Source organism: Kitasatospora sp. NPDC015120 (assembly GCF_043080305.1).
In the GTDB taxonomy this organism is placed as follows: Bacteria; Actinomycetota; Actinomycetes; order Streptomycetales; family Streptomycetaceae; genus Kitasatospora.
In genome coordinates this window covers 112,890-162,564 of record NZ_JBIBVJ010000004.1, presented here as the reverse complement: position 1 = coordinate 162,564, position 49,675 = coordinate 112,890, and the positions used below count along the sequence as shown (strand labels likewise).

The window sequence follows — 49,675 nt, the reverse complement described above, 5'->3', positions numbered from 1 at the left end:
CGACTCCACCTCGACAGCAGAAACCACCGACTCGGCCGACTCCTCGACCGGGGCCTCCGCCACCGGCTCCGGCGCGGTGGCGTCGGCGACGACAGCGGCGGCCGGCTCGGGGGTTTCCCCGGCCTCCGCCCGGGCCGGGTCGATGGTCTCGGCGTCGGGGGCGGAGGGCTGGGCCGGCGGGGCGGTGGTGACGCCGACCAGGTCGTCGGCGGCCGGCGAGGGGGCGGGGAGGGTGACGGTGAGCGGCTGGTCCTCGGCCGGGGTCTCCGCCGTCGCCTCCGCGTCCGCGTCCGCCGTCCCCGGCTCGGCCTTCGCCTCGGGCTCCTCCTCCGCCTCGGCCGGCGTCCCGGTGGCGACCGCCTCCGGCTCCTCCGCCGTCTCCGGCGTCAGGCCGTCGCGCTGTCCGCCCGCGAGGGCCTGGCGGGCGGTGTAGGCGGCCTCGGCGGCGCGGCGGTCGGCGTGGGAGGCGGCGAGCTCGGTGAGGAGGTCGGCGAGACCGGCCTCCTCCAGGGTGGTGCGCAGGCCGCGGAGGGTGGGCAGGCGGTAGAGGGTGCCCTCGTCGGCGGCGAGGCGCTCGACCAGGTCGATCAGCTCCGGGAAGGACAGCGCGTCGAGGTCCTGCCCGGGCAGCAGGCGGGCGAGTTCGCGCACACCGGTGTTGACGGCCTCGAAGGTCTGCGCCGTGCGGTGGGCCAGATCGGCGTCGGACGGCGCGGTGGGCAGCGTGCCGGAGGGCGCCAGGGCCGCCCAGGCGCGGCGCTCGACCTCGGCGGAGGCGAGCGCCTCGTGGAGGTCCTGCGCGCGGGGGCGGCCGGTGGTGGTGGCGGCGAGGGTGGCGGCCTGCTTGCGCAGCGAGCGGCCGCGCAGCCAGGAGAGCTTGACGCCGCGCTCGCGCCGCCAGTTCCGGTCGGCGGTGGCGGCGATCAGGGATTCGAGGTCGGCGTCGTACGCGGCGGGCGCGAGGACGGCCGAGGTGCGGCGGACCAGCTGGAGCATCTCGACCAGCACGGCGGTCTTGCCGACGGTGTCCGGAGCGTCGAGCTTGACGTCGGCGGCGAGCGTGGTGACGTCCTCCCAGACCTGCTGGAGGTCGTGGCCGCGCAGTTCGGCGAGGACGGTGGACGCGGCGCGGGCGTCCTCGGGGGTGGCGACGGTGTCGAGGGCCGCGTACCAGGGGTGGGCCTCGGCGGTGAGCGTGAAGGCGCCGAGTTCGGCGTAGCGGCCGAGGTCCTCGCGGAGGTCGGTGTCGGACGCGGCCGCGGTGTCGGCGACGTCCGTCGTGTGCGTGGTGTCCATCGTCGTGTCCGTGGTGTCCGTGGTGTCGGCGGTCTCCGTGGCTGCCTTGGTGTCCGAGTCCGTGTCCGTGGTGTCCTTGACGTCTGCGGAGCCGGCTGCGTCGGCCGCGTCGGCGTTGCGGGAGTGAAGCACTGTCATGTGAGGTCCGGTTCTGGGCGGCTGCGGCGGGGGCGTGGACGGGCGGCGAGGGGGTGGCGGTCCGGGTGCGCGGTGGGTCTCGGAGCGAGGGCCGGGGGGCGCGCGGTCGGGCTGCCGGTCGGAGGCCAAGAATACGGGTGCCCGTTCGAGCCATGCACGCACCCACCGCCCCTCGGGCCGGTGTGGCGTGCCGTACCGCCCGCCCGGACGCCACCCGGGAGGGCCGGTCGGGTGGTCCGCCGTGGGCCGGTCGGCGTACGCCGGCCGCCGCCGTCCGCCTAGCGCGCGGGCGGCGGCCGGTAGCCGGCGCGGGCCAGGGTCGCGAGGTCGACCGGCGCGAGGTACTCGAAGAGCGCCGTGCGGTGCCACCAGGCGCCGGTTTGCCGCAGTTCGCGCCAATCGGTGAACCGGTAGAGGTGGAGGGTCGCCCGCACGTGGGTCGGCGGGCCGTCCGGGAAGGGGTTGTGACGCAGCAGGCGCAGCGTGTCCGGGTCGTTGACCAGCAGCCGGGCGGCGAACGGCAGGAACCACGGCCGGGCGTAGCCGGGCGAGATGCCGGCGAACCACATCAGCCAGTCGAGCCGCAGGTGGTAGGGGGCGTACTGGCGCGGCAGGCGGCGCACGTCGCCGGGCTTGCCCTTGAAGCCGTACTCCTTCCACACGCTGTGCCGGGTGACCACCGCGTCGTCCGTGCCCTCGACGACGACCTCCTGGCGGGTCCGGTTGACGCTGCCGAACGCGCCGTAGGTGTTGACCAGGTGGAGGCGGTTGAAGGATCGGTTCATGACCTGGCGGCGGGAGACCATGTTGCGCACCGGCCAGTAGCTGAGGACGAGGACGGCGGCGGTGAGGGCGAGCGCCAGCGCCTCGAACCAGACGGGGGTGGCCGCGTAGGCGCGCGGGTGGACGGGCAGGCCGAGGCGGGCGGGGTCGACGGCGGCGAGGGCGAGGGCGATGGTGAGCCAGTTGAGCCAGGCGAAGTTGCCGGAGGCGACCAGCCAGAGCTGGGTGGCGACGACCACGCAGGCGGCGTAGGTGGCGACGGGCTGCGGCAGGAGCAGGCCGACCGGGACGAGGAGTTGGGTGAGGTGGTTGGCGGCCGCCTCGACGCGGTGCAGCGGGTCGGGCAGGTGGTGGAAGAACCAGCTGAGCGGGCCGGGCATCGGCTGGGTCTCGTGGTGGTAGCGCAGACAGGTCAGGTCGCGCCAGCAGCTGTCGCCGCGCAGTTTGATCAGTCCGGCGCCGAACTCGACCCGGAAGACCAGCCAGCGCAGCAGCCAGAGCACGGGGGCGGGCGGGGCGGTGTCGGCGTTGCCGAGGAAGACGGCCAGGAAGCCCGCCTCCAGCAGCAGCGACTCCCAGCCGAAGGAGTACCAGGTCTGTCCGACGTTGACGATCGAGAGGTAGAGGGCCCACAGCGCCGCCCAGCAGAGCATGGCCGTCCACAGCGGGACGGCGTCGCCGAGGCCGCCGACGAGGGCGGCGGAGAGCGCGGCGCCGCTCCAGGCGACGGCGGCGAAGAAGCGGTCGCTGTAGTGGAGGTGGAAGAGGCCGGGCGCGTGGCGGAACGGGACCCGGGCGGTGAAGCGGGGGACGGGGAGCATGCCGCGGCTGCCGAGGAGGGCGCGGAACTGGAGGGCCGCGGCGAGGAAGCCGGTGAGGTAGAGGGCGGCCAGCAGCCGTTGCACGAGCAGTCTGCTGAGCCAGTACTCGGGGGCGGCGAACCACTGCATGCGGCCCATGCCTACCACCGGCCGCGCCGTGCGGTCGGGTGCGGCGGGACGGCGCCCGGCGGTTCACCCGGACGGCGTCCACCCGGACGGCGGAGCTCCGGCGGGCGTTCACCCGATGGGCGTCGTTGCGGGCGGCGTCCGACCCGGACGGCGCCCGCCGGGACTGCACCGTGGCGGGGAGCCTCTCCTCGGGGGTGAGAGGCGCCCCGCCGCGGTGGCGGAAGCCGTCGCGGACGCGGTGGTGCGGGTGGTGCGGGTGGTGCGGGCAAGGCTGGATGGTGCGGGTCGAGCGGGTGGTGCGGTACCACGAGAACGGGTGGGAGACCGGACCGGGTGGTCCGGGCGGCCCGTGCTCAGGCCGGCAGGACGAGCCCGGTGTCGCCGCCGCCCGGGCGGACGGCGGGGGCGCCGCCGCTCTGCTGGAGGCGGTCGACCAGGAGCGCGGCCAGGGTGCCGAGCTCCTCCTCGGTGCGGGACTGCGCGGTGACGTCCATGCCGACCGTCAGCACACCGCTGACCTGGCCGGTGCGGACGGCGCGCAGCGGGCTGCTGGTGAAGCTGAAGATCTGCTGGCCGCGCTGGGCGTCGGGGCGCAGGGACTGGACGCGCACGTCGTTGAGGACGGTGGCGCGGCCGGTGCGGTAGGCCTCGGAGACCGCCTGCTGGAGGCCGGCGGCGCCGAGCTGGGGGTAGGCCTGGCCGATGGTGCCGTACGCCGCCGGGGCGCCGAAGACCTCGGCGTGCTGGGCGTTGGCGTAGCGGATCTCCTGGCCGGGGCCGTCGGTGAGCATGATCGGGAAGGGCGAGCCGTCGAAGGCCGCGAACATCTCCTGCTGCTGGGCGAGGAGGTTGTCGCGCAGCCGGATCTCGGAGAGCAGGGCCTCGGCGAGGTGTTGGATGTCGCGCAGGCGCTCGCGGCCCCACTGGCGGGGTTCGCGGTCGAGGACGCAGACGGTGCCGATGACGGTGTTGGTGTCGTCGACGAGCGGGGCGCCGAGGTACGCGCGCACGCCCAGCTCGTCGACGACCGGATTCCCGGAGAACCGGGGGTAGGCGAGGATGTCGTCCAGCGCGAGGGGGGAGCGCTGGGCGACGACGTGGGGGCAGAAGCCGTGACTCAGCGGCATCTGACGGGTCGGCAGGTCGAAAGCGATCCCCCGGTCGGCCCAGGAGGAGCCCTCGTCGGCCGGAATGTCGGGGGAGGTTGGCGGAATGTAGAGCCCCCGGAACATCTGGCGCTCGTCGTTGATGAAGTTGACCATCGCGATGGGGGCGCGGGTGATGCTGGCGGCCAGGTGGGCGAAGCGGTCGAAGGCCTCGTCCGCGGTGGGCTCGTCGAGGCCCAGGCTGCGAAGCCTGCGGGCCCGCTCCGACTCCCCGGCGGCACCCGGGAACTGGCCTTGAGTGCTCATCACATCAGTCATGGCGCACATGTAATCAGACATCCGGCACCTTCGGCGTTCTCCGTCCGCGCCACCACGTCTGTTGATGTTCCGTCAAAGCCACCTGGCGGGCGAGGAGACGGCGGGCGGCCCTCCAGGCGGGAACGGGAGGGGAACCGGAAGCGGAACCATCGGATCCGGCGGATCCGGGAATCGGGGGAACGTCGTATCCCCTTCTTCCGGCGTTTCAATCCTCGGCAGTCCCCGAACGACCTGATCGCGCCAATCCAAGATCCTCCGTAGAGCACTTTCGACCCACATATGACAATGAGCCCTGCCGAAAATCGGCGGTCCCCATGGGCAGCGTGGGCCACCGCCGGCACTCCGCGCACCCGGATGCAACGGGGCACCCGGCCGCCACCGTCACCTCCCCCACGCCCTCGGCGGCCGACGCGGATCGGCTGCACGGACGGAGGCACTTCCACCGAACGAACCGAACCCGAGAGGACCGGGGCATGGCGATGGACTACTTCACCGACGAACGACACGAGCACCTCCGTGCGGAGGTGCGCGAGTTCGCGGAGAAGGAAGTGCGCCCGCAGGTGGCCAGAATGGAGGCCGAGCGCCAGGTCGAGTTCGTACTCGCGCGGGAGATCGCCCGCCGGGGTTGGATCGGAGTGACCATCCCGCGCGAGTTCGGCGGGCTGGGGCTGGGACATCTCGCCAAGACCGTCATCGTCGAGGAGCTGTCCCGCGTCAGCGGCGCCATGGGGGCGGTGGCGCAGGCCTCGCAGCTCGGCGTCGCCAAGGTCATCCACTTCGGCAACGACGCCCAACGCCGCTACTGGCTGCCCAGGTTCGCCTCCGGAGCGGCGCTGCCCACGATCGCCGTCACCGAACCGGAGTCCGGCGGTCATGTGCTCGGCATGAGCGGCACCGCCCGGCGCGAGGGCGACGAGTACGTGCTCAACGGCCGCAAGTGGTTCGTGGGGAACTCCCACATCGGCGACGTGCACGGCGTGGTGCTGCGCACCGGCCAGGGCAGCCGGGGCCTGTCCGCCTTCCTGGTGGAGAGCGACCGCCCGGGCTTCCGCACCGGCGCCCTCGGCTCGCAGAGCGGTCTGCACGGCTTCAGCTTCGGCGAACTGGTCTTCGAGGACTGCCGGATCCCGGCCGCCAACCTGCTCGGCCGGGAGGGCCAGGGCCTGGACGTCGCCTACTCCTCGTCCACGCTGTACGGGCGGCTGAACCTGGCGGCGGTCGCCCTCGGCCTCCACGTGGCGATCGTCGAGGACACCGTGCGGTTCGCCGAGGCCCGGATGCTCTACGGCAAGCCGCTCTCCCAACTGCCCAACATCGCACTCAAGCTGGGCGAGATGCAGTCCCGGCTGATGACCGCCAAGCTCGCCGCGTACCACGCCTCGCACCTGCTGGACCACGGCAAGGCCTGCGACGCCGAACTGATGAACGCCAAGCTGATCAACACCGAGTACGCGATGGACTCGGCGCGCAACGCCATGGAGATCCACGCGGCCCGCGGACTGCAGGCGGAGTTCCACATCGAGCGCTACCTGCGCGACGCCACCCACACCTACCCGCCGGCCGGCACCTCGGACGTCCAGCGGCTGCGGCTCGGCCAGGTGGCCTCGGGCACCTACGGCAAGCAGTGGTCGGCCGAGTTCGCCGACCTGGCGGGCTGGGCGTGGAGCGAGGCGGCCGAACGCGAGGCCCGCGCGGAGGCAGAGCTCCAGGCCGGCTCGGCGGCGGTGCTGCGGATGCCGCTGGCGGGCTGAGCCCGGGCCTTCCTTGACCTGTCCCTGACGGCTTTCCGGCGGCCGGATCCGGCCGCCGGAAAGCCGTCAGGCGCTCCCCCGGCACCCACCGCACTTCGCTGACCAGTGCGAATGCCCGGAAGGGCGCCCTCCGGGCTTCCCGACACGCTGTCATCAGGCGTTCACATATGGTCAGTTGATGTTGCCCGAAGGGCACCCGGGGCTGGTAGCGTGCCTGAAGTCGGCGGCCGTGCTGCATCCGTCCGGACGGTGACCCCACGGGTCACCACCTCCGGCAACCCTCCGGGCACCGCCGGCCGTGGCACCCCAGCAGCCCCGGCCGGACCGCACACGGACACCCCGCCGTTCGCCCTGCTACAAGGAATCAGATGCCAGGCATATCGGCCCCCCGGACGGGCCACCGCGCCGGCCGGTCCGGCTCCCTACGCAGCTCGCTCCTCGCCCTCGCCCTGGTCCCCGGCCTCGGCCTCGCCGCCGCCTGGGGCTACGCCGCCTACCTGCTGCGCGACGCCGGGGAGCGCACCGCTCTGTACGCCGGCAGCGCGGCGGTCGGCGCGGTCCTGCTCTGGAGCCTGGTGCACGGTCTGCGCACCGCCCGCACCCTGCCGGCCCGGATCGCCGCCCTGCACGTCGACGCCGTGGCGCTCGCCCAGCACGAGATCCCGGGGGTCGTCGGCCGGCTGCGCGCGGGCGAGTCGGTCCCCGTCCCGCCCCCCGCCCGGACCCCGCCCCGGCGGGCCGGCGACGAACTCCAGCAGGCCGCGGACAGCCTCGCGGGCATCCGGCAGGCCGCCGTCGCCGCCATCGTCCACCAGGCCCAGGGCCGCGAGGGGACGAAGAAGGTCTTCCTCAACATCGCGCGCCGCACCCAGATCCTGATCCACCGCCAGATCAGCATGCTGGACGCGCTGGAGCGCGAGCACGAGGAACCCGACCTGCTGCGCGAGCTGTTCGCCGTCGACCACCTCGCCACCCGGATGCGGCGCAACGCAGAGAACCTGGTCATCCTCGGCGGCGCGCTGCCCGCCCGGCGCTGGCGCAACGCCGTGCCCATGGTCAACGTGCTGCGCAGCGCCGTCTCCGAGACCGAGAACTACTCGCGGGTCGTCGTCCAGGGCGTGCCCCGCACCTCGCTCAGCGGCCAGGCGGTCGCCGACGTGATCCACCTCGTCGCCGAGCTGATCGAGAACGGCACCACCTTCTCCCCGCCCTACACCCAGGTGCAGGTCTCCGCGCAGGAGGTCCCCAAGGGCCTGGTGGTGGAGGTCGAGGACCGCGGCCTCGGCATGGTCGAGGAGGAGTACCAGCGGCTCAACGACTACCTGGCCAACCCGCCCGAGCTGGACGTCTCCGCGCTCGGCGACGACCTGCGGCTCGGGCTCTTCGTGGTCGCCCGGCTGGCCGCCCGGCACGACGTCCAGGTCACGCTGCGGCCCTCGCCGTACGGCGGGACGCGGGCCGTGGTGCTGGTGCCGGCGGTGCTGCTGCAGCAGGCCGAGCCGCCGTGCGCCTTCAGCGGACTGCCGCCGGGCGCCCGGGTCACCCGGTCGCCGCTGCCGGACCTGCGGCCGGGGGCCGGGGCGGACACGGTGGCGGGAACGGGGATCGGGACGGGTCCGGGCGCCGGGACGGGTCCGGGCGCCGGGACGGGCGCGGGCGGGGCCGGCGGGGCCGATGCGGGCATCGCGCCGGGCGGCCGCACGGGCGGCCGGGACCTGTCGGGCGCGCTCTCCGGGGTGCGTGACGGGCTGCTCGGCCACGGGCCCGTGGCGGCCCCGGCGGCGGCACCGGGGCAGGCGGCTGCTTCCGGGCCGGCCGTCGGCCCGGAGGCCGGTGCGGCCGGAGGGCTCGACGGGGCCGGCGGTGGCGGGGCCGGAGGGCTCGGCGGGGCGGTCGACGGCGATGTCGTGATCGGCGAGCTGGTCGCGCACTACCCCGGGGACGCCGGCCCGCAGGACGAGGGCGACCCGGGAGTCAACGGCGGTCTGCCGGTGGGCTCCCCGATCCCCGGCCTGCCGGGCGCGGTGGTCGTGGCCCGGCCCGGACGGCCCCGGCCGTACCAGGACCCGGCGGGCGAGCCCGGCCCGGACGCCTACGGGGCCGGGGGCGAGGTCGTCGGCGGGTCCGGGGCCTGGGGCGGGACCGGCGAGCCGTCGGCCGCGCAGGTCGCGGCGCCCGCGCCCACGCCCGCGCCCACGCACCAGCGTGCCGAGGAGGCCCGGGCGGAGTACGGGCCCGAGGGCGAGCTGCGCACCCCGCGCGTCCTGCCCCGGCGGGTCCGCAATGCCAGCCTCGCCGAGCAGCTGCGCGAGTCCCAGGCGTTCCCCACCGCGCCGTACGGACCGCCCGGCTCCCCCGCGCAGCCCGGCGAGGACCCCTCCCCGCAGCGCTCGCGGGCCACCATGGCCGCCATCCAGCACGGCACCCGCACCGCCCGTGCCACCACACCCGACCCGGACGGGCCCCCCACAGCGAAGGAACAGCGATGACGACGCAGCACACCGACACCGAGCGCGACCTCAACTGGCTGCTGGACCAGCTGGTGGCACGCGTCCCGGAGACCCGGCACGCCATCGTGCTCTCCGAGGACGGCCTGCTGGTCGGGCTCTCCCAGGGCCTCGACCGGGCCGACGCCGAGCACCTGTCGGCCGTCGCCTCCGGCCTGCAGAGCCTCGCCCGCGGCGCCGGCCAGCGGTTCGGCGGCGGGCGGGTACGGCAGACCGTGATCGAGATGGACCAGCTGTTCCTGTTCGTCACGGCCGCCGGCCAGGGCGCCCGGCTCGCCGTGCTCACCAGCGAGGCCGTCGACGCCGGGCTGATGGCGTACGAGATCAACATGCTGGTCAAGCAGGTCGGCCAGTACCTCACCGCAGCGCCGCGCAGCGACGCCGGCCAACCGGATGCGGGTGGCGGTGCGTGACCGTCGACGCCGCCGAGGCCTGGTTCTTCGACAAGGAGGCCGGCCACCTGGTCCGCCCCTACGCCATCACCAACGGGCGCACCGGCCCGGTCCGTGACGGCTTCGCGCTGATCACCCTGGTCGTCACCGCCGACCCGCGCACCGACACCAGCCGGATGACGCCCGAGCCGGCCGCGATCCTGGACCTCTGTCGCGAACGCCCCCTCGCGGTGGCCGAGATCGCGGCCGTCCTGGACCTTCCGGTGAGCGTGGTCAAGGTGCTGCTCGACGACCTCGCCGAGGCCCGGATGATCCTCACCCGGGCACCCGTCGAGCTCGCCGAGGCGCCGGACATCGCGCTCATCCAGGCCGTGATCGAGGGCGTCCGGCGGCTCTGATCCGCCCCGCTCCCCCGCCCCCGCTTCGCGCGCCCCGCCCCGTTCCCCCTTTCAGGAGACCCGACGTGACGACCCAGAGCCTGGTGCCGGGCGCGGTCAAGATCCTCGTCGCCGGCGGCTTCGGCGTCGGCAAGACCACGATGGTCGGCTCGGTCAGCGAGATCGAGCCGTTGCAGACCGAGGAGCGGATGACCCGCGCCAGCATCGGGGTCGACAGCCTCGACGGCGTCCAGGACAAGTCGACGACCACCGTGGCGATGGACTTCGGGCGGATCACCGTTCGCGAGGACCTGGTGCTCTACCTGTTCGGCACCCCGGGACAGTTCCGCTTCTGGTTCATGTGGGACGACCTGGCGCTCGGCGCGCTCGGTGCCATCGTGCTGGCCGACACCCGGCGGCTGGAGTCCAGCTTCGCCGCCGTGGACTTCTTCGAGCAGCGCGGCATCCCCTTCGCCGTCGGCGTCAACTGCTTCTACGGGCGCCGTGACTGTGCCCCCGAGGACGTCCGCCGCGCGCTGGACCTGGACCCGGACGTCCCCGTGGTGCTCTGTGACGTCCGGGAGCGGGCGTCCAGCAAGGAACTGCTGCTCGCCCTGCTCGACCGGGTCCACCGGGACGCGCTCGCCGCGCACCGGTGAAACCGGGTGAGCCGGGCAGCCCGGGGAGCCGGCGCGGCCCGCCCGTCAGGACCTGGCCGGGGCCGTCGGGGTCAGCTCCAGCTCGTACAGGGCCCGGACCAGCGGTGCCAGCTCGGGGAGGTCGGCGGCCTCGGTGAGCGTCGCCTCCAGGGTCGCGTCGTGCGTCGGACGGGCCGCCGCCAGCAGTTCACGCCCCTGCGGGGTCAGCTCGGTGTAGATGCCGCGCCGGTCGTCCGCGCAGAGGTAGCGGCTGAGCAGCCCCCGCTCCTCCAGCCGGCTCACCAGCCGGGTGGTCGCACTGCTGCTCAGCGCGGCCGCACGGGCCAGCTGCTGCATCCGCATGTGCCAGCCGTCCTGCCGCGACAGCGCCTCCAGCACGGTGTACTCGACCACCGAGAGCCGGTGCTCAGCCTGCAGCGTCTTCTCCAGCGCCGAGTCGATCAGTCCGTGAAGCGCGGCGAGCGTCCGCCAGCCGCCGGCGCGGATCTCGGCGGCGTCGTCCTGGATCCCCATGGCTCGCCTCTCTCTGCTCGGTTCCGCTCACGCGGTGGAACGTCCTTCATTTCCCGATTATGCCACTCGACGCGGCTTACCTGCTTGTGCAATTAGTTTTCCCCCTCTCACGCCCGGTCCGGGGCCGGCTCGGGGGCGGCGGCGTCCGACGGACCGCGCCAACCGGTCACGCAGAGCGCCGAGGCCAGCTCCTCCTCGTACCAGGCCGCCGCGAGCCAGGCGGTCGCGAAGGCGCCGTGATCGTCCGTGACCACCCGGCCGAAGACGTCGCGCGGCTGGTCCGCCGCCGCCGCGAGCAGCCCCTCCAGCAGCGCCGCACCGGTGGCCAGCCCCGCCGACCGCAGCCGGGCCCGGTCGCCCCCGGCCGCCCGGGAGCCGAGGGCCAGCGCGGCCCGGCCACCGGTCACCGCCTGCTCCACCCGGCGGGCGAGCAGGTGCACGGGGGCGGTCGGGGCCTCGCCGGCCCCCGGCACACGGGACGGCGCCGGTGGGACGGACCCGGTCGGGCCGGTGGCGGTCGGGCCGGCGGCGGTGGGGCCGGTGGCGGTCGGAAGGACGAGGTCCGCCGTCTGGAGCCGCTCCAGGCCCAGGTTGACCCGGCCCGCGCGGTCGGCGGGCAGCGCGAGGGAGGGCTCCGCCCGGGTCGCGGACGCGGGCGGTGCCGTGGCGCCGGCCGTGGCGGGCCGGTCTGCGGGCGGCAGGCCGACGGCCAGCAGCCGCAGCTCCGGGCGGGCCGAGCGCTCCGGTCGGCCGATCACCCGCAGCCGCAGGCCGGGGGCGGTGGCGAGCAGCGCCAGGTTGCCCCGGTAGGCCAGCCCCGGGTGGTCGTGCGCGGCGCGCAGCGCCAGCACCACCCCCTCGCACTCCGCCAGCAGCCGTGCTTCCCCGCCCGGCCCGTACGGCACCGCGCCGAGCAGCGTGACGTCCAGGAACAGCAGCTCGCTCCCGGCCGGCCGGGACTCCGGCGGCAGTGCCCCCGCCGCGAGGGCCCGCGCCACCTGGGCGGCCGGCGGCTCGCCCCAGAGTCCCGCGAGCGGCTCCGCCGTCCAGGCCGCGCCCGCCGCGCGGACCGCCCGGACCGAGGCGCCCGCCCCGAGCCGTCCGGCGGCCGACCTGGTCGCCCCCTGCACGGCCAGCCCGGCCCGGGTGAACTCGCGGTGGCCGAGCACCGCGTCCCCCAGCCGCACCGCCCGGTTCCCGGCGCCCACCGCCTGCGACGCCGCCGCCGCGGCGTCGCTGTGCGGCATGATCTCCGCCATCGTGTGCAGCCCGCCGCCCGCGTCCACCGCCCAGGTGAGCACTCCGGCGTGGGTGGCCGTGAGCACCGGCTCGGAGAACAGTCCGTAGAGCCGCAGGCCGCCGGCCGGCGCATAGGTCTGGCGGGCCGTGCCGCGCAGCTCCGCGACGGCCGGCCCGGCGTCCGGGGTGGCACCCGAGGTGGCGTCCGGGGTGGCGGCGAGGGCCAGTGCCGTGCTGAGGCCGAGGAGTTCGCGCAGACCGGCCACCAGGTCGGCGAGCCGGTGGTCCGGCTCGCCCGAGCGGGCGCCGCGGATCCGGGTGACCACGGCCACCGCGGCGGCCGCCGGCCGGTACAGGCCGGCCAGCCGGGCCCGGTGGGCCGCGCGCAGCAGCTCCGCCTGGAGCACCGCGCCCGCACCGCCGACGCCCGCCGCCAGCACGGCGGCGCCCACCCGGTGCAGATGCTCGGCGGCGGCGCGTTCGGCGGGGGTGGGGGCGGCCGCGGTCGGGCCCTCGGCGGGCCGGTCGGGGCCGGGCGCGGCAGCCGGGGCCGCCTGGTCCGTAAGGTCGGCCCGGCCGCTCGGGGCCGTCCGGTCCGTCGCGTTCGCCAGGTCCGTCCGGTCGGGCGACGGGGCCTCGGCGGGCGGCTCCTCGTCCGCGAGCGGGCAGACCGTGACCGCCGCGGCCCGGTGCACACAGGCGGGCGCCAGCAGACAGCCGCAGCGCACGTCCGCCTGGTCGGCGAGCACCCCGCCCGGTGCGTGCAGCACGAGCACCGTCTCCTCGTCGACGGCGATCCGCCAGTCCTCGCCGTCCCGTTCCACCGGCCGCTCCGCCAGCTTCGCGGCGGCGCCGTCCAGGCGCTTCTGCAACCGCGCCGACAGCCCGGCCACCACCTCGGCGACCACCTCCGGCCGCACCGCCGGCCACTGCGCGCCCGTGCCCGTCACCGTCACTGCCCCTGCCACCTCCGTCATCGGACCTTCTCCCCCACCCAGCGGGCCAGTTCCTGCGGGCTGAGCGCCGCCACCGGCATCCCGGCCGCGACCAGCTGGCCCGCGACCGCCTTCGAGTACCGGGCGTTCCCGGTGTCGTCCAGTGCGGCGCAGCCCAGCAGGTGGCAGCCGGAGCCGACCAGCGCCCGGGTCTGCGCGAGCAGCCTGCCGACCGGGCCGCCCTCCTCGAAGTCGCTGACCACCGCGATCAGCGTGCGGGACGGCACGGTCACCAGGCCCCGCGCGTACCGCAGTCCGCCCGCGATGTCCGTACCGCCGCCGACCTGCACCTCCAGGAGCAGGCTCAGCGGGTCCGTCACCCGGTCGGTCAGGTCGACCACCTCGGTGGAGAAGGCGACGAAGTGGGTGCTCAGCGAGGGCACCCCGGCCAGGATGGAGGCGGTCAGCGCCGCCCAGATGGTCGACGCCTCCATCGAGCCGGAGACGTCCACGACCAGGATCAGCCGCCAGTCGGACGCCTGCCGGGCCCTGGTCCGGAAGACCGGGCGCTCCGGCACGATCGTCATCGCGCCCGGGTCGCCGTCGACCGGGCGGGCGGTGGCGAGATTGGCGCGAATGGTCCGGTGCAGGTCCAGGCCGCCGCCGGGGCGACGGCTCGGGCGCGGCACGCTGATCCCGGTGAGGGCGGGGCGCAGCCTGGTCGCCAGCTCCCGGCTCAGCTCGTCGACCAGGCGCCGGACCAGCGGACGCAGCCCCGCCAAGCGGGCCTCGGGCAGGCCGCCCGCGTGCTCCAGGACGGCCCGCAGCAGGTCGACCGACGGGCGGACGGCGTCCGGGTCGATCGCCTCCAGCACGTCGCCGCGGCCCTGGGCGACGGCGGCCGCGAGCACCTCCTCCCGGAGGCCCGGCCCGAACAGCGCCTCCAGCTCCTCGGACCACTCGCGCACGCCCGGGTACGGCGCCTCGCGCCCGCCCCGGTTGCCGCCCGCCCCGCCGCGGCCGTCCAGGCCCGGGCCGGAGCCCTCGCCGTGGCCCGTGCCGTACAGCTCGTCGAGCGCGATCGCCAGGCGCGAGGCCCGGCCGCCGAGGCCGCCGCTGCCCGGCCGGCCGAGCAGCAGCCGCCAGCGCTCGGCCGGGCCGAGGGCGTGGTCGTGCGCGTGGGGGGTGGGCCGGGTGAGCGCCGGAGCGGGCGTCTCCGCGGTGGGCGCCGGGAGCGCCGCGGGCAGCAGTCCGCGGCGGGCGAGCGCGGCGCGGGCGGCCAGGTCGGCGCGGGACCAGTCGGCGAACAGTCCGGGCGGCACCTCCGCGGGGAGGGTGTCCAAGCGGGTGCCGAGGCGTTCCTCGACCAGGTGCAGCAACCGGTCGCGGGCGGCCGGGCTGAGCGTGTCGAACCCGCCGCGCAGTGCCGGCAGGCGGTCCAGGAAGGCGGTGTCGGGGAGGCCGACCACCCGCTCCAGCACCGGTTCGAGCACCTCGGGGGCGGTCGAGAACAGTCCCTCCGCGGCCGTGAGCAGCCCGACCAGGGACCGTCCGAGGGCGTGCCGGGCCTCGGGCCCGGTGGCGCTGTCGACCCAGGAGGCGGCCCGGTCGCCGAACACCCCCGGATCCTCCTGCCGCAGCAGTACCCGCACCGCCCCGGCCGCACCGCGCACCAGGGGGCTTCCTTCGTCGGCGAGTTCGGCGAGCGTGTGCCGCAGCCGCACGCCCCCGGAGAGGTCCGCCCGCCGCGCCAGCTCCACCAGCGCCCGGGCGTCGTCCGCCTCGTCGGACCCGCCCAGCCCCTCCAGCTGACGAACCGCCGCCACGGTCACCACCTCGGCCGCCGCCGCCAGCACGGCGAGCGCCGGGTCCTCGGCCGCACCGGGCCCGTCCGGGAAGCCCTCGCCGGCCACCTCCGCCTCGCAGGCCACCGGGTCACCGGTGGCCGGCAGGGAGGGAACCCCGCCGGACACACCCGCAGCCCCGCCAGCCGGACCGGAAGGGACCCCTCCACCAGCGGACACGGCGCCCTCACCCGGCGGCACCACGGCAGCCGAGCCGCCCACCGGCGACGCCCCACCGGGGGACGAGGCGGAGCCGTCCTCCGGACCGGCGGGCGGGCCCGGCCGGACCGGCGGTGTACCGGGCGAGGGGGCGGCCCCGGCGTCGGTGGTCGGGGCGGGGGGTGTGCTGGGGGTGTCGGGATGGGTGTCGGGGTGGATGGAGTGGTGGGTGGAGTGGTGGGTGGTGGTGAGGCGGTCGAGGAGGGCGAGGGCGTCGAGGAGGTCGGGGAGGGTGCCGCTCGCGGGGAGGACGGCGGTGAGTTGGGTGAGGCGGGTGGCGGTGAGGGCGGGGAGGCCGCAGGCGGCGGCGTCGGCGAGGCCCCGGAGGACGTCGCGGGCGGTGGGGCCGTCCGCCTGTTGCTCGCGGCGGAGCCGTTCACGCAGGACGCCCTCGGCGGCCTGCGCCGGGGTGACGCCGCGGGTGCCGGCGACGGTGAGCATGGCGGCGACGGCCGGGGTCCAGCGGACGCGCCATCGGGTGGTGAGGGTCTCGGTGCCGCCCGCGCCGGTGGTCTCCACGGGCTCGGCGTAGGGGACGCCGCACGCGCCGAGGCGGTGGAGGAGGAGTTCGCGGCGCCGGTCGAGGGGGGAGCGCAGCGGGTCGAGGCGGAGTTCACGGGGGGCGGACTCGGCGGTGTCGCCGGGACCGGGGAGGCCGAGCTCGGCGAGCAGCCGCTCGACGGCGGGGGCGAGGCCGCTGCGCGGGGCGGCCGGGGTGGGCTCGCCGGTGCGGGTGCCGATCAGGACCTTCTCCAGCGCGCGGGCCACCGCCCGGCCCCGGCCGAGGGGTTCGCCCTGGGCGAGGACGGTCTGCACCGCCTCGACGAGTTCGCCGCGCCCGGGGGCGGCGAGGGCGCGCAGCCGCGCGAGGTCGCCGGCGTGCCGGACGATCTCGCGCGCGTCGGCCGGGCCGGAGGGGTGGTCCTGGGAGCGCAGCGCCTCGCAGATCCGCACGGCGGTGCGGACGAGCGCCTCGGCGAGCCGGTCGGGATCGCCCGCGGCGTCGAGCACGGTGTGCTGCCACTCGGGGTCGCGGATGCCGGCCGGGTAGCCGGAACGGGCGTCGAGCAGCGGGTAGGTGTACGGGATCAGGGAGACCACGTGCCGGGCGTCGGGGGCGGGCTGCGCCGGGTGCCCGGCCGGAGCGGCGGGCCCGTCCCCGGTGAGCGCGGGGGCGTGGAAGGCGCCGATGACGGCGGCGACCCGGCGGCCGCCGGCGCCCGCCTCCCGGAGGCGCTCGCGCATCCAGGCCTCGCGCCGCAGGTCGTAGGGGTCGACGCCGCGGCCGTCCTCGGCGTCCCGGCGCAGCGCCCAGCCGACCAACAGGGCGGCGCGCCGGACGGCCTCCGGGGTGGAGCCGGGGGCGGCGGTCTCGACGAGGCGGTCCCAGAGGTCCTCGTCGTCGTCGCGCCCGGTGAGGCGGTGGCGCAGCGCGTCGGCGACGCCGGGGCGGGCGTCGCCGTCGGGGTGGTGGTGCTCGCGCTCGCGGTACCGGTCGCGGACGGCGAGGGGGAGGTCGCAGGCGACGGTCTCGACGCCGTGGCGGCGCGCCCAGCGCAGGGCGGCCAGTTCGGGCGAGAAGTCGGCGAAGGGGTAGAAGGCGAGGCCGGTGCCGTGGCCGGCCCCGGCGCCGATGCCGTCGGCGTCCTCGTCGGAGCGGTCGGCGGCGGGGGCGGCGGCGAGGGCGACCGGGGCCTTGGTGTCCTCGTCGGCGAGCAGGCCGAGCCAGGGCTGGAACTCGGCGGGGAGCTCGACCAGCAGCACCTCGGGTGCGGCGGCGTCGAGCAGGGCGGGCACGACGGCGCTGAGCGAGGGCGCGTGGTGGCGCACCCCGATCAGGTAGGGGCCGGGCGTGTCGAGGCCGGACGCGGCCAGTCGGGCGGCCTGGGCCTCGACCGTCCCGCGCGGGTCGTCGAGGCCGGGGCCCGCCCCGCCGGGCGGCACCGCGCTGCTCATGTGTTCACCTCTCGGTGGAAGTTCGGGAGAGTTCGGGAGTTCGGGAATTCGGGGTCGGGGGGGTCCGGCCCGGCGCCCGTCGGGGGCGCCGGGCCGGACCGGGATCAGTGCTCCAGGGCGGAGCGAAGGTCCCACAGGGTGCGCCAGGTGGCGGCGCCCTGCTCGGCGCGGCGGCGGACCGGGCCGTCCCAGTAGCCGAGCAGCCGGGCGGCGTCGGCCGGGTCGTCCTTGCGGACCACGCCGATGAGCTGGCCGGGGAGGCGGCCGAGCAGGTCGCCGCCGTCGGGCAGGTAGGCGGCGGTGACGCCGAGGGCGGTGGCCACCGAGACGGCCTCGGCGGTGCTCATCACGGTGGAGGGGCGCTCGACGTCCCAGCCCTCGGTGGAGCGGCCGGTCCGCAGGTCGCGGAAGGCGGTGACGAGTGCCTCCAGCACCGCGTCGTCCACCGCGAAGGCGGCGCCGGCGCGGGCCACGGCGGCGGTGGACTGGCGGCGGACCAGGTCCACCTCGGCGGCCAGGCTGCCGATCGGGCCGACCGTCTCGAAGTTGAACCGTCGCTTGAGGGCGGCGGACATCTCGCTGACGCCCTTGTCGCGCAGGTTGGCCGTGGCGATCAGGGTGAACCCGGGGACGGCGTGCAGCTGGCCGTCGGGGGTGCCGGCGAGTTCGGGGACGGCGATCCGCCGCTCGGAGAGCAGCGAGACCAGGGCGTCCTGGACCTCGGGCAGACAGCGGGTGACCTCCTCGACGCGGGCGACCGCGCCGGTGGTCATCGCGGTGAGCACCGGGGAGGGCACCAGGGCCTCGCGGCTGGGGCCCTTGGCGAGCAGCAGCGCGTAGTTCCAGCCGTACTTGAGCTGGTCCTCGGTGGTGCCGGCGGTGCCCTGGACGGTGAGCGCGCTGGTGCCGCAGACGGCGGCGGCGAGCAGTTCGGAGAGCATCGACTTCGCCGTGCCGGGCTCGCCGACGAGCAGCAGGCCGCGCTCCCCGGCGAGGGTGACGACGCAGCGTTCGACCAGGGCCCGCTCGCCGACGAACTTCTGCTCGATCGCCAGGCTCTTGCGGCCGGCCTTGAGCTTCTCGCCGCCGCTGCCCATCACGAAGGTGACGACGGCGCGCGGGGTGAGCCGCCAGCCGGGCGGGCGCGGGCCGGAGTCGTGGGCGGCGAGGAACTCCAGTTCGGCGGCGTACCGCTCCTCTGGCAGGACGACCTGCCGGGCGGCGCCGGGAGCATGGGTGGTGGTGGTCATCGGCGGGCCTTCCTGCGCTTGCCGGTCTGGAGCTCTTCGAAGCCGGGGACGTCCCCGTCGGTGACGCGCTGCCAGGCCCGGGTGAACAGCTCCGGGACGGACAGCTGCGGCAGCGCGGCGTGGTGGGTGGGCAGATCGTAGAGGCCTGCCTTCCAGGTCTCGACGGGCAGGCCGGGGGCCTTGGCCTCCTGCCAGCCGCCGGGGAGGAACAGGGCGCGCCCGGCGCGGGCCCGCTTGGCCTCCACGACCAGCCCGGAGGCGCCGAGTTCGGCGCGCGCCTTCTTCAGCCGGGCCGGCTTCCAGCCCGTCCAGCGGGCGACGTTGCGGTCGGTCGGATCGGGCAGGGCGAGCAGCTGGAGGTAGAGCACGGCGGCGTCCTCGCCGAGCTCCTTGGCCTTGGCGACCTCGGTGACCAGCTCCGGCACCGTGAGCAGCGGGTGGTGGGGCCAGAGCCCGGTCCCGGCGGCGTCGGCCGCGACGGGGAGCTCGGGCAGGGTGACCAGCCGGTCCAGCGCGCCGTCCAGGAGGGCGGTGAGGACGGACCGCTGGCGGGCGAACCAGAAGCTGTCGGCCAGGCCGGCGAGCAGTTCCAGCGCCGGGTCCTGCGGGCCGCTGAAGCCCGCCGGGCGCCACCAGATGTACTCCGCCGCGTTGCCGTCGTGGCCGGGCGACAGCACCACGGCCTCGCCGCAGCGGACCAGTCCGTCGGCGTCGGCGCCGCCCTCGGCGGGCAGGCCCCAGCGGGTGCGCAGGACGGCGGCCAGCGGCTCGCCCTTGCTGGTGCGGCGCAGCTCGTAGGCGAGCAGCAGCTCGGGGTCGGCCAGGCGGGTGCGCAGTGCCTGGACGGCCTGGGCGAGCAGCGGGCGCAGCGGGCTGTTCCAGGACAGCCGGTAGGCGAGCCAGGCGAGGGCGTCGACGGCCTGGGACAGGGTGCTGTAGTCGGGGACGGCGTCCGGGTCGTCGGCCATCAGGGTGAGCACGCCCCCGTCCCCCTGGGGGCGGAGCCGCTGGCGGGTGGTGCGGCTCAGCCACGGGGTGCTCGCGACGTTGAGGATCTCCTCGATCCGCTGGATGGTGGTGCCGCTGACGGCGGCCTGGTCCTCGACGGGCAGGGTGACGATCCGTCCGAGGCGCTCGATCCAGCGGGCGGCGCCGGCGGCGCTGTCCGGGCCGGTGGTCCAGAGGTCCTCCGGGTCCTCGGGCAGCAGGGCGGCCCAGACCTGGGCGAGAGCGGACCGCTCGCGCCCGCGCAGCCAGTCCCGGGCGGCCTTGGCCTCGGCGGTCTTGAGGCCGTACTCCTTGAGCGCCTCGGCGGGCAGCGGCGAGCCGTACCACTGGGCGAGGGCACTGGTGGGGCTGAACAGCAGGGTGGAGCGGAGGGCGCCGATGCCGGTGCGCTCGCCGAAGTCGGCGGCGAGGTCGGCGCGATGGGTGATGGCGCCGCGCTCGGCGAGCAGGGCGGTGAACCGGGCGACCCAGTCAGCGGTGACGGTCTCCTCGGTGATGCGCTCGAAGCCGGTGCCGAAGTGGGCGACCGGGCCGAAGGCGCCGCTCGGGTCGTGGTCGACGGCGAGCCAGAAGACCTTGTCGTCGGCGTGGTGGCTGCAGCCGAGGACGATCACGGTGCGCGCGCCGTGCCGCCAGACCTGGCCGGCCCGGCGCTCGTGCTTGTCCTCCCTCTGCTGCCCGTCGCCGAGCGGCTCGGTGAGGTGGACCTCGCGCAGGGTGGCGCCGCGGTCGGCGAGCGGCCCGGCGGTGAGCTCGGTGAGCAGCAGCGCGAGCGAGGCGCGGTGCTCGGCGGAGGTGAGCGGGGCGGCGGCCGCGTAGGCGAGGGTGCCGACGTCGCCGAGCGCGTGCAGCCAGCCGTGGTGGGTGTCGTCGCCGTGCAGGTCGACCCGGTGCGGGGTGCTCCAGCCCTCGCCCTCGGCCGCGGGGGGCTCGGCGAGGACGGCGGTGACCGTCCGGAGGTTGTTGAGCACGCGGTAGCTGACGCTGCGGTCCCAGGTGCGGCCGAAGCCCGCGATGCCGGGGCGCAGCAGAGCGGCGGCCTGGCCGAGTTCGAAGTCGGTGCCGTGCTCGGGCCGGTACGCGTACTCGGGGGCGCCGGAGCCGGAGGAGCGGGGGGCGTCCTCGGGCTGCGGCAGGTAGCGGGCGATCCCGTCGAGCAGGGTGGCGGCGCTGCGGGCGAGGCCGGTGACGCCGGCCAGCAGCCGCCGGTCGGTGATGCCAGGCAGGACCTCGGCGACGGCGTCGAGCGGGAGCTCCTCGGCGGCCTTGTCGCTGCTGACGACGGGGCGGCGCACGCCCTGGACGGTGATCCAGCGCTGCTGCGCGGCGGGGACCGGCTCGGCGTCGGCCGGCCAGGCGGCGTCGATGAGGCGGGCGGCCTGCTCGCCGGTGACGGTGCGCAGCACGGTGGAGCCGTGCTCGTCGCGCGGGCGCAGGGCGTGCCAGTGGGCGAGCGGCAGCACGACGGCGGTGCCGGCCGCGCCGAGGCCGCCGGGGTGACCGGGTTCGAAGTCGGCGGTGACTCCGGTCGGGTCGGCGGTGACGGTGCCCTCCGCCGCGGAGCCCTCGGCGGTCAGGCCGAGGTTCAGCTGGCGCTGGCGGCTGTCGTGGACCAACGGGCGTCCGCCGCCGGGCAGGGCGAGCCGGCCGCGCGGGTACACCGAGCCCCGGACCCCGGAGTTGTCGACGACGAGCGTGGTGCCGTCGGCGGTGCCGGTGGTGACCCGTGGGCCGTCGGTCCGCACCCAGTGGCCGAGCACGGTGCCGTCGGTGCCGAGGGGGGTGTCCTCCAGGCCGGGCTGGAGGGGCAGCATCCGGCTGCGGTTGATCTCCAGGTGGCCGGCCGCGGCGCCGGCGGCGATCCGCGGCGGCTCGGAGACGCGGCCGAGGGTGCCGGTGGCGGCGTCGAACTCGTGCAGGACGTAGCCGCGGTTCCACCGGGCGGCCCAGTGGCCGGTGCCGTCGGAGAGGATGTGGTCCTGGTCGGACACCTGGGTGTCGCCGACGTGCAGCGGGCGGTGTCCGCCGCTGCGGCCGCCGCCGGGCAGCGGGAGGGACGGCGTCTCGATCTCGTTGCTGCCGCCGTAGTAGCGCACGATGCTCTCGCCGCCGAGCTCGAAGACCTCGGCCGGCCGGCCGGACCAGTAGGCGCGCTGCTTGTCGTCCTGGTACCAGGCGACCAGCAGTTCGCCGTCGACGAAGCGGAAGTGGGCGTTCTGGTGGCTCTCCAGCTTGTGGGGGATGCGCAGGGTGTGTTCGAGCACGATGCCCTGCGGTCCGGCCACCACGACCTGGTTGCCGCGGCCGAGCACCAGGTGCGGCCAGGCCTCCTGGAGCACCAGGCCCTCGAACGGGTTGCGGCCGCCGACGAAGCCGGGGGCGTCGCCGGCCGTGACGCCGAGCCTGGCGAGCGCCTCGTCCAGGGCGGGCCACCCGAGTTCGTCGAGGATGCCGCCGCGCAGGGCGCGGGCGAGCAGCCCGGCCACGTCGAGGCCGGCGATCCGGGCGGCGGCGGCCGGGTTCTGCTCGCGCACGGCGGTGCGGTGGGAGTTCAGGTCGCGCAGCAGCGCGGCCGCGCTCTCCAGGCCGCGGACCTTCTCCAGCGCGTCGACCCGGGCGTCGGACCACTCGACGAACAGCTCGCGCAGCACCGGCCGGGCGGCGAGCCCGCGGCTGTCGACGGTGGTCCAGACGGCGGGGACGGCGGCGCGCAGGGCGGAGCGGAAGCGCGGGTCGGCGGCGGTGGCGGCCAGGGTGCGGCCCTCGGCGGAGGACGAGGTGACCCAGTGCTGGAGCTGGAGGGGGTGCTCGTCGGCCGGGTCGGCGACCGGGATGCCCTCGGCGAGCAGCAGGTCGAGCAGTTCGAGCTGGGTGGCGCTGCGGCGCACCCCGGCGAAGAGGTCGACCGGGACGGCCTCGGCGCGCAGCCGCTCCAGCATCCGGGTGACCAGGGAGACGGTCTCGGCGTGCAGGCCCCGGTCGCGCCAGCCGCGGCCGAGGTGGTTGGTCCAGCGCTTCAGCCAGGCGGCGGCCGGCTCGGGGGCCCCCTCCGCGTCCGGGTGCGGGCCGGCCGCGGGCGGCCCGGTGAGCAGCCGCTCGGCGCCGCTCTCGGCGAGCAGGGCGAGCCAGGCGGCGTCCTGGGCGTCGGCGTTGTCGCTGCCGCCCGGGTCCGGCATCAGCTCCAGCAGGCGGGCGCGGACCGCTTCGTCGCGCTGCCCGAGGGCGACGACGGCTCCGTGCCAGGCCTTCCAGAAGGTGGCGGGCGCCCGGTTGACGGCGGGTGAGGCGAGCAGTTCGGCGAGCAGCTCCCGCTCGTGCTCCTCGCGGTCCAGACCGGCGGCCTTGAGCAGGGCGCGGGCGTCCTCGGCGACCCCGGCGTAGGGGGCCATGCCGGCGGCGGAGCGCTCGGTGCACAGCTGGCGGAACCGCTGCCAGGCGGTCAGCGGGTCGAGCCGGGCGCTCAGTTCCTTGACGTACTGGCGCAGCGCCTTGACGCTGAGCGCGCCGGCCAGGGCGAACTCCAGGAAGACGGCGCGCAGCCGCTCCTCGTCGACGGCGAGGCTGTGGGTGCGCTCGGCCTCGCGGGCCTTGCCGAAGAAGGTGCTGGCGTAGCTCTGGTTGCCCTGTTCGAGGAAGATCCTGCCGACCTGCTCGCAGTAGGTCGGCAGGAAGTGCGGGACAGCGCGGCCGAGCCGCACGGCCAGCTCGTCGAACCCGTCCTTGGCGTGGCCGGGCTTGGACTTCGCCTGGCGGGCGAGCCGTTCCATCTCCTTGACCAGGGCGAGCGCGTGGTGGCCGTTGGCCGGGTCGTTGACGAGCGCCCAGGCGGGGAAGCCGAGCGCCTCCTGGCGGACCTGGCCGACCTCGGCCGGCTCGCCGTCGGGGACGAGTCCGAGGAAGTCGACGGCGGCGTCCTCGGCGGGGCCGAGCGCGCCGGGCACCAGGCGCACGATCCGGCGCCCGTCGAGGGCGGGGTGGGCGTAGCTGCGGGCGGTCAGGACGTCGGCCGCGCTGTCGGGGCCGCCGGCGCCGGGCAGGGTGCCGGGGGCGAGGATCGCCCCGGCCTCCAGCAGCCGCTCGTGGCGGGCGGCGCCGGGCGCACCGGTGGTGCGGTCGGGTCCGGTGGTGGTGCTCATGCGGCTTCCTCCCCTTCGATCGTGCGGCCGGCGTACAGCGCGGCGGCCATCCGCATCCCCTCGGACCAGGCGACCGGTCCGACCTCGGCCAGCGGCAGGACCTTGCCGTCCGGGCCGGTCCAGCTGAGCGCGCCCGTCTCGCACTCGTCGTACTCGTAGTAGTCACCGACCCAGACCCGCGCCTCCAGGGCGCGGCCGTCCTCGACGACGGGCAGCACGGCGTGTCCGCCGCGGACCCGGTAGCCGAGCCGGGCGCAGCGGCCGAGCAGGTCGCGCAGCGCGCCGTAGCGTCCGCCGGTGTAGGTGGAGACCTCGGTGCCGGCCGCGTCGGCGGGCCGGTGCCACACCTCCCGGTACAGCTGCTGGACCTGCTGGGAGACGCCGAGCTCGACGGCGAACTCGCGCAGGTCGTCGAGGTCCTCCAGCAGGACCGGGTGGGGTATCCGCAGTTCGCCGTCGGTGAGGCGCACGGTGTCCCCGTCGAGGTCGACCAGGCCGAGGCCGCGTTCGGCGTCGGCGCCGCGCAGGAAGCCGGCGACGGCGCCGTCCGGCCCGGTGACCACCAGGTCGCGCAGGACCTCCCGCCAGGCCCCGTCCGCCCACACGGCGGTGACGACGGCGGCGGGCACCGGCAGCGAGCGGACCATCCACCGCTCGACGGTCTCCAGGCAGCCGCGGCGGTGCGCCTCCAGCCACTCGGTGAGCTGCTTGAGGCCGACGACCACCGGGTCGTCGTTCAGCTTCGGCGGGACGGACTTCAAGGGGCGCCCGGCCGCGTTGCGGCAGACCACCCTGCCCTCCTCGTCGAAGGCGACTTGGTAACCGCCCGTTCCCGTTTCCACCCACGCCACGGCCGCGCTCCTCCCAGCTGGTCAGTGATGGAAGGAACGTAACGGGACACACTGACAACGCCGCCTGCGGGGAGGGGTACTGAGCAGTAGGAAGGCGCGAAGGCGGGGTTGACCCGGGTTCAAACCGCTCGAACGGGTGATCCAATCCCGCTCCGGGTCACGTCCGGCCGACGGTCAGCCGCAGGATCCGGTCGTCGCCGGGGCGCGGGTCGCCGCGCCCGTCGGTGTTGTCGGTGACCAGCAGCAACGTGCCGTCCCGGTCGGCCACCACGGTGCGCAGCCGCCCGTACGCCCCGGAGAGGAAGTCCCGCGGCGGGGCGGCGGGCCGCTCGCCGTCCAGCGGGATCCACCAGAGCCGCTCGCCGCGCAGGGCGGCCATCCACACGCCCCCGGCGGCGTGGGCGATGCCGCTCGGGGAGGCGTCGGAGGTGTGCCACTGGGCGACCGGATCGGTGAACCCCGGGCGTCCGGCGGTGCCCTCGACGGTCGGCCAGCCGTAGTTGCCGCCGGGGGTGACCAGGTTCAGCTCGTCCCAGGTGTCCTGGCCGAACTCCGAGGCCCAGAGCCGCCCCTGGGGGTCCCAGGCCAGGCCCTGGACGTTGCGGTGACCGAGCGACCAGACCGGGGAGCCGGGGAACGGGTTGCCGGGGGCGGGGGCGCCGTCCGGGGTGAGCCGCAGGATCTTGCCGCCGAGGGAGCCGCGGTCCTGGGCGAGCCGGCGCTCGTCGGCGTCGCCGGTGCCGGCGTACAGGAAGCCGTCCGGGCCGAAGGCGATCCGGCCGCCGTTGTGCCGGGAGCCGTGCGGGATCCCGCTCAGCACGACGGCCGGCTCGCCGAGCTGGGAGCCGGCCGGGCGGGCGGGGTCGTAGTCGAGGCGGACGATCCGGTTGTCGGAGGCGGTGGAGAGGTAGGCGTAGACCCGGTGGTCGGTGGCGAAGCCGGGCGAGAGGGCGAGCCCGAGCAGGCCGCCCTCGCCGCCGGCGGTGACGCCGGGGACGGTGCCGGCCCCGGTCCTGCCGCCGTCCTTGGCCGAGACGCGCAGGATCCGGGCCTCGTCGCGTTCGGAGACCAGCAGGTCGCCGTCGGGCAGGACGGCCAGGCCCCAGGGGGAGGCCAGGCCGTCGGTGACGGTGCCCGAGACGGCCACCGAGACCGGGGCGTCCGGGGCCGGGGTCCCACCCGGGGCCTGCGGCGACGTGGCATCACCGGACACGACCTCACCGGGCGCGGACCCGCCGGGCGTGGCCGGGCCCGACGTGGCCGGGCCGGAGGGAGCGGGCGCGGCGCGCTCCGGGGCGCCCGCCGAGGAGCAGCCGACGACGGCGGCCGAGCCGAGGGCGAGGGCGGCGAACAGGGCGGCGGGGCGACGGGGCATCGGTGACCTCTCCCGGGGACGGCGGGGCGGCGGGCACGGCGGGCGCAGCGGGCACAGCGGGCACGACGGCGGCACGGACGTCCGGTGGACGCCCGTCCAGCACACCACACCCCGGCCCGGCAGGGGGCGGAACCCGCCACGCCCGCCCGGCCGTCCGGGGGACCTCCGTACGGCCCCGGGCCCGGCCCCCGGCGCGCCGCCCGTCAGCCCGTCAGCCCGCCGAAGCCGCCGAAGCCGCCGAAGCCGCCGCCGACCGCGTCCCCGACCGCGGCACGATCACCGGCGCACCGTCCCCGGGGGCCGAGAGCACATCGCTGTCGACGTCGTACAGCGCCCGCACCAGCTCCGCGTCCACCACCTCGCGCGGCGCCCCGCACGCGATCACCTCGCCGCCGCGCATCGCCACCACCAGATCGGCGTAACGGGCCGCCGCCGCGAGGTCGTGCAGCACCATGACGACGGTGCGCCCGCCCGCCGCGACCTCGCGGACCAGCTCCAGCACCTCCACCGCGTGGCCGAGGTCGAGCGCGCTGGTCGGCTCGTCGAGCAGCACGACGGGGGCGTCCTGGGCGAGCACCATGGCGAGCCAGCAGCGCTGCCGCTGCCCGCCGGAGAGCCGGTCCAGCCGGCGGTCGGCGAACTCCTCGACGCCGGTGGCCCGCAGCGCCTCGGCGGTGAGCCGCTCGTCGTCCGCGGACCACTGCCGGAACAGGCCCTGGTGCGGGTGGCGCCCGTAGCGGACCAGCCCGGCGACGGTGACCGCCTCCGGTGCCTGCGGGCTCTGCGGCAGCAGCGCCACCCGGTGCGCGGCCTGACGGGGGCGCAGCTTCCAGATGTCCTCGCCGCCGACCAGCACCCGTCCGGAGTCCGGCCGGTGGAGCCGGGCGATCGAGCGCAGCAGGGTGGACTTGCCGCAGCCGTTGGGACCGACGACGGCCACCACCCGGCCGCCGGGCACGGCGAGGTCCACGCCGCCCAGCACCGGACGCCCCGGGCCGTACCCGGCCGTGAGGCCCTCGACCGTCAACTCCATGGCGGGTTCCTTCGGTTGGGAGGGGGAACGAACCGAGCGGCGGACGCCCCGCGAGGAGGGGCGCCCGCCGCCGGCGGTCACTTGGCGCCGAGCGCCTTGCTGATGTCGCCGATCACCGCGTCGGCCGCGAGCGGGCCGCCGCGGGTGGACCAGACGGAGCCGTCGACGGTGACGGTGTGGTTGGTCTTCACCGCGTTCAGCTCCTGGTAGGCGGGCTTGGACTGGACGTCCTTCAGCGCGGCCCTGCCGTCGTCGGTGAGGGTGGAGAGGAACAGCCAGTCGCCGTCGATCTCGTTGATCTTCTCCAGGCTCAGCGCCGGGGTGTGGGCGTTGCCGTCCTTGTCCTGGGCCTGCGGGCGGGTCAGGCCCATGTCGAGGGCGACACCGCTGGCGAACTGCTTCTTCTCCATCCAGCTGGGGCCGGTCGGGTTCCAGCGGACGATGGAGACGGCCTTGCCCTTGTTCTCGCCGAGCTCGCCGCCGGCCTTGGCGGCCTTGGCGTCGTAGTCGGCGATGACCTTGTTGGCCTGGTCCAGCTTGTTGACGGCGTTTCCGATGCCGCGGAAGGAGAGCTTCCAGTCGTCGGTGGGGGCCATCGTGACCAGGGTGGCCGGGGTGATCTCGCGCAGCTGCTTGAGGACCTGCTGGTCCTGCATGTCGCCGGCCAGGATGAGGTCGGGCTTGGCGGCGATCACCTTGTCCATCACCGGCTGGAGCAGGTTGCCGACCACGGGGACGCCCTGGACCTTGTCCTTCAGGTACGCCGGCGGCTCGTTGAGGCCCTGTCCGTTGGTGATGCCGGCCGGCTTGAGGCCGAGCGCGAGCACCGCGTCGAGGTCCTCCTGGGTGAGGGTGACGATGCGCTTGGGCTCGGCGGGGATCTCCACGGCCGTGCCGGTGGCGTCCTTCACGGTCCGCTTGCCGCCGGCCGCGTCGGCGGCGCCGCCCGCGGCCGTGGTGGCGGAGGGCGAACCCTGGTCCGCGGAGGAGCCCTTGCCGGAGGAGCCCGACGAGCCGCAGCCGACGAGCAGGAGCGTGGCCGCCCCGGTGGCGGCCAGCGCCTGGACCGCGCGACGGCGGGCGGGGTGGAGCGGGCTCTGGCGGGTCGACATGGGTGCCTCCGGGCAGGGGTGTTGCAGACGGGCGTGCGGTCGGTGGAGCGGTGGAACGGTGGCGCGGCGCCGCGAACCCCGGTGATCCGGGGGGCCGGACGCCGGGCCGGACACCTGTCCGACCGCGATGAGCATTAGGTTAGCCTTACCTTATGACATTGTCGCAAGTGGGTACCGCCGAGGCGGCCGACGCGGATCCCCCCGCCCCCGCCCCGCCGGCGGCCGAACGGTCGGGCCGCACCTCCTGGGCCGCCGTCGGCGGCATCCTCGCCGCCCTGCTCGCGCTGACCGCGCTCTCCCTGTCCGTCGGCGCCGGCGAGGTCGGCCCCGGACGGGTGCTGGACTACCTGCTCGACACCGACGGCGCCCGCGCCGACAGCCGGCTCGCCCTGGTCGTCGGCGACCTGCGGCTGCCCCGCACCCTGACCGCACTGCTGGTCGGCGCCGCCCTCGGGGTGGCCGGCGCCCAGTTGCAGGCCGTCACCCGCAACCCGCTCGCCGAGACCGGCCTGCTCGGCGTCAACGCCGGTGCCTCGCTCGGCGTGGTACTCGGCATCGCCGTGCTCGGCGTCCAGACCTCCTACGGCTACCTGGCCTTCGCCTTCGGCGGCGCCGTGCTCGCCAGCGGGCTGGTGCTGGCGATCGCCGGCAGCCGCGGCGGCGGCTCCCCCATGCGGCTGGTCCTCGGCGGCTCCGCCGTCGGCGCCACCTTCGGCGGACTGACCGGCGTGCTGATCGTCAACTCCCCCGAGGCGTACGACCGCTACCGGGTCTGGGTGCTCGGCTCGCTGGCCGGCGTCGAGGGCTGGACGACACTGGGCCAACTCGCCCCCGTGCTCGGCGTCGGCTTCGTGGTCGCCCTGCTCACCACCCGGCCGCTGTCCGCGCTCGCGCTCGGCGACGACCTCGCCCGCGGCCTCGGCCACCGCCCCGGCGCCACCCGCGCCGCCGTCGCCCTCGCGGTCACCCTGCTCACCGCCTCCGCCGTCGCCCTGGCCGGGCCGATCTCCTTCCTCGGCCTGCTCGCCGGCTTCCTGGCCCGGGCCGCCGCCGGGCCCCGGGTCGGCCGGCTCACCCTGCTCGCCGGACTCGTCGGCGCGGCCGTGCTGACCGGCGCCGACGTGCTCGCCCGCGTGGTGGCCCGCCCGTTCGAGGCACCGGTGTCGGTGATCGTCGCGCTGATCGGCGCCCCCACCCTGATCGCCATCGTCCGCTCCCGGAAGACGGCCGCGCTCGGCATGACCGACACCGCGCCCGGCGAGTCCTCCGGCCGCCGCGGCCACCCGGAGGAGAAGCCGCCCCGGCCCGACCTGGTGATCCGGCGCGGCGTCCTGTCCGTGCTGCTCCCCCGCCGCTCCGCACTGGCCGCGCTCGGCCTCGCCGCCGCGCTGCTGGCCGCCGTGGTGGTCTCCGCGCACGCCGGGCAGAGCGAACTCGGCCTCGGCCGCACCTTCCAGGCCGTCTTCGGCTACGGCGAGCGGCTCGACGTGCTGCTCGTGCAGAAGTTCCGGCTCGGCCGGATCGTCGCGGGCCTCGCCGCGGGCGCCGCGCTCGGCCTGGCCGGCTGCCTCACCCAGACCCTCGCCCGCAACCGGCTCGCCACCCCCGAACTGCTCGGCGTCAACGACGGCGCCACCGCCGCCGTGCTGATCTCGGTCACCGCCTCGGGCGCGTTCGGCGCCTGGTGGGCCGGGCCGGTCGGCGCGCTGGTCGCCGTCGCCGTGGTCACCGTCGTCTCCGGCGGCCTCGGCACGCGCGGCTACCGGGTGCTGGTGGTGGGCCTGGCGATGTCGGCGCTCGCCTCCGCCGTCATCCAGGTGGCGATGGCCCGGCGCTCGCTCAGCTCGGCCTCCTCGCTGTACGTCTGGACCTCCGGCAGCCTCAACGGCCGCGACTACGCGGTCGCCACGCCGGTGCTGACCGGCCTCGCCGTACTGGTGCCGCTCGCCCTGGTGGTCGCCCGCCGGCTGGCCGTGCTGCGCTTCGACGACAACGTGGCGTCCTCGCTCGGCGTCGACCCCGGCCGGGTGCGGCTCGCCTGCCTGCTGCTCGCCGTGGCGCTGGCCGGACTCGCCGTCGGGGTCTGCGGGCCGGTCGGCTTCGTCGCGCTGGCCGCGCCGGTGGTCGCCGGGCGGCTCGCCGGACCGGCCCGGGTGCCGGTGCTCGGCTCGGCGCTGGTCGGCGCGGTGCTGATCGTGCTGGCCGACACCCTCGGCCGGGTGCTGATCTCCGGCGTCGAGATCCCGGTGGGCATCGTCACCACCGTGCTCGGCGGCCCCTTCCTGCTCTGGGTGCTGCTCGGCCGCCGGGGCAATCCGGCCTGACCCCCCTTTCCCGTCCCCCATTGTCGAGGAGTTCCGCCGTGCCGAACGAACGGCCCGTCACCGATGACGCGTTCTGGGCCAGGGTGGCCGCCGAGGGCGCCCCGCTGGTCGATCCCGACCCCGCCGATCCGGCCTACCGGCAGGTGACCTTCGTGCTGCGCGACGAGCCGGGCGAGGAGCCGTACGACGGCGTGCTCGCGCTCGTCCACACCGTCACCGACAAGGACCGGCACGCCGGCGACCTCACCCCGCACCTGATGGAGCGCCGGGCCGGCGGCTGGTCCCGCACCTACCGGCTGCGCGCCGACCACCGGGCCTCCTACCAGCTGTACCCGGTGCGCGGCGCCGTCCCCGGCACCCGGCGGGCCGACTGGCTGCGGGTGCTGGACGGCGCCCGCCCCGACCCGCACGGCACCGGGGAGCTGCTGCCCGCCCGCGACGGCCGCCGGCCCGCCTCGGTGCTCGCCCTGCCCGGGGCGCCCGCCCAGCCGTACGTCCGGCGGCGCGCCGACGTGCCCCGCGGCCGCACCGTGCGCGCCGAGGCGGCCGGGCGGCGGATCGACGTCCACCTGCCCGCCGGACACCGCGCCGACGCCGCCCCGTACCCGGTCCTGGTCCTGCTGGACGGCGAGATGTGGGGCGAGGTGCTGTCGTTCGGCGACACCCTGGACAACCTGACGGCCGAGGGGCTGATCCCGCCGACCGTCGCCCTGCTCGTCCACACCATGGGCCCCGGCCGGCCGGACGACCTCAGCTGCAACCCGGACTTCGTCGACCTGCTCGCCGACCGGATCCTGCCCTGGGCCGCCGCCGGGCACCGCGCCACCACCGACCCGGCCCGCACCGTGATCGCCGGCCAGAGCGCGGGCGGCCTGACCGCCGCCTTCGCCGCCTTCCGCCGCCCCGCCCGGTTCGGCAACGCGCTTTCCCAGTCCGGCTCGTTCTGGTGGCCCGACGGCACCGAGTCCGACGGCGGGAGCGAGTGGCTGACCCGCCAGTTCGCCACCACCGAGCGCGGCGGCGCCCGCTTCTGGGTGGAGGTCGGCCTCCAGGAGTGGATGCTGCTCACCCAGAACCGCCACCTGCGCGACGTACTGACCGCCCGCGGCTACGACCTCGCCTACCGCGAGTTCAACGGCGGCCACGACTACGCCTGCTGGCGCGGCGGGCTGGCCGACGGCCTGGTCCACCTGCTGGGCACGCGCCGGCCGGCGGCCGGAACCGCCGGCCGGCCGGCCCTGCCGCTCAGAGCGTGACTTCCTTCAGCAGCCCGGTCGCGACGTCGAAGACGAAGCCGCGCACGGCGTCCGTGTGCGGGACGAACGGGCTGGTGCGGATCCGGGCGGCCGACTGCCGGACGTCCGTCTCCAGGTCGGCGAAGGCCTCGGCGGCCCACGGCGGCTTCACTCCGGTCTCCTCCCGGATCGACTCGCGGAAGGCGTCGTCGCCGAAGGTGAGCATGCCGCAGTCGGTGTGGTGGACGAGGATGATCTCCCGTGTGCCGAGCAGCCGCTGGCTGATCGCCAGCGAGCGGATGGCGTCGTCGGTCGCCACCCCGCCGGCATTGCGGATCACGTGCGAGTCGCCCTCGGCGAGGCCCAGCGCGCCGTAGACGTTGAGCCGGGCGTCCATGCAGGCCAGGACGGCCGTGCGGCGGGCCGGCGGGAGCGGGAGCGGCCCGTCGAAGGCCGCGGCGTAGTCGGCGTTGTTGCGCAGGTAGTGGTCGGTGGCGGTGTCGGTCATGGCGGACTGACGTCCCTTCGGTGCGGTCGGATCGTGGTCGGCCGGAGCACGGGGGCACACGGAGCCGCGCGCGCGAGTACCCACACGTGCGCGCGGATCGAATGCCGTGCCCGGCGCGGGCGGCGGAACGGCCCCGGCTGCGCCCGCGCGGAGCGGCACGGCCGGACGGGCCGGAGTGATCGGACGATCAGACGATGACCGGACAGCCAGTGGAGTGGACACGGCCGAAGTCGATGTGACGACGGCGGACGAGCAGGGTCATGCGGGCACCGTACTGCCCACCACGCCCCGCCCGCCCGGGAATCCGGCATTCTCCACCCCACCGGGTGACGCATCGCGATCGCGGGACCTCCGGGCTGCCACCCCGAACGCGCCCGGGCCGGCCGAGGACCATCACACCCGTGAGCGCTGGAGACTTCGCGAGAAGGCCCCCTAGGATCAGCCCGTGCCACACACCTCGAAGGAAGACCACTACGCGTACGCCGCATTGCGGCACCACAACGATGCGGTCTACTTGCATGATGACGGCCGACTTCCCAATGCCGACCATCATTTCGGCTTCGCTGTCGAATGTGCCCTGAAAAGCCTCATGCTCAGGTACACCCGGGTATCGATGGACCCGCTCCAGCCCGGAGGACAACCAGCCACCAAGCCATACATCCCCCGGCAGTCTGGTAGGCCGAAGCAAGTGGGACATCTTCCCGAGGTATGGTCCGATACTGTTGACGTCATATCCGATGCGACGCTTCTCCTTCACGGACGCACCGGAAGCGCCCTCGCCTCGATCCTGGCGACCTCAGCACCGTTCGCGAACTGGAGCGTCCATGATCGCTACAGTGACGGTTCATCCGTCGTCGAGACCGATGTGAGCGCTCGGCGGGCGGCTTCGGAACTGATTCTCTCCCTGCACGAGCAGGCGCTCATCGACGGAGTACTCGCGTGACCATCCAAACGGGGCCGGTTCGGTTCGACCAGGCACGGCCTCTCGCGCTCGCCGTGGCCATCGATGTGGCTGCGTCCGGCGTCGACGTGCTGGTCGTGCGGGACATCCTCGGTCGCCTCGCATTGCTCCTGGACGACCGGTCGTCCAAGGTCGATGCCGCCAATCAGGAAGCCTGGGCGGAGCGCCTCGATTCCGCCTTGGGTCCCTATGCGGCCGACCGGCCATTGCTCCTCGCCTCCAAGCTCTTCCAGCCGGACGCGTTCTTCGCCTCACCCCGAGCAGCTGTCGACCTCCGCTATCGGCCGAAACCCGGCCATGGCAGCATCCGGTGGCTCGACAACACAGTCGTCGGCGCGGACTGGGCCCGTGTGAGTACTCCGGAGCAGCATGCCGGCGACACCCGCACCGCTCGCACCGCACTCTACGGGTTCAAGGGTGGCGTGGGCCGCTCGACGGCAACATTCATGCTGGCGAAGCACCTCGCTGAACAGGGCAACTGTGTCCTCGTCATCGACCTCGACCTGGAGTCCCCCGGCGCAGGCCCGCTCCTGGTCGCCGAGGATCAACTCCCCAGGTATGGGATCATCGACCAACTCATCGAATCGGCGCTCGGCAACGAAGCCGGCCTGGATCTGGTGGCACAGGCGACGCATTTCCAGTTTCAGAGGAACGGCGAGCTCTGGGTCGCTCCTGCGCGCGGACGCGGAGAGGCCGGCGCCGAGTACACCTATGTGGACAAGCTGAATCGCGTCTACGCCGATGTTCCCGGCCAGGTCCAGGGAACCTTCGCCGACCGGCTTGAGGCAGCCGTCCGTTCCTGCGAGGACGCCGTGGCCAGGGAGAGCCGCCGGCCTGACGTCGTCCTGCTCGACAGCCGCGCCGGAATCCACGACATCGCTGCTGTCGCCATCTCACGGCTATGCGACCTCGCCCTGCTCTTCGGTAGTGACAACGGCCAAACCTGGGCGGGCTACCGCGACCTCTTCACGGCCTGGCTCTCCTCCGGCAAAGCGGCCGAGATCCGCGAGAAGCTCCGGATGGTCGCCTCCATGGTCCCGGATGCCGACAAAGCCGCCTATCTGGAAACCTTCCGCGACCGTGCCTGGGAGTGCTTCTCGGTCCTCTATGACGACCTGGTCGATGGAGACACGGGCTTCAATCCCAGTCCTGAGGACGCCTCCGCCCCACACTCACCCATTCCGATCCTCTTCGCAGTGGAACTCGTCGGCCTCGACGCCGTCTCCACGCCTGGATGGGACGACCGCGCGTTCGTGCGCGCCGCGTACGATTCCTTCCTGGAAACCACCACCAAGCTGATGATCGAGGGACCGCGATGACCGCCCCGCTTGAAGCCGAGGACTACCGGAGCCTCCTGGTTTCCGCGCTGCCCCCCGCCCAGGACGCGGACACCGTCGAACCCACGCTCCTCAACCTCTTCACTCCCGATACGCATCGCCTCGCCCTCCATGTCGACACCACCGTCGTCCGCGGCGGCCGAGGAGTGGGCAAGACCTTCTGGTGCCGCTCACTGCTCGACGACCAGCTCCGGGACATCGCGGCGGAGGAATACCGCATCGACAGGCTCCGGAACCTGCGCGTCTCCCCCGGATACAGCGCCATGCTGAAGCCCGATCTCTATCCGGGGGCGGGTGAGTTGGCGAGCCTGGTCGACAACGGTGTCCGCGCCTACGACCTCTGGAATGCCGTGCTCCTCGTGACGCTCGGCCAACCTGAGCTCCAGGGGACCATGGAGTGGAGGGATCGCATCGCCTGGGTCCAGGCCAACCCTGGAGCACGCGATCGCACCGTCGCGCGGGCCGACACCGAAGCACAGGCCGACAGCACCACGCAGATGATTCTCTTCGATGCACTGGAGCACCTCCACCGCGACCGGACACAGGCCGACCGGCTGGTAGCCGGCATCCTTCAGCTGGCACTGGAGATGCGGCTGAGCACCAAGAACATCCGGTGCAAAATCTTCATCCGCCCCGACATGTTCGACGGCGCGCTCCTCCACTTTCCGGACGCTTCGAAGCTCACCTCCAACGCCGCCAGCCTCCAATGGACGACCACCAACCTCTATGGCCTGTTCTTCCACTACCTGGGCAACCACGACAGCGCGGAGTCCATGGGCTTCCGGGCTTGGACCGGCAGTTGGACCGAGCATGCCGGACGACACCTCCTTCCGTCGACGCTGCTCGGTGACGAGCAGGTCCAGGCATCGGTCTTCAGCGAACTCGCCGGTCCCTACATGGGGGCGAACTACCGGAAGGGCATCACCTATACATGGCTTCCCAACCACCTCATGGACGGTGTTGAACAGGTAAGCCCCCGCAGCTTCCTCAACGCACTGAGCATGGCCGTGGACGAGACGCGAGGGAAGTACGCGAGCCATCCTTATGCGATCTACCACGAGGGGATCCGGAAGGGCGTCCAGTCCGCTTCACAGACCCGCGTCAACGAGATCCGCGAAGACATGCCGTGGGTGCGGACGGTCATCGAGCCTCTGGCCGGCCAACAGGTTCCGATCGACCAGAGGCTCGTCCTGGACCTCTGGGACGCTTCGCACCTGGCGGCCACCCTCGGGCGGGAGGCAGCCCGCGCCAACGCCGGAGGGAACGGAGCAGAGGTGCGCACCGGGCCTCGCTACCCGGACGACTACCTGCGACTGATCGACGAACTGATCGCGCTCGGCGTCATGCGCCGCCGCAAGGACGGCAGGATCGATCTCCCAGACGTGTACCGGATCGCCTTCTCGATCGGCCGCAAGGGCGGCGTTCCGAAGGTGCAGTCGTAGGCTTGTGGAGCCGGTCCGGTGTGCCGTACACCCACACCGGGACCACGGCGGCGAAGCACCGACGAATGCCCGGAGTCGGGTCCGGCGCCCACCGGCGCCGGACCCGGACGAGTGCCGTAGAGCAACGACCTGCGCGTCGGCGGACGGCCGGGCCGGCGTTCGCTTCGGAAAAAAGACCGGCGGCGCCGAGCCGGGATCAGTACAGTGTCACATGTGATGGATCTGTGTCTTCACGGCGGTCACGGGTGATCCGCCCCTTCCTGCCCGCCGTCGACTATCCCGCACTGGCCGAGTTGCTGTCGGCCGAGGGGCCCGCGGCCGTGACGGTGGCCGAGCTCCGGGAGCGGGACGCGGCGCTGCCGGGTGCGGACGCGCTCTCCACCGACCCCCGGGGGCGCCTCACCGGGCACGGGCGGGTGCGGCTGGTGCAGCCCGGCCCCTCCGGGGACCTGCTCGCCTACGCCACCGCCTGGCGGGCGCCCTGGACGCCGCCCGGGGACCTCGCCTCCCTCGCCGTCAGCGCGCCCGGGCGCGCTCCGGCCTGGCTGCTGCCGCTCTACGACGGGCTGGAGCGCTGGGCGCGCGGGATCGGCGCCTCGCGGCTGCTCGGGGAGTTCCCGGACGAGGAGGCGGAACCGGGGTCCACCCACGGGACGTGCCGGTCGGACCTGACCGGCCTGCTGCTCGGCCGGGGCTACCGGGTGGACGCGCACGTGCGGTCGGCCGTCGGTCCGGTCGGGACGCACCTGCCCGCTCCGCGGGTGCCGCCCGGTCTGTGCCTGGGCACCCTCGCCGGGACCACCGCCGCCGAGCCCGAGCGGCAGCTCCACCACCTCTACCGGGAGACCCTGCGCGACAACCCGGGCTTCGCCGACGCCCTCCCGGACTTCGAGCGGTGGCGCGCCGAGGCGCTGGACGGACCCGGCGGGCGGCCCGACTGGGTGTTCACCGCCGAGTCCATGGGGCGGATCGTCGGCGCGAGCGTCGTGCACGCCGTGCCCGATCCGCGGGCCTGCCGGATCGACTACACCGGGGTGCTGCGAGCCTGGCGGGGTCGCGGGCTGGCCCGGGCGCTCAAGCTGCACGCCGCCCGGCACCTGGCGGGCCACGGCGTGCGGACCGCGCACACCGAGGTCGAGGCCGGCAACGTGCCGATGGTCGCGCTGAACACCGCCCTGGGGTACCGCTGGGGGCCGGGCCACCGACGGCTGGTCAAGGAGTTCTGAGCGCGGCCCGGCCCCCGGGCGGCGGCGTGTTGGAGAGCCGGTTCACCGGCGCCCCTCGACTACCCTGCGTCGACGAGTGATCACATCACGACACTCCGTGACGAAAGGAGTCACCATGACGGACGACTTCAGTCAGCGACCGGCACCGGAATCCGTGCGGCTGATCGACTTCGAGGAGGCCAAGGCCGTCCCCGGGATCGTGCCGGGCACCTTCATCCTCGTCGTCAGCGGCGAGAAGCCCTACGCGAGCATGACGGTCCGCCTGGTCCCGCTGGTCTACGTCAGACAGCCCGAGTACTGGGGCGTCGAGGTGACCGGCACGCTCCCCTCCGGCTACCTGCTGCCCGCCACCGCCCCGTACACCGAGGCCCTGCCGCTGGACGGGGTCACGGGCACCAGGGGCGTCGAGGTGATCGGCGCGACCAGGCGGGAGAGGATCGACCTGCCGCGGGACCACTGAGCCCGGGCCGGGCCGGCACCGCCGAACGGCCCGCCCCCCCGGCAGGGTGGCGGGCCGTTCGGCGGTGCCGCGCGGGTCAGTCCAGCGGCGGGGGGCCCGGGGGCTCCTTCGGGAGGCGGGCCGCGACCAGGGTGCCGAGGGCGACGGCGCCGGCCGTGGCCAGCAGGGCGACCCGGTAGGGGCCGGGTTCGGCGGCGTGGGTGCCGGGGGCGCCGTCCTGCGCGAGGGCGCCGATGAGGGCCGCCGCGCCGGCGATGCCGAAGGCCCCGCCGAGCGTGCGCACGATGGTGAACAGGCCCATCGCCCGGCCCATCGCGGGCGGCGGCACGTCCGCGAACCCGGCGATCTGCACGGTCAGCACGGCGGTGCCCAGGATCAGGCCGACGCCGAACATCAGCGCCCGCACGGCCCAGGCGTTCTCGCCGACGCCCGGCACGGCCATCGCGGCCAGCACCAGGGCCGCCAGCAGCAGCGCGGGCAGCGCCAGCAGGCGCGGGCCGAGCCTGGGCAGCAGCCGGTCGACCACCTGGGAGGCGGCCATCAGGCCGATCGCCTCCGGGAAGACGCTCAGGCCCGCGTCCAGGGCCGAGGCGCCGAAGGCGGCCTGGTGGAGCAGCGGGTAGGCGAAGAGCGCGCCCATCAGCCCGGCGGCGGTCAGCAGGGCCAGCCAGCTCGCCGCGCCGAAGGCCCGGTCGGCGAGCAGCCGGAGGTCCACCAGTGGTTCGGCGGCGCGCAGTTGGTGACGGACGGCGGCGCCCAGCAGCAGCCCGCCCAGCACCCCGGACGCCGCCACCGCCGGGGAGTCCCAGCCGTGCGCGGGGCCGAAGCCGAGGGCGTAGGTGAGCAGGCCGAGGCCGGGGGTGGCGAGCAGGAACCCGGTGGTGTCGAAGCGGCCGGCCGGCGGCTCCTCCTGGTCGCGCAGCCCGGCCAGGCCGGTGACCACGGCGGCCACCCCGATCGGCACGTTGACCAGGAACAGCCAGTGCCAGGAGAGGTGTTCGGTGAGGAGGCCGCCGAGCGGCGGGCCGAGCGCGGGCATCAGCGCGGTCGGCACGATCAGCACCTTGCCGAGGCCGGCCCGCTCGTGCGGTTCGAACGCCCGGAACAGCAGGGTCATGCCGACCGGGGTGAGCAGGCCGCCCGCCACGCCCTGCACCGCGCGGGCGGCGGTGAGCGCGCCGAGGCCGGGGGCGGCCGCGCACAGCGCGCTGGCCAGGGTGAAGACGGCGAGCGAGCCGAGGAAGACCCGGCGCACGCCGAAGCGGTCGCCGAGCCAGCCCGCCACCGGGAGGCCGACGGCGAGGCCGACCAGGAAGGCGGTCTCCACCGCGTTGGCGGCGGAGACCGGGCGCCCGAAGTCCCCGGCGATGGTGAACAGGGCCGGGTTGACGATCGTCGAGTCCAGGCCGTTCATGCACATCGCGGCCGTGTAGACGAGCACCACGGCGAGGCGGCCGGCGAACAGCGGGCGTTGCGGGGCGGCGGGCCCGCCGGGGGCGGGCCGGGTGTCCGCCTGGCTCATCGGGCCGGGTCGAGGTCGGTCCAGTGGGCGGTGATCCAGTCGAGGGCCGCGGCGCGCTCGCACGGCCCGTGGGCGACGGTCCAGCCGGCCGGGACGGCGGCGAAGGCGGGCCAGAGCGAGTGCTGGCCCTCGTCGTTGACGAGCGCGAGGAACTCGCCGTCACCGTCGAAGGGGTTGGCGGGGGCGTCACTCATGGGGTGGTTCTCCAAGGGTCGGGCGGGTCGGGCGGGACGGCGGACGGTCGGCGGTGACGCGTGGGCGGTCGGTGCCGGTGCGCGGTCGGCGGCTGACGGACGAGGGCCGTCAGCCGCGTGCGTCGAGGGCGGCGAGGTGCTCCGCGACGACGCCCGCGATGCGGGCGATCGGCTCGGGCAGCGTCATGTCCTTGTGCGAGCAGGCGACGTCGGTGTTCTCGATCCGCCCGGCCACGTAGGGCGCCCACAGCTCGGGCACCAGGGTCTCGTCGATGGTGTCCACGGTGGCACGGAAGAACAGCACGTCGCCCTTGAGGCGCCGGTGGTCGTAGCCGCGCACCAGGTGGTTGATGTGCAGGTAGATCCGGTTCAGCGCCTCGACGGTGGCGTCGTCCAGTCCGGCCAGCGGGCTGCCCTCGCGGCGCAGCAGCTCGGTGACGTGGGCGAGTTCGAGCGGCCGGCCGTCGAGGTCCGCCGGCCCGTAGCCGCCCATGGTGAGCAGCGCCTCCAGGGCCTCGGCCTGGTCCGGGACGGGCAGGTCGCGGAAGCCCTCGGCCGGGTAGGCGTCGAGCACCGCCAGCAGGGCGACGGTGCAGCCGAGTTCCTCCAGCCGGGCGGCCATGGCGTGGGCGATGATGCCGCCGGTGGACCAGCCGAGCAGCCGGTAGGGGCCCTCGGGCTGGACCTCGCGCAGCCGGTCGACGTAGTGCGCGGCCAGGTCCTCCATGGTCGCGGGCAGCGGCTCGCCGGCGGTGGCGGCGCCGACGCCCTGCGCCTGGAGGCCGTAGATCGGCACGTCGGCCGGAAGGTTGCGGATCAGTCCGGTGTAGCACCAGCTGAGACCGCCGGCCGGGTGGACGGCGAACAGCGGGTCGCGCCGGCCGGGGGCGGTGGGCCGCAGCGGCAGCAGGACGTCCAGCGCGTCGGCGCCGGGGGTGTCGGCGGCGAGCGCGGCGTCCAGCGCCGCGACGGTGGGCGCCTGGAACAGCGTGCCGATGCCGACCTCCAGGCCGAGCACGGCGCGGATCCGCCCGGCGAGCCGGACGACCAGCAGGGAGTGGCCGCCGAGGGCGAAGAAGTCGTCCTCGACGCCGACCGCCGGAACGCCCAGCACCTCGGCGAACAGCTCACACAGCTGCTGCTCGCGCGGGTTGCGCGGAGGCCGCCCGGCGCCGGCGCCGGGCGCGTCGGGGGCGGGCAGGGCGCGCCGGTCGAGCTTGCCGTTGGCGGTGAGCGGCAGGCGTTCCAGCAGCACGACGGCGGACGGGACCATGTGGACGGGCAGGTCGGCGGCGGCGCGGGTGCGCAGTTCCTCGGCGGTCACCTGCTCCGCGCCGGGGGCGAGGACGGCGTAGCCGGTCAGGCGCTTGTCGCCGGGCACGTCCTCGCGGACGATCACGGCGGCGTCGGCGACGGCCGGGTGGGCGGCCAGTACGGCCTCGATCTCGCCGGGTTCGATCCGGAAGCCGCGGATCTTGACCTGCTGGTCGGCCCGGCCGAAGTACTCCAGGACGCCGTCGGCGCGGCGGCGGGCGAGGTCTCCGGAGCGGTACATCCGGGTGCCCCGCTCGCCGAACAGCGCGGCGTGCGGGTCGGCGACGAAGCGCTCGGCGCTGAGCGCGGGGCGGCCGAGGTAGCCGCGGGCGAGACCGGCGCCGGCGACGTACATCTCGCCGGTGACGCCGGGCGGGACGGGCTGGAGGTACCGGTCGAGGACGTAGACCCGCAGGTCCGGGATGTTGACGCCGATGGTGCTGCCGGCGCCGGCGGCGGCGCTCGCCCGGTCCAGGGCGATGTGGGAGACGTGCACGGTGGTCTCGGTGATGCCGTACATGTTGACCAGGGTGGGCGCGTCGTCGGCGTGCCGTCGGTACCAGTCGTCGAGGCGGGCGAGTTCCAGTGCCTCGCCCCCGAACACCACGTAGCGCAGGGCGAGTTCGCTGCCGGGGCGCTCCCGGTCGGCGGCGCTGAGCTGGTAGAAGGCGGACGGCGTCTGGTTGAGGACGGTGACCCGTTCGCGGGCGAGCAGGGCGAGGAAGGCCGCCGGGTCGCGGCTGACCAGGTGCGGGACGACCACGAGCCGGCCGCCGTGCAGCAGGGCGCCCCACAGCTCCCAGACCGAGAAGTCGAAGGCGTAGGAGTGGAAGAGCGTCCAGACGTCGTCGGCGCCGAAGCCGAACCAGTGGTCGGTGGCGGAGAACAGCCGGACCACGTTGTGGTGGGTGACCGGGACGCCCTTGGGGCGGCCGGTGGAGCCCGAGGTGTAGATGACGTAGGCGGTGTCCTCGGCGCGCAGCGGCCGGGTGCGTTCGTGCTGGGCCAGCGGGACGGCCGGGAAGGCGTCCGGCTCGCCGCCGTCGACCAGGAGGTGCGGCACCCGGTGGTCGGGCAGCCGGGGCGCGGTGGCGCGGTCGGTGACCAGTGCGGCGGGCGCCGCGTCGGTGAGCATGTAGGCGAGCCGGTCGGCCGGGTACTCGGGGTCGAGCGGCAGGTAGGCGGCGCCGGACTTGGCGACCGCGAGCAGGCCGACGACGAGGTCGGGGGAGCGCGGCAGGGCGAGCGCCACGATGGTGCCGGGGCCGATGCCGCGGGCGGCCAGCAGCCGGGCCAGCCGGTCGGCGCGGGCGGCGAGTTCGGCGTAGCTGAGCTCCTCGTCGCCGTAACGGACGGCGACGGCGCCCGGGTCGGCGAGGGCGGCGGCCTCGAAGAGCTCCGGCAGGGTGGCACCGGGCTCGGAGGTGACGGGGGTGCCGTTCCACTCGACCAGGGCGCGGTGGTGCTCCTCCGCGCTGATCAGCGGGAGCCGTCCGACGGGGGTGTCGGGTGCGGTGGCGGCGGCGGCGAGCAGCCGGGCCAGGCGTTCGGCGAGCCCCCGGACGGTCGCCTCGTCGAAGAGGTCGGTGCGGTACTCGACGAAGCCCGCGATGCCGCCCTCGCGCCGCTCGCCGGCGTTGAGGGTGAGGTCGAACTTGGCGGTGCCGGAGGGGACCGCGGCGATCGCGGCGGTGAGGCCGCCGCCGAGCTCGAACTCCTGGTCGGGGACGGACTGCCAGGCGAGCATCACCTGGAACAGCGGGTGCCGGGCGAGCGAGCGGCGCGGGTTGAGCTCCTCGACGAGGCGGTCGAAGGGCAGGTCGGCGTGGTCGTGGGCCCCGAGCACGGCGGTGCGGGCGCGGCCCAGCAGCTCGCGGAAGGTCGGCTCGCCGGACGTGTCGGTGCGCACGACCACGGAGTTGACGAAGTAGCCGACCAGGGCGGCGGTCTCGTCGGAGTCGCGGCCGGCGACGGGGGTGCCGATCGGGATGTCGGTGCCGCAGCCGTGCCGGGTGAGCAGCGCGGCGAGGCCGGCCTGGACGGCGGTGAAGACGCTGGTGCCGGTGGCGCGGGCGAGCGCGGCGAGGGCGGCGTGGGCGTCGGCGTCGAGGTGGAACGGCACGGTCGCGCCGTGGTGGGCGGCGACGGCGGGCCGGGGGCGGTCGGTGGGCAGGTCGAGCTGGTCGGGCAGGCCGGCCAGGGCCTTGCGCCAGTGGTCGAGCTGGCGGACGGCGAGCGGGCTGGGCGCGTCGGCGGTGCCGAGCAGCCGGGCCTGCCAGTCCACGTGGTCGGCGAACTGGACGGCGAGGGGGGCGGGTTGCGGGGCGCGGCCGGCGAGGCGGGCGCCGTAGGCGGCGGCCAGGTCGCGGGCCAGCGGGGTGGTGGAGGCGCCGTCGCCGGCGATGTGGTGGAGCAGCAGGAGCAGGGTGCGGGTGCCGGCCGCCTCGCCGTCGGCGTGCTCGAACAGCGTGGCCCGCAGCGGGGGTTCGGCACTCAGGTCGAAGGCGTGCCGGACGGCCTCGGCGAGCGGTCCGGTGCCGCGGTGCAGCTCGACCGGGGCGGGCGGCAGGATCCGCTGGTACGGCTCGCCGTCGGCGGACTCGCCGTAGACGGTGCGCAGGGTCTCGTGGCGGGCCGCGAGGTCGGTGAGGGCGAGCGCGAGGGCGTCGCGGTCGAGCGGGCCGGTGAGGGTGAGGGCGAGCGGGATGTTGTAGGTGGGGCTGGGGCCTTCGAGCCGGTAGTGGAACCAGAGGCCGCGCTGGGCCGGGGAGAGCGGCAGCGGGCCGGTGCGGGCGACCGGGACCAGGGCGGGGCGGGGCTCGGGGGCGGAGCGCTCGCGCAGCAGGGCGGCGAGGGCGGCCGGGGTGGGATGGCGGAAGACGTCGGCGAAGCCGACGGCCGTGCCGAGGCTGTCGCGCAGCCGGGCGGCGAGCCGGCCGGCCAGCAGGGAGTGGCCGCCGAGGTCGAAGAAGTCGGCGTCCCGGGAGGGGGGTTCGCCGCATTCCAGGAGGTCGGCGAACAGTCCGCAGACGATCTCCTCCTGCGGGGTCACGGGCGCGGCGCCGCGCTGCGGCCCGGTGGCCCCGGGCTCGGGCAGGGCGCGGTGGTCGAGCTTGTCGTTGCCGGTGCGCGGCAGGTCGTCGAGGACGAGGACGGCGGCGGGCACCATGTGCCCGGGCAGCCGGGCGGCGAGGGCCGACCGCAGCGCGGCCGGGTCGAGGGCGGCGCCGGCGGCGGGGACGGCGTAGCCGAGCAGGCGCCGCCCGCCCGGGCCGGGGCGGGCGATGACCACGGCCCGGTCCACGCCGGGCAGTTCGCCGAGGACGGCGGCGATCTCGCCGGGCTCGATCCGGAAGCCGCGGATCTTCACCTGGTCGTCGGCGCGGCCGAGGAACTCCAGGGTGCCGTCGGAGCGGCGGCGGGCGAGGTCGCCGGTGCGGTACATCCGGCTGCCGGGCGGGCCGTAGGGGTCGGCGAGGAAGCGCTCGGCGGTGAGGTTGGGGCGGCCGAGGTAGCCGCGGGCCAGGCAGGCGCCGGCCACGTACAGCTCGCCGGTCGCGCCGTCGGGGGCGGGGCGCAGCGAGCCGTCGAGGACGTAGGCGCGCGAGCCGCGCACGACGCGGCCGACGGGGGTGCCGTCCGGGCCCGGGGTCCAGGAGTAGGCGTCGACGGTGGTCTCGGTGGGGCCGTAGAGGTTGACGGGGGCGAGGCCGTCGACGGCCGCGAGGCGGCGCCAGAGCGCGTCGGGGGTGGCCTCGCCGCCGACCGCGATCACGGCGGGGCGGTGCCGGTCCTCGGCCAGCAGGCCTTCGGCGAGCAGGACGTCGAGGTAGGAGGGGGTGACGTCGAGGTAGTCGATGCGCTCGCGGTGGACGTGGGCGGCGAGGGCGGCCGGGTCGCGGTAGGTCTCGTCGTCGAGCAGGTGGAGTTCGTGGCCGTGGAGCATCCACAGCACCGGGTCCCAGGAGGCGTCGAAGGCGAAGGAGGCGCTGTGGGCGATGCGCAGGCGTGCGCGGCCGGTACGGGCGACGGCGGGGGCGATGTGGTCCTCGCCGTGGCCGGCGTGCAGGTTGGCGAGCGAGGCGTGGGTGACGACGACGCCCTTGGGGCGGCCGGTGGAGCCGGAGGTGTGCAGCAGGTAGGCGGTGTGCGCGGGGTCGGGGGCGGGAAGCGGGGCGGTGGGGAGCGCCGCGAGTGCGGCGCGCACCGCCGGGTCGTCGAGGGCGACGGCGGGGCGGCCGGCGGCGCCGGGGAGGGCGGCGAGGGCCTCGGCGGTGCCGACGGCGCAGACCGGGCGGGTGTCGTCGAGGATGTCGGCGATCCGCTGCCGGGGGTGGGCGAGGTCCAGGGAGAGGCAGGCGCCGCCGGCCCGGAGCACGGCGAACATGGCGACCAGGGTGTCGGCGCCGCGCGGCATGGCGAGCGCGACCGGGGTGCCCGGACCGGTGCCGAGGGCGGTGAGGCGGTGCGCCAGGCGGGTGGCGGCGGCGTCGAGTTCGGCGAAGGTGAGGGTGGTGGTGCCGCTGCGCAGGGCGATCGCGTCGGGGGTGCGGGCGGCCTGCGCGGCGAGCAGTTCGGGCACCGTGCGGGTGACGGGGGGTTCGGTGCGCCCGGCGGTGGCGCGGCGCAGCGCGTCCTCGTCGAGCAGGTCGATCCGGGCGATCGGGGTCTGCGGGTCCTCCAGCAGCAGGGTGGTGAGGCCGTCGAGGTAGCGCAGCAGACCGTCGCGGTGGGCGGCGAGGGCGTCGGCGCCGTAGTGGCCGGGGTGGGCTTCGAGGCCGATCCGCAGGGCGCCGTCGGGGCCGGGCGAGACGGCGAGGGCGAGGTCGTCGACGGGGCCGGCGGCGAGGTTGCGGACGGTGGCGGGCAGGCCGGCGAGGTCGAGGTCGCCCTCGAAGGCCTTGATGTTGACCATCGGTCCGAACAGGGCGCGGCGGGTGCCGGTGAGGGCGAGGTCGCGGCGCAGGTCCTCCAGCGGGTAGCGCTGGTGGCGGCGGACCTCGCGGACCTCCAGGACGACGCGGCGCAGCAGGCCGGCGGCGGTGTCGCGGGGGCTGACGGCGAGGCGCAGCGGCAGGACGTTGGCGGTCGCGACCGGGGTGCGCAGGGCGGCGGGGCCGCGGCGGTTGGCGAGCGGCAGGCCGAGCACGACGTCCTCGGTGCCGGCCAGGCGGTGCAGGTAGCCGGCGGTGGCGGCGATGACGAGTTCGGCCCAGGTGGCGCGGGCGGCCTTGGCGGCGGCCTCCAGGCGGGGCAGGGTGCCGGCGGGCAGCGTGGCGGCGAGCCGGGGCAGGGCGGCGGGGCCGGCGGGGGTGCCGCCGGGGAGGGTGGCGGGGGCGTCGGCGCCGGCCAGCCGGGCGCGCCAGAACGCGCGGTCGGCGGCGTGCTCCGGGCCGCCCCGGTAGGCGGCCTCCTCGGCGGCGACCTCGGCGGGGGTGGCGAAGGCGCGGTCGGTGGGGCGGGTGCCGGTGGTGAGCGCGGTGTAGAGCTCGGCGACCCGGCCGGTGAGGAGGGTGAGCGCGTAGGCGTCGACGGCGAGGTGGTGGACGCGCTGGTACCACCAGTGGCGGTCGTCGGCGAGGCGGATGAGGGCCTGGGTGAACAGCGGACCCTCGGCGAGGTCGACGGGGCGGGCGAGGTCGGCGCGCATCCAGGCCTCGGCGGTGGCCTCGGGGTCGGCGTCGGTGCGCAGGTCGAGCCGGTGCAGGGGCCAGGTGCGGCCGGGGGTGAGGCGCTGGCGCGGGGCGTCGCCGCCGGCGTCGGTGACGACGACGGCGCTCAGCGCGTCGGCCTCGCCGACGGCCCGGCGCAGGGCGGTCTCGAAGAGCCCGGCGTCGAGCGGGCCGGTGATCTCGACGGCGTCGCCGGTGTTGTAGACCGGGCTGTCGGGGTCGAGCGCCTGGGCGTACCAGATCGCCGCCTGGGTGGCGAGCAGCGGCACGTCGGCTGCGGCGGGGACGGCGACGGGGTCGGACGCGGCCTGGTGGCGACGCATGGTTCTGAGAGCTCCTCGGGTCCGGCGCAACGGAACGCCTACTGCCTACTTAGGTTAGCCTAAGCTATCTGCATATCGTCTGGTCAACAGCCTGCCGGGAGGCGGGCCCTGACGCCCCCGGAGGCGCCGATGTCCCCCCTGAACGCGAGCGAGCCGAGCCCGGGCGCACCGGCGGCGAGCGGAGCGGCCACGGCCGACCCCGCGGTGAAGCAGGCGGTGCGCGAGCGCGTCCTCGCCCACCGGGACGCGCTGCTCGCACTCAGCCGCCGCATCCACGCCCACCCGGAGACCGCGTTCGAGGAGCACCGGGCCGCCGAGTGGTGCGCCGAACTGCTGCGCGCCCACGGCTACGCCGTCACGCCGGGTGCGCACGGCCTGCCCACCGCCTTCGACGCGCGCCTCGGCACCGGCCCGGTCACCGTCGCCGTGGTCTGCGAGTACGACGCGCTGCCCGGGCTCGGCCACGCCTGCGGCCACAACCTGATCGCCGCCGCCGGCCTCGGCGCCGCGCTCGGCCTCGCCCCCCACGCCGAACGGCTCGGGCTCACCGTGCGGGTGATCGGCGCACCGGCCGAGGAGCGCGGGGCGGGCAAGGCGCTGCTGCTGGACGCGGGCGCCTTCGACGGCGTGGACGCCGCGATGATGGTCCACCCCTGCCCGGTGGAGGTCGCCGACTTCCGCTCCTTCGCGCTCGGCACCCTCTCGGTCCGCTACACCGGCCGCGCCGCCCACCCGAGCCTCAACGCCCACGAGGGCCGCAACGCCGCCGACGCGCTCACCGTCGCCCAGGTCGCCCTCGGCCTGCTGCGCCAGCAACTGCCGCCGCACTGGCGGGTGCACGGCATCACCACGGCCGCCGGGACGGCACCCAACCTCATCCCGGACAGCGCCACCGCCGAGTACGAGATCCGCGCCTCGGCGGCCGAGGACCTCGCGGAGCTGCGCGCCCGGGTCGAGGACTGCTTCCGGGCCGGTGCGCTGGCGACCGGGTGCGAGGTCGAGCTGACCCGGCCCGAGCCGGACTACCTGGACTTCCGCAGCGACGCCGGACTGCTCGCCCTGTGGCGGGCCAACGCAGCGGCGGCGGGCCGCCCGGAGCCGGTCGTCAGCGGGCCGTTCGCCTGCACCGACATGGGCAACGTCTCGCACGCGGTGCCCGCCATCCACCCGGTGCTGGACATCACCGGCGGGGCGTGCGCACCGCACGAGGCGGCGTTCGCCGAGGCCGCCGTCTCCGCGCAGGCGGACCGGGCGATCGTGGAGGGCGCCGTCGCCATGGCGTGGACGGCGGCGGACTTCGCGGCGGCGCGGCGGTGACGGCCCCGGGCCGGCGGGCGGCGGACGACGGGTCCCGGGACCTGCCGTCCGCCGCCCGCCACCCGCGCGGCCGTCGGCCCCGCCCGCTACGGGACGAGGTGCACCGGGCCCGGCTCGGGCACCCGCTCGCCGAACACCGAGGGGGCGGCGCGCAGCGCCGTCACCCCGGCCTCGCGGACCAGCTCCCCCACCTCGCCCGGCCGGTCCGGATCGGCCAGCACCAGCGCCGCCCCGGTCCGCAGCGGCCACAGGAACTCCCACAGCGGCAGCCCCAGTTGCAGCACCCGGTCGCCCGCGCCCAGCCCGTACGCGGCCTGCAGCTCGCGCACCCGGCGGTCCACCTCGGCGTGCGTCGTCCACACTCCCGCCGGGCGTCCGCCCGGGCCGTACGCCCGGCAGAGCGGGTGCTGCGGGGTGAGGGCCCGCGGCGGGTCGGTGACCGCCCGGCCCGCCAGTTCCTCGACCGCCGGCCGTTCCGCGGCCGGCACCCCCTCCCCCAGCACGCAGACCGGCGCCGCGTCCGCCAGCAGCCAGGCCAGCCGCCCCGGCGCGTCGTCCGGGTCCAGCGGCAGGTACGCCGCCCCCGACTTGGCCACCGCCAGCAGCGCCGGCACGAGGTCGGCCGGGCGGGTGAGCGCGAGGCCGACGACCGTACCGGGGCGGGCGCCGCGGTCCGCCAGGCAGCGCGCCGTCCGGTTGGCGGCGGCGTTCAGCTCGCCGTAGCTCACCGCCGCCGCGCCGGCCGGCAGCAGCGCCGGGGCGTGCGGCGTCCGGGCGGCCTGCGCCTCGAAGGGGCCGATCGCCGTGGTGGCCGGCCACCGCCGGGCGCCGGCGGGCCGGGCCGCCCCCGTGCCGGGCTCCATCAGGACGCGCCGAGCAGCTCGGCCCAGGCCTCGACGGCCGGGCGCTCGGCCAGCTGCAGGAAGGCCACCTCGGCGCCCTCGGCCCGCCAGCGATCGGCCAGCGCCATCAGCCGCACCGAGTCCAGGCCCCAGTCCGCCAGGTTCTCGTCCAGCGGGATGTCCGCCGGGTCCTCGCCGAGCAGGTCGGCGACCTCGGCCCGGATCCGCTCCACGGTGAAGGCCATGCCCGTCACTTCCCTTCCAGTACGGCATCGGTGGCGGTGACCACGCCGCAGCGCCCGGCCACCCAGGTGAGCGCGGCGCGGTGCTCGTCCGCGCCGAAGTCGGCGACCGCGTCGGCCACCACGAAGGCCCGCACGTCGCGCATCCAGGCGTCGCAGGCGGTGGCCTGCACGCCGATGTGCGCGTACACGCCGGTGATCACCAGCTCGTCGCGGCCCTGCTCGCGCAGCAGCTCCTCCAGGTCGGTGCGGACGAAGGCGCTGTACTTCCACTTGGTGAGCAGCCGGTCGCCCCCGGCCGGGGCGACGGCGTCGGCGACGGCCGCCGCCCACGGGTCGTCCGGGATGCCCGGGCCCCAGAAGTCCTGCTGCAGGCCCCGCTGTTCGGGGGTCTGGCCGCCGGGCTGCGCCGAGTAGACGACCGGCACGCCGTGCTCGGCGGCCCAGGCGCGCAGCCGGTTGATGTTGGCGAACAGCTCGGTGACCGGCGGGGCCGTCGTGTCGAAGGCGTTCAGGAAGTGGTTCTGCAGGTCGTGCACCAGCAGCACGGCCCGGGACGGGTCGACCGTCCAGTCGACCCGGTTGGCCGGCAGGTCGGCGGCGGCGGGCATCAGGTAGGAGGGGATGCGGGGCAGGCCCACGGCGGTGGTTCCTTAGCTGTGTCTGGGTGTGGCGGGGTGCCAGGGGGTGACAGGAAGTGTCAGGGGGTGTCAGGGGGTGTCGGGCGCGATGAGGGTGGCGGCGATGGCCGCGCGGAGGTCCTTCTTGCTCACCTTGCCGATGCCGGTGGCCGGGAAGGCGTCGAGGAACTCGACCCGGTCCGGCACCTTGAAGTCGGCCAGCCCGCGCCCGCGCACGAAGCGCTTGAGCTCGACGGGCTTCGGCGGCCGCGCGCGGTGCTCCTCGCGCAGCACCACGTAGGCGCAGGTGCGCTCGCCGAGGTAGGGGTCGGGCATCGAGACCACGGCCGCGTCGTGCACGGCCGGGTGGGCCAGCAGGTGGTTCTCG

Annotated in this window: 32 protein-coding genes and 1 pseudogene (1 of these 33 running past the window's edge); 13 read left to right on the top strand and 20 right to left on the bottom strand. The window is 75.6% G+C overall.

Translation table 11 applies throughout. From position 1 onward, the window contains the following. The 3 genes and pseudogenes from ACF1AK_RS12390 to ACF1AK_RS12380 all read right to left on the bottom strand — a co-directional run. Nucleotides 1–1,434: pseudogene (locus ACF1AK_RS12390) on the bottom strand (hypothetical protein); the annotation flags it as partial. A 278-nt stretch (nt 1,435–1,712) separates the two neighbouring features. Further along, complete coding sequence (locus tag ACF1AK_RS12385; protein ID WP_391499052.1) at nt 1,713–3,167, bottom strand: lipase maturation factor family protein; 1,455 nt, start codon at nt 3,165–3,167, stop codon at nt 1,713–1,715. Between the two features lie 353 nt (nt 3,168–3,520). Next, nucleotides 3,521–4,579: a GAF domain-containing protein gene (locus tag ACF1AK_RS12380; RefSeq protein WP_391498739.1), complete on the bottom strand. Its 1,059-nt coding sequence runs from the start codon at nt 4,577–4,579 to the stop codon at nt 3,521–3,523. Nucleotides 4,580–5,070: 491 nt separating this feature from the next. Here ACF1AK_RS12380 and ACF1AK_RS12375 point away from each other — a divergent pair, with 491 nt between their 5' ends. The 5 genes from ACF1AK_RS12375 to ACF1AK_RS12355 all read left to right on the top strand — a co-directional run bounded on the left by ACF1AK_RS12375 (nt 5,071) and on the right by ACF1AK_RS12355 (nt 10,277). Continuing rightward, on the top strand, nt 5,071–6,342 hold the full coding sequence (locus tag ACF1AK_RS12375) for an acyl-CoA dehydrogenase family protein (protein WP_391499051.1): 1,272 nt from the start codon (nt 5,071–5,073) through the stop codon (nt 6,340–6,342). 368 nt (nt 6,343–6,710) lie between these two features. After that, entirely contained in the window at nt 6,711–8,831 is a 2,121-nt protein-coding gene (locus tag ACF1AK_RS12370) for a sensor histidine kinase (RefSeq protein WP_391498738.1), read from the top strand. Beyond that, the gene (locus tag ACF1AK_RS12365) at nt 8,828–9,262 is read left to right on the top strand and encodes a roadblock/LC7 domain-containing protein (RefSeq protein WP_391498737.1); all 435 of its coding nucleotides are present in this window, start codon (nt 8,828–8,830) and stop codon (nt 9,260–9,262) included. The genes ACF1AK_RS12370 and ACF1AK_RS12365 overlap by 4 nt, the downstream gene beginning before the upstream one ends. After that, nucleotides 9,259–9,639 (top strand): DUF742 domain-containing protein, encoded by a 381-nt coding sequence (locus tag ACF1AK_RS12360; protein WP_380289575.1) that lies wholly within the window; start codon nt 9,259–9,261, stop codon nt 9,637–9,639. The genes ACF1AK_RS12365 and ACF1AK_RS12360 overlap by 4 nt, the downstream gene beginning before the upstream one ends. A 65-nt stretch (nt 9,640–9,704) precedes the next feature. Then, complete coding sequence (locus tag ACF1AK_RS12355) at nt 9,705–10,277, top strand: ATP/GTP-binding protein (protein WP_391498736.1); 573 nt, start codon at nt 9,705–9,707, stop codon at nt 10,275–10,277. A gap of 45 nt (nt 10,278–10,322) precedes the next feature. On the opposite strand, the gene ACF1AK_RS12350 is transcribed toward ACF1AK_RS12355, so the two are convergent. The 9 genes from ACF1AK_RS12350 to ACF1AK_RS12310 all read right to left on the bottom strand — a co-directional run bounded on the left by ACF1AK_RS12350 (nt 10,323) and on the right by ACF1AK_RS12310 (nt 27,748). After that, nucleotides 10,323–10,790 (bottom strand): MarR family winged helix-turn-helix transcriptional regulator, encoded by a 468-nt coding sequence (locus ACF1AK_RS12350; RefSeq protein WP_391498735.1) that lies wholly within the window; start codon nt 10,788–10,790, stop codon nt 10,323–10,325. A 107-nt stretch (nt 10,791–10,897) separates the two neighbouring features. Next, on the bottom strand, nt 10,898–13,006 hold the full coding sequence (locus ACF1AK_RS12345; RefSeq protein ID WP_391498734.1) for a hypothetical protein: 2,109 nt from the start codon (nt 13,004–13,006) through the stop codon (nt 10,898–10,900). Then, entirely contained in the window at nt 13,003–16,983 is a 3,981-nt protein-coding gene (locus ACF1AK_RS12340; RefSeq protein ID WP_391498733.1) for a DUF5682 family protein, read from the bottom strand. Before ACF1AK_RS12340 ends, ACF1AK_RS12345 begins: the two co-directional genes overlap by 4 nt. A gap of 104 nt (nt 16,984–17,087) precedes the next feature. After that, nucleotides 17,088–18,233, bottom strand: coding sequence for an AAA family ATPase (locus tag ACF1AK_RS12335; RefSeq protein ID WP_391498732.1), 1,146 nt, complete (start codon nt 18,231–18,233; stop codon nt 17,088–17,090). Continuing rightward, nucleotides 18,230–23,377, bottom strand: a complete 5,148-nt coding sequence (locus ACF1AK_RS12330; RefSeq protein WP_391498731.1) for a hypothetical protein — start codon at nt 23,375–23,377, stop codon at nt 18,230–18,232. The genes ACF1AK_RS12335 and ACF1AK_RS12330 overlap by 4 nt, the downstream gene beginning before the upstream one ends. After that, nucleotides 23,374–24,228, bottom strand: coding sequence for a DUF4132 domain-containing protein (locus tag ACF1AK_RS12325; RefSeq protein ID WP_391498730.1), 855 nt, complete (start codon nt 24,226–24,228; stop codon nt 23,374–23,376). The genes ACF1AK_RS12330 and ACF1AK_RS12325 overlap by 4 nt, the downstream gene beginning before the upstream one ends. 157 nt (nt 24,229–24,385) lie before the next feature. Continuing rightward, a complete protein-coding gene (locus ACF1AK_RS12320; RefSeq protein WP_391498729.1) occupies nt 24,386–25,603 on the bottom strand; it encodes a PQQ-dependent sugar dehydrogenase in 1,218 nt (405 codons plus the stop codon). A 211-nt stretch (nt 25,604–25,814) separates the two neighbouring features. Next, on the bottom strand, nt 25,815–26,636 hold the full coding sequence (locus tag ACF1AK_RS12315; protein ID WP_391498728.1) for an ABC transporter ATP-binding protein: 822 nt from the start codon (nt 26,634–26,636) through the stop codon (nt 25,815–25,817). A gap of 77 nt (nt 26,637–26,713) precedes the next feature. Next, nucleotides 26,714–27,748 (bottom strand): ABC transporter substrate-binding protein, encoded by a 1,035-nt coding sequence (locus ACF1AK_RS12310; protein ID WP_391498727.1) that lies wholly within the window; start codon nt 27,746–27,748, stop codon nt 26,714–26,716. Between the two features lie 152 nt (nt 27,749–27,900). Between ACF1AK_RS12310 and fhuB the strand changes: the two genes are divergently transcribed. Together fhuB and fes are read left to right on the top strand one after the other, a co-directional pair. Next, nucleotides 27,901–30,072 (top strand): Fe(3+)-hydroxamate ABC transporter permease FhuB, encoded by a 2,172-nt coding sequence (gene fhuB, locus ACF1AK_RS12305; protein WP_391498726.1) that lies wholly within the window; start codon nt 27,901–27,903, stop codon nt 30,070–30,072. Between the two features lie 38 nt (nt 30,073–30,110). After that, on the top strand, nt 30,111–31,328 hold the full coding sequence (gene fes, locus ACF1AK_RS12300) for an enterochelin esterase (protein WP_391498725.1): 1,218 nt from the start codon (nt 30,111–30,113) through the stop codon (nt 31,326–31,328). On the opposite strand, the gene ACF1AK_RS12295 is transcribed toward fes, so the two are convergent. Continuing rightward, nucleotides 31,318–31,815 (bottom strand): beta-class carbonic anhydrase, encoded by a 498-nt coding sequence (locus ACF1AK_RS12295; protein WP_391498724.1) that lies wholly within the window; start codon nt 31,813–31,815, stop codon nt 31,318–31,320. The two genes, fes and ACF1AK_RS12295, sit on opposite strands and share 11 nt — an antisense overlap. Nucleotides 31,816–32,260: 445 nt before the next feature. On the opposite strand from ACF1AK_RS12295, the gene ACF1AK_RS12290 reads away from it, so the two are divergent. The 5 genes from ACF1AK_RS12290 to ACF1AK_RS12270 all read left to right on the top strand — a co-directional run bounded on the left by ACF1AK_RS12290 (nt 32,261) and on the right by ACF1AK_RS12270 (nt 37,241). Beyond that, nucleotides 32,261–32,758 carry a hypothetical protein gene (locus ACF1AK_RS12290; RefSeq protein WP_391498723.1) on the top strand — a complete coding sequence of 166 codons (498 nt, stop codon included), beginning with the start codon at nt 32,261–32,263 and terminating at the stop codon, nt 32,756–32,758. Next, nucleotides 32,755–34,095, top strand: coding sequence for a ParA family protein (locus ACF1AK_RS12285; protein ID WP_391498722.1), 1,341 nt, complete (start codon nt 32,755–32,757; stop codon nt 34,093–34,095). Before ACF1AK_RS12290 ends, ACF1AK_RS12285 begins: the two co-directional genes overlap by 4 nt. After that, the gene (locus ACF1AK_RS12280) at nt 34,092–35,555 is read left to right on the top strand and encodes a hypothetical protein (protein WP_391498721.1); all 1,464 of its coding nucleotides are present in this window, start codon (nt 34,092–34,094) and stop codon (nt 35,553–35,555) included. Before ACF1AK_RS12285 ends, ACF1AK_RS12280 begins: the two co-directional genes overlap by 4 nt. 245 nt (nt 35,556–35,800) lie before the next feature. Beyond that, entirely contained in the window at nt 35,801–36,781 is a 981-nt protein-coding gene (locus ACF1AK_RS12275; protein ID WP_391498720.1) for a GNAT family N-acetyltransferase, read from the top strand. A 115-nt stretch (nt 36,782–36,896) separates the two neighbouring features. After that, nucleotides 36,897–37,241 carry a hypothetical protein gene (locus tag ACF1AK_RS12270; protein WP_391498719.1) on the top strand — a complete coding sequence of 115 codons (345 nt, stop codon included), beginning with the start codon at nt 36,897–36,899 and terminating at the stop codon, nt 37,239–37,241. A 76-nt stretch (nt 37,242–37,317) separates the two neighbouring features. On the opposite strand, the gene ACF1AK_RS12265 is transcribed toward ACF1AK_RS12270, so the two are convergent. The 3 genes from ACF1AK_RS12265 to ACF1AK_RS12255 all read right to left on the bottom strand — a co-directional run bounded on the left by ACF1AK_RS12265 (nt 37,318) and on the right by ACF1AK_RS12255 (nt 46,266). After that, on the bottom strand, nt 37,318–38,763 hold the full coding sequence (locus ACF1AK_RS12265) for a DHA2 family efflux MFS transporter permease subunit (RefSeq protein ID WP_391498718.1): 1,446 nt from the start codon (nt 38,761–38,763) through the stop codon (nt 37,318–37,320). Further along, the gene (locus ACF1AK_RS12260; RefSeq protein WP_380618621.1) at nt 38,760–38,957 is read right to left on the bottom strand and encodes an MbtH family protein; all 198 of its coding nucleotides are present in this window, start codon (nt 38,955–38,957) and stop codon (nt 38,760–38,762) included. Before ACF1AK_RS12260 ends, ACF1AK_RS12265 begins: the two co-directional genes overlap by 4 nt. Before the next feature lie 109 nt (nt 38,958–39,066). Continuing rightward, nucleotides 39,067–46,266: an amino acid adenylation domain-containing protein gene (locus ACF1AK_RS12255; RefSeq protein ID WP_391498717.1), complete on the bottom strand. Its 7,200-nt coding sequence runs from the start codon at nt 46,264–46,266 to the stop codon at nt 39,067–39,069. Nucleotides 46,267–46,395: 129 nt separating this feature from the next. Between ACF1AK_RS12255 and ACF1AK_RS12250 the strand changes: the two genes are divergently transcribed. Further along, entirely contained in the window at nt 46,396–47,583 is a 1,188-nt protein-coding gene (locus tag ACF1AK_RS12250; protein WP_391498716.1) for an amidohydrolase, read from the top strand. 86 nt (nt 47,584–47,669) lie between these two features. Here ACF1AK_RS12250 and ACF1AK_RS12245 read toward each other — a convergent pair whose 3' ends face one another. From ACF1AK_RS12245 to ACF1AK_RS12230, 4 genes are all read right to left on the bottom strand, one after another. Continuing rightward, nucleotides 47,670–48,446 (bottom strand): AMP-binding protein, encoded by a 777-nt coding sequence (locus tag ACF1AK_RS12245; protein ID WP_391498715.1) that lies wholly within the window; start codon nt 48,444–48,446, stop codon nt 47,670–47,672. Then, the gene (locus tag ACF1AK_RS12240; RefSeq protein ID WP_391498714.1) at nt 48,446–48,670 is read right to left on the bottom strand and encodes a phosphopantetheine-binding protein; all 225 of its coding nucleotides are present in this window, start codon (nt 48,668–48,670) and stop codon (nt 48,446–48,448) included. The genes ACF1AK_RS12245 and ACF1AK_RS12240 overlap by 1 nt, the downstream gene beginning before the upstream one ends. Nucleotides 48,671–48,675: 5 nt before the next feature. Further along, nucleotides 48,676–49,308: an isochorismatase family protein gene (locus ACF1AK_RS12235; RefSeq protein WP_391498713.1), complete on the bottom strand. Its 633-nt coding sequence runs from the start codon at nt 49,306–49,308 to the stop codon at nt 48,676–48,678. Nucleotides 49,309–49,377: 69 nt separating this feature from the next. Further along, nucleotides 49,378–49,675: the 3' end of a (2,3-dihydroxybenzoyl)adenylate synthase gene (locus tag ACF1AK_RS12230; RefSeq protein ID WP_391499050.1), read on the bottom strand. The gene runs 1,391 nt beyond the window's last position; the window shows 298 of its 1,689 coding nt (coding positions 1,392–1,689); its start codon lies beyond the right edge, outside the window; the stop codon is at nt 49,378–49,380.

What these genes read in the sequence shown, in the direction of transcription:
- ACF1AK_RS12385 (WP_391499052.1), bottom strand. Translation starts at nt 3,167, where the DNA reads ATGCAGTGGTTCGCCGCCCCCGAGTACTGGCTCAGCAGACTGCTCGTG.
- ACF1AK_RS12380 (WP_391498739.1), bottom strand. Translation starts at nt 4,579, where the DNA reads ATGAGCACTCAAGGCCAGTTCCCGGGTGCCGCCGGGGAGTCGGAGCGG.
- ACF1AK_RS12375 (WP_391499051.1), top strand. Translation starts at nt 5,071, where the DNA reads ATGGACTACTTCACCGACGAACGACACGAGCACCTCCGTGCGGAGGTG.
- ACF1AK_RS12370 (WP_391498738.1), top strand. Translation starts at nt 6,711, where the DNA reads ATGCCAGGCATATCGGCCCCCCGGACGGGCCACCGCGCCGGCCGGTCC.
- ACF1AK_RS12365 (WP_391498737.1), top strand. Translation starts at nt 8,828, where the DNA reads ATGACGACGCAGCACACCGACACCGAGCGCGACCTCAACTGGCTGCTG.
- ACF1AK_RS12350 (WP_391498735.1), bottom strand. Translation starts at nt 10,790, where the DNA reads ATGGGGATCCAGGACGACGCCGCCGAGATCCGCGCCGGCGGCTGGCGG.
- ACF1AK_RS12345 (WP_391498734.1), bottom strand. Translation starts at nt 13,006, where the DNA reads ATGACGGAGGTGGCAGGGGCAGTGACGGTGACGGGCACGGGCGCGCAG.
- ACF1AK_RS12340 (WP_391498733.1), bottom strand. Translation starts at nt 16,983, where the DNA reads ATGAGCAGCGCGGTGCCGCCCGGCGGGGCGGGCCCCGGCCTCGACGAC.
- ACF1AK_RS12335 (WP_391498732.1), bottom strand. Translation starts at nt 18,233, where the DNA reads ATGACCACCACCACCCATGCTCCCGGCGCCGCCCGGCAGGTCGTCCTG.
- ACF1AK_RS12330 (WP_391498731.1), bottom strand. Translation starts at nt 23,377, where the DNA reads ATGAGCACCACCACCGGACCCGACCGCACCACCGGTGCGCCCGGCGCC.
- ACF1AK_RS12320 (WP_391498729.1), bottom strand. Translation starts at nt 25,603, where the DNA reads ATGCCCCGTCGCCCCGCCGCCCTGTTCGCCGCCCTCGCCCTCGGCTCG.
- ACF1AK_RS12315 (WP_391498728.1), bottom strand. Translation starts at nt 26,636, where the DNA reads ATGGAGTTGACGGTCGAGGGCCTCACGGCCGGGTACGGCCCGGGGCGT.
- ACF1AK_RS12310 (WP_391498727.1), bottom strand. Translation starts at nt 27,748, where the DNA reads ATGTCGACCCGCCAGAGCCCGCTCCACCCCGCCCGCCGTCGCGCGGTC.
- fhuB (WP_391498726.1), top strand. Translation starts at nt 27,901, where the DNA reads ATGACATTGTCGCAAGTGGGTACCGCCGAGGCGGCCGACGCGGATCCC.
- ACF1AK_RS12295 (WP_391498724.1), bottom strand. Translation starts at nt 31,815, where the DNA reads ATGACCGACACCGCCACCGACCACTACCTGCGCAACAACGCCGACTAC.
- ACF1AK_RS12280 (WP_391498721.1), top strand. Translation starts at nt 34,092, where the DNA reads ATGACCGCCCCGCTTGAAGCCGAGGACTACCGGAGCCTCCTGGTTTCC.
- ACF1AK_RS12270 (WP_391498719.1), top strand. Translation starts at nt 36,897, where the DNA reads ATGACGGACGACTTCAGTCAGCGACCGGCACCGGAATCCGTGCGGCTG.
- ACF1AK_RS12265 (WP_391498718.1), bottom strand. Translation starts at nt 38,763, where the DNA reads ATGAGCCAGGCGGACACCCGGCCCGCCCCCGGCGGGCCCGCCGCCCCG.
- ACF1AK_RS12260 (WP_380618621.1), bottom strand. Translation starts at nt 38,957, where the DNA reads ATGAGTGACGCCCCCGCCAACCCCTTCGACGGTGACGGCGAGTTCCTC.
- ACF1AK_RS12255 (WP_391498717.1), bottom strand. Translation starts at nt 46,266, where the DNA reads ATGCGTCGCCACCAGGCCGCGTCCGACCCCGTCGCCGTCCCCGCCGCA.
- ACF1AK_RS12250 (WP_391498716.1), top strand. Translation starts at nt 46,396, where the DNA reads ATGTCCCCCCTGAACGCGAGCGAGCCGAGCCCGGGCGCACCGGCGGCG.
- ACF1AK_RS12245 (WP_391498715.1), bottom strand. Translation starts at nt 48,446, where the DNA reads ATGGAGCCCGGCACGGGGGCGGCCCGGCCCGCCGGCGCCCGGCGGTGG.
- ACF1AK_RS12240 (WP_391498714.1), bottom strand. Translation starts at nt 48,670, where the DNA reads ATGGCCTTCACCGTGGAGCGGATCCGGGCCGAGGTCGCCGACCTGCTC.